The following is a 40,861-nucleotide window of genomic DNA, read 5'->3' on the forward strand; positions in this document are numbered from 1 at the left end:
AACGTTTTAATAGGATATCCTTTTGCCATGTATCTACAAGTAACTTGAGTTCTATAATAAAACAATCTTTCTTCCCTTTCGTCATTACCCGTCACTCCTTTATTTTTTGATTATTCACAATATACAATATAAACATATGTTCTATAAAGAAAAAAGCACTTCATTCCTCCCACCTTTGAAGAAGTGGGCTTCCTGAAGCTCAATTCTGTGATAATTCCTCGCTTTTGGTACATGAATCAAATGTTTGTCTAATTTAAACTCTCATTGTATTTATAGGTAGTTGTTTAAACACGGGATAATCATTTCCTGGTAACTTTAATAGCTGTTGTTTCTCGTGCTGCCAAAAGATCTTCAATTGGTTTGTTTCTTCGATAGTGAATTCTGTTTCGGTCTTCTACCATCTTATTCGCGAGTTGTTCTGTTAAATCATTCAAGTCTTTAATGACAGGTGGCACACCCTCAGCTTGTTTAAAGAGCAGCTTTATGCCACTTAAAAAGCATTCCTGATTTTCAGATGGCATTGATACAATTGGCTTCAGACATTGCTAGAATCCTTTCATTCCTCCACTGTTGAAGATTCGACACCCTTACAGTAGAGGGACTTGGGGTGGCAGGCAAGTCTTTTTTTTGCATTAAAAAAGTGCGAGACTTTGTACAAATACGTTGCACAAGTCTGCACTTTTATTTTGCAATAAACAGGCTTTTTTTAAATCATCTTCAAAATTAACACATAACACAATCTAATTTATTTTTTGTTTATCTCTGCCTCTAATGATAATTTTAGATCGTTGTCCATCAATTTTACTTTGAATTTCCTCTGAACTCAGGAATTCATTGATAATCGGGGGTCCTACCAACAAAAAGCGAAAAACATACGCTAAGCAAATTTCGACATAAAGAAAGCAGATTTTTTATACACTGATTGAAGAGGGAGTTTACCAGCCATATACTCATCCATAAATTCATTTTTAAAGGCGTCAGTATAGGTATAGGTAATAGCTCTTTCGCTAACACGTTGTACATTAGGATTCTTTTGAAGTATTTTTATCTCTTTCGTTGAAAATGTTATCGTACTAATATTGTCAACTTATCCCTGTATCTTGAATTCCAAGTATATAAAAAATACCTGTAGATAAAACACTCTTTTTCAAGTGTCCTAACTACAGGTACCATATTAATTGAGCGCACTCAATTTGACTGTTTGAAGCTAGTTATGTCCCAGCCTCATTCTTTACTTATTTACGATAGTCTAGCAATAATACCTTCCTCATCGTCCAGAACGAGTTCGATGCCTGTTGAAAATGGATCACCATGTAGGACATCTTTAATCCATACACGTAGTGCGCCAATCATTGCTGCTGTATCGAATATCTCGATTTGACCATTAGTTTCAACTTCTGCACCGAAGCCTGTGTCATCATCGTATGTTAGTTCTACAAGTACATCCTCAGGGCGAATGTTTTTATAGTAGGCCTGAGATAAGCAAATTGCATTTATAATATCTTGCTCATTAATTATTTGTGCCATTGTGCTTCCTCTTTACGTTTTTTATCTTTAAACATATTAACGATTTTTACAACTAGCATTATGATAACCATGATGGCTGCAACGTTAATTAATAAGCCTAAAATATTACCAAGCATACCCATACCACTGAAAAGACTTCCGAATAATAAACCAGCTAAGCCACCAAGCATTAAGCCTTTCATAAGGCCGCCTGAGAAGAAGCCGCCTTTCTTAGCTATTGAATCCGTTTTGTTTGTGCTTTTATTTGTTGTTGTATTATTTTGATCTTTAGATTTATCCTGAGATTTTTGGAAATTTGAGCTATTATTATTATTATTATTGTTTGAGAAGCCTTTTTTACCGGACTTATAGGATTTAGCTTCTGCAGTTGGTGTATCTGAGATGAACAATGTTGCACCTACAGATGCCAACATAAGTGTCGCTGCAAAAAGAGCGGCAAGGATTTTTTTCATTACTTGTATTCCTCCAATATAATTTTTAGTTTTGTCTAAACTAGTTCTTAATAGTAATTTTACATGAACTTTCTCGATAAATAAAATAAACGCTTCGATCAATTTAGGGATATCAACAAATTTGAACAAGAAGTGTCAGTGCTCATCACCAAATTTTAGACATGCACTACTTATAATGTATGCTGTATATTGTTGATTGCAGTGGAGGTTGGGCGCTGAGCCCAGTCGGAATGGAAACCAATACAGCGTTATAAGGATAGCATTAAAAATTGTATATAAAAAGAAAGGAGTGAGACGATGATTTCAACATTATTACTATTAATTTCGATTTTTTTACTATTATATATAACGGAAAAAAGACGTTTTCTCAATGCAGTAGTTCTTGGCCTTTTAGGAGTGTATATTTTAAGTACAATAATTAGTCATCCTATACTTCTCCCGAATGAGCAGGGGATTGTGTCGAAGATGGGTATAGTTATTATACTAGGAAGTTTCCCGAGTATGATGTTTATTTTATCGATCGCTACGTTTTTTAATAGTAAAGTTTTACTTGAAAAAGAAGGCCGTAAAGTCCGTAATCTATTGTTAGCTGTTTTTGGCTTGAGCTTTTTTATTATGATGATTTGGTATGTATTTGTAATTTTTATGAATATCGAACATGAAATTTGGCACATTCTTTTCTTCTATGCGTTTTTGGTTTTTGGCTATACAATGTTTTTATATACAAGCATAATGGCCTACGCGACTCTATATCATTTTACGCCGATCCTGTATGAGCCTAACTATATTATTGCGCTAGGATCAGGACTAATTGGAGATAAAGTGCCACCACTTTTAGCTAGCCGTTTAGATGAGGCAGTAAAGCAATTTCAAAAATATGGAGAACGACCTACCATTATCGTCTCAGGTGGGCAGGGGCATGATGAAAAAGTATCAGAAGCATATGCCATGAAAAAATATATAGTTGACGAACATCAAATACCAGCTAAAAAAGTATTAATGGAAGATCAATCTACAAATACTGAACAAAATATGGCATTCTCTAAAAAAATTATGGATAAGCATGCTCAAGGAAAGAAATATCGATCCATATTCGTAACGAATAATTTTCATGTTTTTCGTGCAAGTATTTATGCAAAAAAGGCGAAGCTTGATGCACAAGGTGTTGGTTCGAAGACTGCCTTTTATTATGTACCTAATGCATTTACTCGCGAATTTATCGGATTATTAGAAATGTATAAATGGATGAATGTCACTGTATTTTTGTTTATTACATTGTTCATTGGATTAATCTTGAGAGCATATGTGTAACCAATTTAGAACTGTCTTCCATATAATAGTGGCAAGATAGCGTGCAAGGGGGGAAATGAATGTATGGGCAATTTTTAGCAAAAAAAAATAAAGAGCGAATTGTATCTCTGCAAAAGCTCACGCAAACACAAGATACATGGTTTGCGCAAAACATAAATTTAATAACAGTCGAACAAGTACAATTAGCAACCTTGCACAAAATACTATATCAAGTTGTGCAAGGACTGTTGAAAAAGAATCAACAACGACACTTACAAATTATACATCCAGAACAGACGAAGTCAGTACAGGAGAATGTGCTAACGCTTTTAGCTGAATATGATGATTTACTGCGTGATGCAATTCCACTCCCTATCTATATTTTTATTTGGCAAATTTCTTCACTGGAGAGGTTATCCAATTGCAACGAAGTTGTAGATGATGTACTTGATATATTGGAATGGTATTTTATTCACCAAAATGAACAGGTTGAGGCGTTTGAAGAAGAAGATCTAGATCATGAGGAAATCATTGACTTATACAAAGATGCCATTGAGGAACAGGATGCTGATGCACAATTTCAGCTTGGAGAATATTATAGTGCAGTTGACGGCGAATATTTCCGACCAGAAAAGTCAATAAAGTGGTTTGAGTTAGCAGCGTCACAAGGAAATGCCGATGCACAGTATGCACTTGGTAATTTTTATTTTGAAGGTCTAGGTGTTCAAGAAGACTATAATAGAGCTTTTATATTGTATGAGGCTGCAGCAAATCAAGGGCATCCAGATGCTGCGAATAATTTAGCAGATATGTATTTTAACGGTGAGGGAGTACCAGAAAATTTGGTACTTGCGAAGAAGTGGTTCGACTTCGCTGCACAACAAGGTGTGGCAGAGGCTATGTTTACCCTCGGAATTATTTACGAGCAGGGATTAGGAATCGACAAAAATGAGGAGCAAGCATGTAGCTACTATAGAGGATCTGCTGAAGCAGGCTATGTTGAAGCGCAATACAGGCTTGGAGGAATCTATTTAGAGGGACGGTTAGGGCAAACGAAAGATGTGAACCGTGGATTATATTGGTATGAAAAAGCTGCAGAGCAATATCATGTAGATACCTTTTATGATTTAGGCTTCATTTGGAGCCAGGGGTTAACAGGTATACGCAATATTGAAAAGGGTATTCATTGGTTTAAACAGGCTGCTCTTCAAGGCGATTCGGAAGCTAAATTACAATTAGGGCACATTTACAATAAAGGAGAAGGAATAGCTAGAAATATTAAAGAGGCTATAAAGTGGTATGGACTTGCAGCAGAAGCAGGAAGTGAGGAGGCTGCAATTATACTGCAAGAATTGAAAGGAATGTAAGTATTTTTTATTAAAAAATAATAGGTATTTAGATTTGATTATCGATATTTTGTATACAGGTCTTAGGTTCTTATTCAAGGGTGTTTTGTAGGTGTATATCACTACAAATGACTGATTGTAAAAATATTAAATCAACAAATCGGTAATTATTTCAAACTAAAACAAGGAAAAAATAAGGATAAAAAAATAGAGATGATGTAAATTGGCTACCCAAAAGTATTGTGGTAGCTTTTTTACTGCTTTAGATAATAGGTTAGATAACAGGGACTTTTTATATAATTTAAGGAAAAAAATGTATACCCGAAAATTGACAGCTATTTATAAAATGTATAATGTATATGAGTGATTTTGAAAGAGTAGTTAGAAGCAATAGCTAGTAAAAAGATTGCGATTTTTAGCTGATTGTAGCCCGTAGCAGGAATCAGCGTCATAAGTAATGTGATGGCTTATCACTAAAAGTTGGGGATGAAATCTTCCTAATCTTTTATATTTTTGGTAGACGAAATTAAATTTTTCTCAGCTTTTCAAAAGTACACAGCATGAAAGAGGGTAAATGTGTGATCTTTCAAAAACAGAGAAAGACAACGGCGTTAGATTTAAAGCAATACATTGTAAAAATGGATTTAGCGAATTGCCATTCAATAAAAAAGCAAATTGATTTGCTCAAATTGACAAAGAGGGATTTACAATATTTAAAAGCCTTTCAACCTTTTGTAGAAGGCAGTATTGATAATATTGTTAATCGATTTTATGAAATGATTGGAACTGAACGTAGTTTAGTAGATATTATTAATAAACATAGTTCCGTGGAGAAGCTGAAAATTACATTACGACGTCATATTATTGAAATGTTTAATGGTACGATTGATGATGAATTTTATCAAAGACGAATAAAAATTGCTAAAGTGCATGTCCATATTGGGCTAAAAACACAATGGTATATTTGCGCATTCCAAGATTTAACAGCATCATTTATTGACTTGGTTGAAGAACATGTTAATCATCCAATGGATCAGCTTAATACAATTCGAGCAATCTCAAAAATTTCTAATTTTGAGCAACAATTGGTTTTAGAGGCGTTTGAGCATACAATTGAGCAAATTCATGAAAAAATGGAACGTAGAAAAGAAGCGATAGAGCAAGAAATCGTAGAGTCTTCGGAAGGTCTTGCCACAATATCTCAGGAAACGAACAATTCATTTCATCGCTTAAGTGGACAATCAGAGGAAATTAAGCAACTAGCGAAAAAATCACTTCAAGTGTCGACTATGGCTGAGAGTCAGGCATTAGAAGGTCGTGAACGATTAAAGAGTCAATCGCAAAATATGAATACTATTATTTGCTCGCTTGATGATATAGCAGAAAATATTGCACAGTTGACAGATATGTCAAAGGAAATGGAATCGATTATGAATGTTGTAACAAATATTGCTAATCAAACAAACTTGTTGGCTTTAAATGCGGCAATAGAAGCGGCTCGTGCTGGAGAAGCGGGTAAAGGCTTTAGTGTTGTTGCAGATGAAGTGAGAAAACTATCGAATCAAACAAAGGAATCTGTCACATCGGTAGCAACGTTACTACATAGAACGAATGAGCGGACAGATAAACTTGTTCAGTCGCTTAGTAATATTCAAGAAGAGGTAGCGTCTGGTGAGGGAAATATGGTTCAAACGGAAGGGCAATTTACTAACATATTAGAAGCTATGACCGAGGCGAAAGACCAAAATGGTCGGATGGAAAAAGAAGTACAAGCAATAGTAGACGTACTAAGTGAATTAGGTATTGCCTTTAACGAAGTGAAAAACTCAGCTGGAAAACTAGCTAGCTTTGCACAAAATTTAAATTAATGAAGAGAAAAGCAAAAGGCAAAGAAAATTGTTGTTTCCTATTAAGGCGCTACACACTTTAAGGCACAAATAACACTATATTAATTGTTTATATATAATTTCCGTTATGGAGATAAAAGCCTCTAGCGAATATATGCTATTTGAATATAAAAAAATGGAGCTGTCCAATGTGCTGGATAGCTCCATTTTTGCTAAATTTGTAAAGGGTTTAACGTAATTTTTGATAAAAAAAGTTTATACTAAATAAAGAACTAAAAATAGGGGCGGTTAATATGAAAACAGTTGTTGTATTAGGTGGCGGAATTACGGGATTGTGTACGATGCATTATTTACAACGCCAAGTTCAGGAGAAAAACTTAGATGTAAAACTTGTACTTGTTGAAAAAAATACATACCTTGGTGGCAAGCTTCACTCTGCATATGAACAAGGCTTCATCATGGAAACTGGAGCAGATTCTATTGTAGCGCGTCATAAAGGTGTCATGGAGTTAGTAGAGGAACTAAACTTTGAACAAAATCTTGTGTACAACGAAACAGGTATTTCGTATATTTACACAAATAATGAGCTACATGCTATCCCAGCAGACTCAACGTTCGGTATTCCTATGAGCCTACAATCTCTCGAGGAAAGCACGCTTGTATCTGAGGAAGGTAAAAAAGAAGCGTTAAAGGATTTAACAATGCCGAATGAAAGGTTTACAAAAGAAAGCTCGATTGGGGAATTTTTAACGTATTATTTAGGTGAGGAGCTTGTTCAAAACCAAATAGCGCCGGTACTTGCAGGTGTATATTCTGGAGATTTAAATCAACTTTCAATTGCTTCGACTTTACCGTATTTAATCGATTACAAAAACGATTACGGTAGTATTATTAAAGGTTTTGATGCAAACAGGAAACAATTTGTGAAAGCCTCCAACAAAAAATTTATTTCATTTAAAAATGGTTTATCGTCACTAATTGATCGACTTGAAGAAACATTAACGGATGTAGAAATTATAAAAGGGATTGCCACTACTAGTGTTAAAAAGCAGGAGAATCTATACTCTGTTACGTTAGCAAACGGTAAAATGATTGAAGCAAATCATGTTGTATTGGCACTGCCAAATGAAGCGGTACAAAGCTTATTACAGGATGAATCGTTGAACGGCTATTTTAAACAATTTAATACTGCATCCGCCATTACGATTTATTTAGGATTTGATGTTCCCGATAATAGATTGCCAGCAGATGGAACAGGCTATATTGTGTCACATAATTCGGATGTTATTTGTAATGCAGCAACGTGGACAAGCCGCAAGTGGAAACATACCTCTGCAGAAGGGAAATTACTTGTACGACTTTTTTATAAGAGCATTAACCCTGAGTATGAGAGATTGCGTATGATGACAGATGAAGAGTTAGCAGCAGTTGCTCTTGAGGATGTAAGAAAAAGCTTGGGGATTGAGGAAAAACCAACTGTTGTTGACGTGACAAAATGGATCGACCAGATGCCGAAGTACGACTTGGCACATCGTGAAGCGTTGCAAGGTCTCTTACAAGAGCTCGAGAAAAACTATCCAAATTTATCAATAGCGGGATGCTCATATTTTGGAGTAGGCATAGGTGCATGTATTCAAAACGGTAAAAAAATTGGTGAAGAACTTGTAGAAAAACTATCGTAATTGTTTGATATAAATCAAAATATTATAAATTTCGTAAAAATTATCCTTTGTTCAGTGAAATAGTCTTGACTCAATCGTTCGTAAACGATATGATTCTTTTAATTATTTAAAAAATTCATACTAAATTCTTATCAAGAGAAGCAGAGGGACTGGCCCTATGAAGCTTCAGCAACCAACTTAATGTCAGGTGCTAAATCCAGAAGACCGTGTGTCGAAGATGAGAAGGAAAACAATTACGAAATGACGTAAAAGCCTTCTTTTTTTATGAAAGAAGGCTTTTTTTTATTTTAAAGATTAGGGAAGAGAGGTTAGTTTTATGGAATTGCTTGAAAGGTTAAAAACGCAAGTTCTAACAGCAGATGGTGCAATTGGTACAGTTTTATACGGCTACGGCTTGGAGTACTGTCATGAGGAAATGAATGTACAGAGACCTGAATTAATTGAAAAGATTCATAGAGAATATATTGCAGCTGGTGCTGATATTATTCAGACGAATACTTACGGAGCTAATGCCATAAAATTAGCCCGCTATGGGTTAGAATCTCGTGTACAGCAGTTTAATGAAGCTGCTATAACGATTGCAAAACGAGCAGCGGCAGATGGTGGACAATTTGTTTTAGGTACAATTGGAGGAATCCGTGGTATTCGTAAAAGTGACGCAACGTTAGAAGAAATTTTAGCAACCGTTGATGAGCAGGCAACAGTTTTACTGGCAGGAAATCCAGATGGTCTTTTACTTGAAACTTATTATGACTTTGAAGAGCTAACGGCGACTTTAACAATGCTGCGAGCTAAAACGAAATTACCGATTATCGCTCAAGTTTCTATGCACGAACCCGGAATTTTGCAAAATGGAATGAGCTTAAATAACGCCTTATATAAACTTGAAGCGTTAGGTGCAGATATCGTAGGAGTTAACTGTCGCTTAGGCCCTCACCATACTATACAAGCATTTGAAGGAGTAGAGCTTCCTGAGAAGGCATTTATGTCAGCGTATCCGAACGCCTCTCTTCTTGATTTGGAGGATGGGCGTGTCGTTTATGAGTCGGAGGCAGATTATTTTGGTCGAGCAGCTGTAGCGCTTCGTGATCAGGGGGTACGTTTAATTGGTGGCTGTTGTGGAACGACACCAAAGCATATTGCTGCAGTGAAAAAGTACTTAGAGGAGCTATCCCCGGTCGAGGAAAAGTATGCAAAACCAGAAAAAGTAGAGGTTGTCCGTGAGGCAGAGCCAGCAAATTATGAGCCATTACATGAAAAAGTAAAACGTGAACGCTCGGTTATTGTGGAGTTAGATACGCCAAGACATTTAGAAATTGAAGGCTTTATTGAAGGTGCAAAAAAAATATATGAGGCGGGCGCAGATGTAGTCATGATGGCCGATAACTCTCTTGCTTCTCCAAGGATTAGTAATGTCGCAATGGGTGCCTTACTGAAAGAAACACACGGGGTACGCCCGTTAACCCATATAACATGCCGAGATCGTAATTTAATTGGTCTTCAATCACATTTAATGGGATTAAATGCACTAGGGATTCATGATATTTTAGCAGTTACTGGAGATCCGACAAAGGTAGGCGATTTCCCAGGAGCAACTAGCGTTTATGACGTATCTTCAATGGAGCTGATCCAATTAATAAAACAATTAAATGAAGGTGTATCGTTCTCAGGGAAACCGCTTCGTAAAAAGGCAAATTTCTCTGTAGCGGCTGCATTTAATCCTAATGTACGTGTACTAGATCGCGCTGTCTCTCGATTAGAAAAGAAAATTGAACATGGGGCAGATTATTTTATTTCACAGCCTGTTTATACAAAGGAAAAAATCGTGGGAATTTACGAGGCGACAAAGCATTTAGAAACACCAATTTATATAGGCATTATGCCAGTAACGAGCTATAAAAGTGCGGAGTTCTTACATCATGAAGTGCCAGGCATCAAACTATCTGATGATGCATTAGCACGTATGAGGGCTTGTGGCGATGATAAGGAACGCGCAACACTAGAAGGAATTGCAATTGCTAAAGAATTAGTAGAAGTAGCAGCGGAATATTTCAATGGTATTTACCTCATCACACCATTTTTACGCTATGATATGACGCTAGAATTAATGAAATTTATTGAGCAATTGGATGAACAGAAAAAAGGGGTAAGTATAAATGGCTAAGCACATGATTGAAGAGCAACTAGAGAAACGAATATTAATTCTTGATGGCGCAATGGGAACAATGCTACAAAATGAAAATTTATCAGCAGAGGATTTTGGCGGCGAGGAATATGATGGCTGTAATGAAAATCTCGTGCTAACTAGACCAGATGTGCTTGAAAAAATTCATGGAAAATATTTAGAGGCTGGAGCAGATATTATTTGTACAAATACATTTGGAAGTACTCCACTTGTATTAAATGAATATGATCTTGGTGCGAAAGCGGAAGAGATTAATAAACGCGCTGTAGAAATTGCACGCAAAGTAGTGGATGAGTTTTCAACATCCGACTGGCCACGTTTTGTAGCGGGGGCTATGGGACCAACTACAAAAACCTTATCGGTTACAGGTGGTATTACATTTGATGAGTTAGAGGAAAACTTCTATGTTCAGGCAAAGGCATTAATCGAAGCCGGGGCGGACGTTCTGTTGCTAGAAACTAGTCAGGATATGCTAAATGTTAAGGCAGGAACATTGGGGGTATCTCGTGCCTTTGAAGCAACGGGAAAAGAGCTACCTGTGATGATATCGGGAACAATTGAACCGATGGGAACGACACTGGCTGGTCAAACAATTGATGCTTTTTACATTTCCATCGAGCATATTAAACCATTATCAGTTGGTTTAAACTGTGCGACTGGACCAGAGTTTATGACTGATCATATTCGTTCATTAGCAGAGCTTTCAACAGGCTATATTAGCTGTTACCCGAATGCGGGCTTACCAGATGAGGAAGGCTGCTATCATGAGTCACCTGATTCATTGTCACAAAAGCTAAAAGGCTTTGCAGAAAAGGGCTGGCTAAATATTGTCGGAGGTTGCTGCGGTACAACGCCAGCACATATTGCGGCTATCCGAGAGGTGCTAAAGGACGAAAAGCCTCGCCAATTACCAGATGCAACCCATGGTCATGTAGTATCAGGGATAGAGCCATTGGTGTATGACGACTCTATGCGTCCATTATTTATTGGAGAACGGACAAATGTCATCGGCTCTCGTAAGTTTAAAAATTTAATTATTGATGGGAAGTTTGAGGAAGCGGCAGAAATCGCGCGTGCTCAGGTGAAAAATGGAGCACATGTTATCGATATTTGTTTAGCAAATCCTGACCGCGATGAACTAGCGGATATTCGTGGCTTTATGCAGGAGGTTGTAAAAAAAGTAAAAGTACCTCTTGTGATTGACTCGACAGATGAAAAAGTAATTGAGGAAGCACTTAAGTTTTCTCAAGGGAAAGCTATCATTAATTCTATTAACTTAGAGGATGGTGAGGAGCGTTTTGACGCAGTTTTACCGCTAGTGAAAAAATATGGGGCCTCTTTAGTAGTGGGGACAATTGATGAGCAAGGCATGGCGGTTGATCGACATCGCAAGCTAGAGATTGCTGAACGTTCCTATAAATTGTTAACAGAAAAATGGGGTATTGCTCCTGAAGATATTATTTTTGACCCATTAATGTTCCCAGTAGGTACAGGAGATGAGCAGTATATTGGCTCGGCGCTTGAAACAGTAGAAGGAATTCGCCTTATTAAGGAGAAAATGCCACGTACATTAACGGTGCTTGGTGTAAGTAATATTTCATTCGGATTACCACCAGTAGGTCGTGAAGTATTGAATGCCGTGTATTTATATCACTGTACACAGGCTGGTTTAGATTATGCAATTGTGAATACGGAGAAGCTAGAACGTTATGCATCTATTCCTGAGGCAGAGATTAAGCTAGCAAATGATTTACTCTTTCATACAAATGATGAGACATTAGCCGTCTTCACGGATTTCTATCGCGATAAAAAGAAGGAAAAAACAGAGGAAGATATCCCTAAAACAGTAGAAGGTCGCTTAGCTTACTATATTTTAGAAGGTACAAAGGAAGGGCTTATTGAGGATTTAGAGGCTGCTCGTGAAATTTTCGAAACGCCGCTTGCTATTATTAATGGACCTTTAATGGATGGAATGGCAGAGGTTGGCCGCTTATTTAACGATAATCAGCTCATCGTAGCAGAGGTATTACAATCAGCAGGGGTTATGAAAGCAGCAGTAGCACATTTAGAGCAATTTATGGAGAAAGATGAAGAGAGTGCTGGCAAGGGGAAGATGGTTCTTGCAACTGTAAAAGGCGATGTGCATGATATTGGGAAAAACCTTGTCGATATTATTTTAAGTAATAATGGCTTTAAGGTCATTGATCTGGGTATCAAAGTAACACCTTCCCAATTAATAGAAGCGATTCGCAAGGAGAAGCCAGATTTCATCGGGCTTTCAGGCTTACTTGTAAAATCAGCACAGCAAATGGTTATTACAGCTCAGGATTTTAAAGAAGCGGGAATTGACGTACCTATTTTAGTAGGGGGAGCGGCATTATCCCGTCGCTTTACTGAAACAAAAATTGCTGGCGAATATAATGGACCTGTCATTTATTCAAAGGATGCGATGCAAGGATTAGAGCAGGCAAATCGGCTAATGGGGACAGATACACGTGCAGATTTCTTAGCTGAAATTAAGGAATCTCGTGAAAAACGCTTAGAGGCAGACGAAAAAAGAGCGGCTCGCCCTACAAAAGAAGTAACAGTAAAGCCTGTACGTACAATAAAGGAATCGTCTGTCTTTCTACCAGCAGATGTGCGACGCCATGTAAAGAGAGGATATGCTGTTTCGCATTTATATCCATATGTTAATATGCGGACATTACTAGGACATCACCTAGGCTTAAAAGGTCAAGTGCAGCAATTACTTGATGCTGGCGATGCAAGAGCAACGGAGTTAAAAGAGTTAGTCGACGATTATTTACAAAGGGACCTATTGAAACCATCAGGTATGTATCAGTTTTTCCCTGCACAAGCCGATGGGGATGATGTAGTCGTTTATGATCCAGCAGATAGCAAAACAGAAATTGAACGATTTACCTTCCCACGTCAACAAGTTGAACCGTTTTTATGTCTTGCAGATTTCCTGAAAACAGTTGAAAGCGGTGAAATGGACTATATTGCCTTAATGGTGGTAACAGCTGGCCAAGGGGTTATGACGAAGGCTCGTCAGCTAAAAGAGGAAGGGAAATTCCTTGAAAGTCATGCATTACAATCTACAGCCCTTGAGCTTGCGGAAGGCTTTGCAGAGCGTATGCACCAAGAAATTCGTGATCAATGGGGCTTCCCAGATGCAACAGATTTTACAATGCGTGATCGTTTCGCGGCAAAATATCAAGGACAGCGCTTCTCATTCGGCTATCCAGCATGTCCGAACTTGGAGGATCAAGAGAAATTGTTTGGCTTATTAAAACCAGAGGACATTGGTGTTCACTTAACGGAAGGCTTTATGATGGAGCCGGAAGCTTCTGTTTCAGCAATTGTCTTTGCACATCCAGATGCTCGATATTTTAATGTGTAATGCTAGAAAAAAGTGGTATAACTTTATGTAATGAGGTTAAAGCCTCGGCATAATTGAAGTAGGACGTGAGCATGATGATTCGATTGATGGAAGAGAAAGATTTACCTGGTGTTTTAGATATTTACAATGACATTATTTTAACGAGCAAAGCCGTTTATCGATATGAAACACAATCGTTAGAAGAAAAAAGACAATGGTTCACGGAGCAGCAAACATTCGGAAATCCACTGCTAGTGTTTGATGTAAATGGCACAGTAGCCGGCTTTGCAACATATAGTCAGTTCCGTCCATATCCAGGTTATAAGCACACAATGGAGCACTCTGTATATGTGCATAAGGATCATTACCAAAAGGGGATAGCGTCACAATTAATGCAAGAGCTAATTCGAACTGCCAAAGAGCAAGGTGTGAAAACACTCGTAGCGGGCATTGATGGTGAAAACATCGGAAGCATTAAAATACATGAAAAACTAGGCTTTGAATACGCGGGTACAATAAAGAATGCAGGCTATAAATTTGGACAGTGGCTAGATCTTGTATTTTATCAGCTACAGTTAACCGGACCAAAAGTATAGAAGGGTATGACATGTCATATTCTTTCATATTGAGGGCAAACTCTAGTTTATTTGCATAAAGCTGAATAATAATTGACCCCGACATTCAGCATTTTGAGAGGAGTATCGTATTTTAATAAATAGTTTTATTCTTTTGGATTAGCTTGTCTACTTATGTTAATGATGAGGAGTTGTTGATTTTTCACGGAGAGTGGCGACTCCTGCGGGATTAGCTTGCGCTGAAAGCCCCGCAGGAACGAAGTGACGAGGAGATTGAAGCCAAGCCCGCGGAAAGCGCCAACTCGGAGTGAAAATCAACCTTAGTTTATTGATACAAATTATTTAATGTTTATTCTTTTGACGAAAAGATAAAGGGTATGACAAATGTCATATCCTTTTTATGATGTTTGCTTCTGTTGCATGATTATACTCTTGTTTTATGATGAGGTCATAAGAAAAAATGAAACGAGGGAGTAAAAACAATGGCAACAGATCGAGAAAAAACAAAAAAACTGCGCCAGGACGTAGCGCCATTTGCGAAGTCTGACACAGCTAAAAGTATCTTTCAAATGGTAAATACAATTGTACCTTTAATCGCCCTATGGGTAGCTGGTTATATGTTAGTAGATGTTTCACCATGGTTGACAGCTGGCTTAAGTGTAATTTCTGCTGCATTTGTCGTACGAACTTTTATTATTTTCCATGATTGTACACACGGTTCATTTTTCAAAAGTAAAAAAGCAAACGACTGGGTTGGTTTTGTAACTGGGGTGTTAACATCATTCCCATATGAAAAATGGAAACGTGAGCATACAATTCACCACGCAACTAGCTCGAACTTAGATAAGCGTGGTATCGGTGATATTGATATGATGACAGTGGAAGAATTTTTACAAGCATCTAAAGGGCAACGTGTATGGTATCGTTTTTACCGTAATCCATTCGTAATGTTTGGCTTAGGTCCGCTATTTATGGTGTTAATTTTAAACCGTCGTAATCGAAATGACGCTAAACAGAAAGAACGTTTTAACACTTATCTAACAAATGTAGTCATCACGGGAATCTGTGTTGCCTTAATTTACTTTATGGGGTGGCAAGCATTTTTATTAGTGCATGTAGTAACATTGTTTGTTGCTGCTTCTCTTGGCATTTGGTTATTTTTTATCCAACATACGTATGAAGATTCTTATTTTGAGCATGACTCAGAGTGGGATTATGTAAAGGCCGCTGTTGAAGGTAGCTCGTATTATAAATTACCAAAGCTATTACAATGGGTTACAGGCAATATTGGCTTCCACCATGTACATCATTTAGCACCACGTGTACCGAACTATAATCTTGAAAAGGCGCATAATGACATACCGCCATTACACACTGCAACGACTATTACGTTACGTACAAGCCTAGAATCATTACGCTATAAGTTATACGATGAAGATCAAGGCAAGTTTGTAACCTTTAAAGAAGTTAATGAAATAATCAAACGAAAAGCAAGAAGCAGTATTGCTGCTTAGTAGAATTTTTTCAGCCATCTCTTCGAAGGGATGGCTGTTTTACGTAAATAAAACATATATTGAGGATGAAGCAATTACTGTGCTCATTATCAAAAGTTGTGGATTACATTTTTAATACGTAGCTTGTATATCAGTTGATTGGAGTGGAGGCTTGGCGACTCCTTGGGGATTAGCGGATAGAGGAACGAAGGCTAAAACCATCACGTCCTGTGATAACGCCTTCGTGACCAACCTCGTGTTGGCCCGAGACCCTGGAGCGAGCAACGCGAGTGAAGCGGCTCATCGGACGCCCCCAGGAAAGCGCCTAGCCGGAACGGAAATCCAACATCACGTTATGATAATGAGCCCATTACTACGGGGAATGTTATTATGTGGATAATGCATTAATAACCATGTGCAAGGCATAAAATTAATTTTCTTGTTATAATAAGGGAAAAGTAGGAAAGAGCGTGAGATTATAATGAGGAAATGGCACAGTATTATTCCGAATAGTCCAATGCTCAGTATATATTTATGGATTATTTTCTGTTTCCTACCGTTTTTCTTCATTTTTAGAAAATCATCGTATATAGAAATATCAGTAGGTATTACATTTTTAATGCTATATTTTATTTTCTATCGGTTTTCCATGAATTCGAAAAACGGTCTTGTTTACATGTGGATTAGCTTTGAAATGGTCATTAATATCGTTATGACCATATTATATGGCTATGTGTATTTATCGATTTTCACAGCTTTCTTCATTGGAAATATTCGTAAACCTGTTGGCTTCTATATTATGTATGGACTACATATTGGCTTTACGGTTATCTCTACGGGTGTTGGCTTTTTCGTTGAGCTACACTTGTTTTTATCACAACTACCATTTGTTGTTTTAACGATTCTAGCGATTGTGCTACTTCCACTAACGATTTATGCAAAAAATAAACGCGAAAATTTAGAGGGGCAGCTTGAGACTGCTAATGAACGAATAGCTGAGTTAATTGTTTTTGAGGAACGCCAACGTATTGCACGGGATTTACATGATACTCTCGGCCAAAAGTTATCGATGATAGGCTTAAAAAGCGACTTAGCTTCAAGATTAATTGAACGTGATCCACAACAAGCTCTAACAGAGATTAAGGATATTCGTCAAACGGCAAGTATCGCATTAAAAGAGGTACGTGAATTAGTATCGGATATGCGAACAGCTAGGTTTGAGGACGAGCTTATGCGTATTTCTCAAATATTAAAGGCTGCTGAAATGGAGTTTGTATTTGAAGGTGATAAAGATACTTTACAAGTTCCGCCACTTGTGGAGAATGTATTATCCATGTGCTTAAAAGAGGCAGTTAATAATGTTGTTAAGCATAGTGGTGCTACAAAATGTGAAATTGCTTTCCATCAAAATTTTAAGGAAGTATATTTAGTTGTTCGTGATAATGGGCAAGGAATCACCAAAAAGCAAGCTTGGAAAACGGGTAACGGTTTAAAGGGAATGCGAGAACGGTTAGAGTTTATAAACGGTTCTTTTAAAATCGAGAGTGAAGTAGGCACTACATTAACAGTGTCGATTCCAGTGGCGATTACGCATCAGAAGGTCAAAGGAAATCTGAAGAACATATAGAAAAGAGGATTGCGACATGATACGAATTGTAATTGCTGAAGATCAGGGTATGCTACTAGGCGCACTGCGTTCATTACTTAGTATGGAGGATGATATGGAGGTCGTTGGATTAGCAAAAAATGGTGAAGAAGCATTGGCGCTTGTTGAAGAGCATCAGCCTGATATTTGTATTATGGATATTGAAATGCCTGTGAAAACAGGATTGGATGCTGCCGAGGAACTGCATTGCACAGGTTCTGATTGTAAAGTGATTATATTAACGACATTTGCAAGGCCGGGTTATTTTGAACGTGCAAGAAAATCTAGCGTTCGTGGCTATTTACTAAAGGATAGTCCGATAGAAGAATTGGTCAGTGCCATTCGTACAATTATGGACGGCAAAAGAATATATGCGCCTGAACTCGTTGATTTTGTCTATGAGGATGATAGTGAAAATCCTTTAACTGACCGAGAGAGCCAAGTACTGACACTTGTTGCAGAAGGAAAGACGACAAAAGAAATTGCTGCAGAATTATTTTTATCGGCAGGGACTGTCCGCAACTACATTTCCACTATTTTAGAAAAATTAAATGTTGGGAATCGTATAGAAGCCATTGCACGCTTTAAAGAAAAAGGATGGAATAAATAAATAGCTTAAGAACCTATCATGAATATCCTTATACCTAAGAAAGTGTTTGGAATAAAAATAGACAAAAGGCATTGAATTATTTAAATTCAGTGCCTTTTGTCATTTAAAAAATATATTAGCATATTGTATATTTAGACTACTAATGATAAAATTTAGAAAACAGTAATCATTTTAATGGGAAGGATGGAAATAATTATGAACAAAATTATGAAAGTAACTTCAACAGCATTATTAGCAACAACATTTGTCGTTACTAGCGCATATCCTTCAGCCGTTTTTGCTGCAAGCAACGATATGGTTGATCCAGTAGTTGAGACAGAGACATCTATCCCATTACAAAGTAATATGGATCTAGCTGTTCAGGCGGCATTAGTCGGTCCTGAAATTAAAAAATTAAATGTACTAGGTCATGAATTTAATGTAAAACCAGCTTCTATTTCGAAAAAGAATGATCTAACAGTTGTAAATGGGCAAATATCCCATCACTTAAGCTGGCGTCCGGATGATCAATTGTACTACCGTATTGATATAGAAAATGGAGAAGTAAAGCAAGTAGAGATTAAAATTGACCGTGGAGGTTGGACAAGTTTATCTGCTCCATTTCTTGCTACATTAGCAGAGAAGAATGATATCCCGGTTACGCTTGAAATGATACAAGAACTTGGGCAAAAATTAGGTAGTTTTATTGATGGTAAATGGGAATATGCAGCAGAAGCAATTGTTTCAACTATTGCTTTACATGTTGAATAATATAAAACTTTAATCAGTGGGGGGCTTTTTTCATCCCCACTGATTATTTTTATGACACGCAGAGTTTGAAAATCCACAACTAAAGCCAGAAGCATATTTAATTAAGCTTCTGGCTTCTTTATGTGACCTTATTTTTTGCGTTTTGTTAAACGTCCAAGAACGAATGCACCTGCTGCTACAGCAAGGACTGTGTTCGTTTTTTTCGTAAATACTTGTTTAGTAACAAGATTAAGATTTTGAGGACGCTCCGCTAAACGGCGCATAAAGTAGCCATACCAATCTTCGCCGAATGGTACATATACACAGAAGTTATAGCCTTCTTTTGCAAGCTCTTTTTGCATATCTGTACGGAAGCCGTAAAGCATTTGGAATTCGAATTTATCAAGTGGAATATTATTGTCAGCTACAAAACGTTTTACGTGCGCAATAACATTATGGTCATGTGTTGCGATAGACGTAAACTTACCATGTAGTAAATGATATTCGATTAACTCGATGAAATTTAAATCAATATCTAATTTATCTTGGAAAGCAACCTCTGCAGGCTCTTTATAAGCACCTTTTACGATACGAAGGCGATAGTCGTTGAATTTTTCGATATCGTCCTTAGCACGGTAAAAGTAAGATTGGATAACAGTACCTACATTATTAAATGTTTTGGATAGCTCTTGGACCATATCAAAGGATGTTTGTAAACGACCATAGTCTTCCATGTCAAAGTTAACGAATATATCATATGCTGCTGCTTTTTCTACAATCTCATATAAATTATCGTAGCAAAAATCAACATCAATATCTAAACCTAATTGAGATGGCTTTAACGAAATATGTGCATCAACGCCGTTTTCATGAATAGCCTCAATAACAGCAAGGATTTGCTCTTTAGCTTTTGTTGCTTCTTCTTCAGTTGAAACAAATTCCCCTAAATTATCTACTGTGCAAGAGATTTTATGTGCGTTAAGCTCTTTGATGCTCGCAATCGTTTCTTCAATATTTGTACCAGCTACTACACTTTGTGCTCCTAATTTTAGTCCGTATTTTTTTGCAGCACTATTTAATAGTTGGTTTTCAGATAAATGGATGAAAAAATCGCGTAATAACATGGTCATTCTCCTCACTGCATTTCTTTTTTTTCTATATTATAGCACAATTTAGAAAATAAATATTGTTTTTACTATAACAATTATTTCACTTCAAGTAGTTGCATGCGCTCATTAAAAAGTGCAGGATAGCTTAAAAAACCTATCATAATGCTTGATAATGTCGCTGCTGTTAGCAGGGCGAAAATGATTAATAGTTGGAATTGCACCGCTTGAATAGGATCTGCTCCGCCGATTATTTGGCCACTCATCATACCTGGTAATTGAACAAGACCAATTGTTTTTTGGCTTTCTATTGTAGGAATCATACTGGCCTTTATCGCATTCATTAGCTGTCGATGAATAGCCTGTTTTGGTGTGCCGCCAAGCGATAACATTAACTCAATTTCGTTCTGATGACTTGCAATTTCCGATGTAAAACGGTTTAAAAATAGAACCGATAATACCATTGAATTACCGATCATCATGCCGCTAATTGGAATAATATACTGTGCTGTTGCAGGTACAATATCAAAACCAAGCAATACTCCTTGCGTAACAAATTCTACTACAATAAGAGTTAGCGCTATTTTCCATGTAATACCTTTAATACCTTTCCCTTTTTTACGAGCATTTAGTGTTGCTACTATAACCATTAAAGAAACCATAAGGAAAATATAAATATAGCTTTGAGCATCAAAGACAAATTTTAAAATGTAACCGACAGCAAGTAGTTGAATAATAGAACGAATAGTAGCGATGAGTGTATCTTTTTCAAGTCCTAGCTTTAAAGTTTTTGACAATAGAAGAGGAATTAAAACAAAAATTAACGTTAAGGAAAGAGAAGTATACGTCATACATTCACCCCCTGTACAAATTCAGCGACACGTGGATTTTTAGGTGCGTTAAGTAAGGAGCTTTTTCCTGTTTCAATTAGTTCTCCGTCCATCATGACCCAAGTATAGTGTCCGATTGTCAGCGCTTGCTGTAAATTATGAGTGATCCAAATGATTGTGACGTTAAACTTTTTATTAATTGTAGTAATAAGTGTCTCAATTTCCTTCACGGATTGACGGTCTAGTGCAGATGTGATTTCATCTAGCAATAAAATGGAGGACTGATTAATAAGTGTTCTTGCAATAGAGACTTTTTGTCGTTGTCCACCTGATAATTTATTCGTAGGGCGTTGTAAAAAGCTTTGATCTAGTCCAACGTCTTGTAAATATTGGATAGCTTCTTGCTCTGTAAGCTTTGCTCCTTGTAACGAACGAGGGAGTGCAAGATTGTCAAATACAGTTCCTTCTATCATAGGGGCCGCTTGAAGAGCCATACTCACATACCTTCTTAAAGCGGTTGGCTCGTAAGTAGAAATGTTTTGATTATCAATTAATATTTGACCATCTGTAGGAGATAATAGTCCATTGCACAATTTGAGTAGAGTTGTTTTGCCAGCACCTGAAGGGCCGACTAATGTGGTGATTTTTCCTTTTGGGAATGAACCAGTAAGCGATTTTAATATCATTTTGTCATTCGATGAAAAGGTGACCTGTTTAAAGTGAATGGCAGGCTCATATGAAGTATTCATAAAGTTAAAACTCCTTTATACTAATAGGTAAAATAACTGTAGCATGAAACAAAGGGAAGCTAAAGTCATTTACAGGCAGTGTGTAGTAATTAAGTAAAGGGGGATAGAGAATGGATGTATTATATGTAGATACATTAACATATGCACAAGGTGATATGTATATCGTTGCTTCAGATGAAGGTCTTGTGTATATAGGGACACCGAATGCATCATTTGAAGAGGTAGAAGTGTGGGCAAAAAAGCCATTTAAAGGCTATCGCTTTGAAGAGAATAAAGAAAAGTTACAGCGATATGTTAAGCAATTAAAGGCTTATTTTAATAAAGAGCTTACAGAATTTGATGTGCCAGTACATGTCAAAGGGACACAATTTCAACTAGCAGTATGGAATGCATTGAAGGAGCTACCATATGGTACAACGACAACGTACTCAGACATTGCACACCGAATTGGTAATCCGAAAGCAGTAAGAGCTGTAGGCAGTGCAATCGGTGCCAACCCGATATTAGCAATTATTCCTTGTCATCGTGTAATTGGAAAAGATGGTAAGCTAACAGGCTTTCGTAGTGGACTAGCTATGAAAGAATTTTTACTGGAGCTAGAAAGAGCTTAAAACAAGAATCTGCATAACCTGTTGGGAAACAGCTCGCCAAAGGGATTGCAGATTCTTGTTTTTTGTATTAAAGAAACAGAAGTTTATTGAACACTATATATGTTCCTCGTGGACATTGTTATTTGTTTTACCGAAATGAGTTAAACGTTGGGCAAATGTTTCTCCTCGTACGGCAGAGCCTTTGAAGATATCCTGAAACTCATAAGCCGGAGCACCATGTTCGGTGACATCTAGGCCAGTGACTTCTTCTTCAGCAGAAACACGTAATGGTACAAATGCTTTTATAATAAGTAAACCAGTTGCTACTGAAATGCTAACCCAGGCAATTGTAGCAATAACCCCTACGGCTTGCACTCCTAATAGGCCAAAACCTCCCCCGTAAAATAATCCTTGACCACCAATATCAAACAAACCAACTGCTAGAGTACCCCAAATACCACAGATACCATGGACAGCGATCGCACCAACAGGATCATCGACTTTTAATTTCCATTCAATAAAGCGGACACCCTCGACCAATAATGGAGCAGCAATTAATCCGATACTGATTGAACCGACAATACTAACATTAGCGGCACCAGCGGTAATACTTACAAGCCCTGCTAAAGCACCGTTTAATGTGAGTGAGCCATCGATATGGCCATATCGAAATTTAGTATAAAGGGCAGTAACCACAACTCCTGCAGCAGCAGCGAAAAATGTATTTGCGATTACGCTAGGAACAAGTTTAGGGTCAGCGGCTAATGTTGAAGCGCCATTGAAGCCAAACCAACCAAACCAAAGTAAAAAAACGCCTAAAGCTCCTAATGGAATACTATGTCCTGTAATAACGTTAACACGACCGTTTTCATATTTACCGAGACGAGGACCGACCATTACCGCAGCTACAAATGCCGCAACTGCACCTGTTAAATGAACAACGGTAGATCCAGCAAAATCGATAAAACCAAGATTTGTTAACCAACCTTGGCCACTCCAAACCCAATGACCAACAACAGGATAAACAAATGATGACATAAGAATAATAACTCCGATATAAGCAAAAATATTAGTACGTTCTGCTACTGCTCCTGATAAAATCGTTGCTCCAGTTGCTGCAAACATCGTTTGGAAAATAAAGAAGGAAAGATCATTTACACCATTTAAGGCAAAGCCACTTGAACCGAAGATGCCACCAGCCGTATCACCAAACATAATAGCGTAACCACAAAGAAAATAGACAATACCGCCAAGTGAAATAGTTAGGAAGTTTTTCATAATAATATTGACTGCGTTTTTTGAGCGTGTAAAGCCAGCTTCAACCATCGCAAATCCTGCATGCATAAAGAAGACTAAAATTGTACCGAGCATCATCCAAACTAAATTTATAGATAATGTTATTTCATCCATATATATCGCCCCCTTATTCTACTGCAATTGATCCGACTTCTTTTGTGCGGATACGAATTGCTTGTTCTACTGGATAAATGAATATTTTACCATCACCGACCTTGCCGGTTACTGCCTTACGTAACAAAACATCAACAATAGGATCTACTTTTTCATCATCAACAATCATTTCTAATTTCAACTTCGGTAAAAATTCAATTTCGTAGGTATTTCCGCGAAATAAACCTGTACGCCCTAATTGACGACCGCAGCCAGCAATTTCTGTAATACTGAGCCCTGCGATACCTTCCTGTGCAAGTCCGTCTCTGACAGCGCCGAAAACTTCGGGGCGGATGATTGCTTCTATTTTTTTCATCAATATCAGCTCCTTGAGTAAATTTAATTTACATGTTAAAACGCTATGAAAAACTGCGCAATATTTTTCTGAATGTTCATGTTATGTTTTATCACAGGGTATATTTCGTCTTTCGTAATAGTTTGCTGAAAAGGTTTTTAAAAGGGGAATGAAAGCGGTACTAAAAAATGTGTCTAAAATATGTACGATTCGAAATTTTCTGATTATTCATGTGAGGAAATCTAACATTAAAGTAGGATGATGTAATACGCAAGAATTTGGGTATATAGTGTATACTAGGACTAATTATCAAAGCGGAAGAAGGGGTTTCTTGTGAGATCAAACTATGCAGATGATAGCTTAGCGCTACACACGGACTTGTACCAAATCAATATGGCAGAATCATATTGGGCTGATGGTATACATAATAGAAAAGCAGTTTTCGAACTATATTTTAGAAAATTACCTTTTGGCAATGGTTATGCAATTTTTGCGGGGTTAGAGAGAATTCTTGAATATTTACGTGATTTTCGTTTTACTGATTCGGACATAACGTATTTACGTGAAGAGGTTGGTTATAAAGAGGATTTTATCGAGTATATAAAAAATATTTGCTTTACAGGGGATATGTATTCGATGGTGGAAGGAGAAACTGTTTTCGCTAATGAACCAATTATTCGCATTGAAGCGCCTTTAGTGGAGGCGCAACTAATTGAAACCGCATTACTTAACATTGTGAACTACCAAACTTTGATTGCAACAAAGGCGAGTCGTATTAAACAAATTATAAAAAATGAAGTGGCGATGGAGTTCGGCACACGACGTGCTCAGGAGATGGACGCAGCAATTTGGGGAACGCGTGCGGCGTTTATTGGTGGTTTTGCTTCAACTAGTAATGTTCGAGCAGGTAAACTCTTTAATATACCGGTATCAGGTACACATGCACATGCACTTGTACAGGCCTATAAAAATGATTATGATGCATTTCACTCCTATGCAAAACGTCATCGTGATTGCGTATTCCTTGTAGATACTTACAATACGTTAAAATCGGGTGTGCCAACAGCGATTCAAGTGGCTAAAGAGCTTGGTGACAAAATTAATTTTATTGGAATTCGTTTAGACAGTGGGGATATAGCTTTCTTGTCAAAAGAAGCGCGTCGTATGTTAGATGAGGCAGGCTTCCAGAACGCTAAAATTATCGTATCAAATGACTTAGATGAATACACGATCTTAAACTTAAAAGCTCAAGGTGCAAAAGTTGATGCGTGGGGAATTGGTACAAAGCTCATTACTGCATATGACCAACCAGCTTTAGGGGCTGTTTATAAAATGGTCGCTATTGAAAATAACGATGGGCAATTAGAAGATACGATAAAAATTTCAGCGAATGCTGAAAAGGTAACGACGCCAGGTCTTAAAAATGTATATCGCATTATTGATAGAAAGAATGGTAAGGCCGAGGGAGATTACATTACGATGCAAGATGAAAATCCTCAATCAGAGAAAAAAATTAAAATGTTCCACCCTGTTCATACATTCGTATCAAAATTTGTAACAAACTTTGAAGCTAAGGATTTACATCATCATGTGATTAAAAATGGAGAAATACATTATCAAAATCCTACTTTGGAAGAAATGCGTGATTATGCAGCTAATAATTTAGAATTGTTATGGGATGAATATAAACGTGCCATGAATCCTGAGGAATACCCAGTCGATTTAAGCCAAAAATGCTGGAATAATAAAATGCGTAATATTGAAGAAGTAAGTGAAATGGTCAATCGATTGTAAAGCGTAAGGAGTGAAGGACAAAATGACATTACAGCAAGAAATCATTAAGGAATTACGTGTGTTACCTACTATTAATGAACAGGAAGAGATTCGCAAATCCATTGATTTTTTAAAGGAATATGCGCGTCGCTATAGCTTTGTAAAGGGATTTGTTCTTGGGATATCAGGTGGTCAAGACTCCACGTTAACTGGAAAATTAACGCAGCTTGCAGTTGATGAATTAAATGCCGAGGTGGGAGAAGCGAAGTACTCATTTTGGGCTGTTCGTTTACCATATGGTGTGCAAGTGGATGAAAAGGATTGTCAGGATGCGATTGACTATATAAAACCTACGAAGACTTATGCGGTCAACATTAAAGATGCAGTCGATGCAAGTGTTAGAGCATTAACGAATGCAGGTATTGAACTAAGCGATTTTTCCAAAGGGAACGAAAAGGCACGTGAGCGAATGAAGGTGCAGTATTCTATTGCTGCTATGAATAATGCTGTTGTGCTAGGGACCGATCATGCTGCGGAGGCAATTACAGGTTTTTACACAAAATTTGGGGATGGTGGTGCGGATTTAATGCCAATCTTCCGTCTCAACAAGCGTCAGGGTAAGCAGTTACTAGCTGCGCTTGATTGCCCGGAGCATTTATATTTAAAGGTACCAACTGCGGATTTAGAGGAAGATCGACCTTCATTACCAGATGAAGTAGCTCTTGGTTTAACGTATGACCAAATTGATGATTATTTGGAGGGGAAGGAAATCCCTGAAGATGCTCGTAAAACATTAGAAGGGCACTATTTACGTTCACAGCACAAACGTCATATGCCAATTACAATATTTGATGATTTTTGGAAGTGATATTTATAAGGTTCATCACTTAAAGATAAATGATAATTATTGAAAAATATCCCATTGCATATAAGTTGATTGGAGTGGAGGCTAGGCGACTCCTTGGGGATCAGCAATAGAGGAACGAAGGCTAAAACCATCACGTCCTGTGATAACGCCTTCGTGACCAGCATCGTGCTGGCCCGAGACCCTGGAGCGAGCAGATAGGGGAACGAAGGCTAAAAGCATCACATCCTGTGATAACGCCTTCGTGACCAACATCGTGTTGGCCCAAGCGGCTCATCGTACGCCCCCAGGAAGCTTTGCTCTGTGCGAAAGCGAAGCGTCAGCAACAAAGCGCCCAGCCGGAACGGAAATCAACCCCACGCTATGAGTAATATTTAGGAAAAGAGTTATGAGAAAAAGTGGAAAATATTTTTTCTTATAGCTCTTTTCTATTTTTTTTAAGCAATTTGGTTCTGTATTATTAAGTTCAAGCATATAATGTCGATATATATACCTACAAAGTTGATAAAAAGTAAAGGAGGGTAATTATATATGAGGACTTCTAGAGTAAGTTCGACGACTAGTAGTATATTTCGTAACGAACAACAGTATTTACATGCTGGGGATTTAAGTCATAATTTTGGACAAAATCCGAAACGACAGTTTAAAAATAGTCTGCAAAAGAATAAAGATAAAAAGAATATCGGTAAAACTAGACAAATTCAGCAGCAACGTCCTAATAATATAGCAGCTAGTTATGTGGACAGTGCTTACAATTTACAAATACGCAATGAATTAAATGAAACTGCCGTTAAGTTAAGTCTTGTCAGCAAGCAAAAGAAGCTTCTCAATAGTTACCGTTCTTCTATATAACATCGTAAATCAAACTCTCTACATCATTCTGGATGTAGAGAGTTTTTTTAGACTTTAAATGAGTATGATTTCCGTTTCAAGCTATACCTTTTCCTGTAGACCAAGAAATCATTTGTTGTTTCGCTTCGTTAGCACTACGCTTCGCACAAAAAACATCTTGTTGCTGTGGCTTCGTTAGCACTACGCTTTCGCGAAAAAAACATCTGTTGGCCCGAGACCCTGGAGCGAGCAACGCGAGTGAAGCGGCTCATCGGACGCCCCCAGGAAGCTCTGCTCTGCGCGAAAGCGAAGCGTCAGCGGCAAAGCGCCCAGTCGGAACGGAAATCAACCCCTTGTTGTGCCGAAGAGCTATTAATAGGACCTTAATTAATCCTGAATATAAGTTGTAGAAAATGGAAATAATATATTTTTTATTCAAAATATTTGAAGTCAAGATGTTCAATGAATATTCAAGGTAATTTTTCCAATACTTCACAGCGATTTTTAACTTATTTCACAACTTACCTGTAAAGTATGTAATAGAAACAGAAAAAACGAAATAATGGGGGAAGCAATTGTGAAAAAAATATGGTTACCTGCATTTGCAGCATTACTTTTACTCGCGGCGTGTGGTACAGAAAAAGATCAAGTTAAGAAAGAAGAGTCTAAGCAAGATGTTACAACAAGTGAAGCAGAAGCAAAGGATAAAACTACACAAGTCGCTTCTTTAGTGGATCCGCGTTTACAAGAACCAAAAGAAGGTACAATGTGTGAAATGTGTAATATGAAAGTGTATTTGAAAGACGAAGATATGGGTGAATTCTCTACTCAAGCAATAAAAGAGGATGGGACAATTGCCTTTTATGATGACATAGGTTGTTTAGTAAATGCCGAGGTTGCAAATAATGAAAAGAACGAAAAATTTGTACGTGATCATATCACAAAAGATTGGGTAAAGGTTGAAGATGCAACGATCGTTAAAACCGACCTAAAATCTCCGATGAATTGGGGATATATTTATTTCAAAGATAAAGCTGATGCAGACAAATATATCGCTGACAATCCAACTGCACATGTAGAGGAATTACAAAAAATTAAAGACGATGCATTAGAGCGTCGTAATAAGAAAATGAAAGAAAAAGCTGAAAAAGAAGCCAAAGGTGAATCTGATTCTATGCATATGGAAGAAAAGAAACCTGATGGTCATGGTCATTAATCGAATGGACTAGGGGAAATTCCTCTAGTCTTTTCGTGCTGAACTGGGAGGTAAGGATTGGTGAAAAAAATAGGGTTTGCCTTATTATTTTTTCTATTTATGAGTCAGACAGTGCACGCCGATTTTAATGTACAGGAAGCCATTAATGTAGCAAAGCCTGGGGAGGTCGTTCATATTCCTGCTGGTCGTTACCAAGGTAATTTTATTGTGACAAAACCGATAACACTACAAGGTGAAGAGGGAACGGAACTTATCGGCGAAAGAGGCAACCCTACACTCCGAATTGAAAACACTGCTAATGTCACTGTGGAAAATATAACGTTATCAGGGAAAAATAAAGCGATTGTAGCCAGTACTGTAGATGGACTTGAGTTACGTAAGTTACAAATTAAAGATGTTCATACAGGTGTCCATATACAACTTTCCAAAAATGTACACATACATGATATCAATGTGACTGGTATCGAAGGTCATTATTCCAAAAAAGGTAATGGGGTGGCTATTTATAAGAGTGAGGACATTACCATCGAAGGCAATACTGTTGAGCAAGTGCAGGACGGAATTTATGTAGAAGAGGTAAAGCATATTGTTGTTCAACGTAATAAGGTGACGAGCAGTCGTTACGGTACACACTTTATGTATACGAGTGATGTTGAAGCACTTTTCAATACATATGCTCAGAATGTGACTGGCCTTATGATTATGATGACAACAGATATATTCCTTGAGAATAATATAGTAGCTAATCATTTTGATTTTAATGGCTACGGTATGCTGCTGTATGATGTACAGCAAGCCAAAATTAAACATAACACGATTAAAAATAACCGAACTGGTGTGGCAATGCAGAAAAGTTCAAATATCCGAATTGAAACAAATGATTTTCAGATGAACCAAACAGCCATTGAAGGTACAAAGGTAAGTGACGACACAATGGCTAGTAGTAATAACTTTACAGGTAACATTTTAACTGCGCGCTCCGATAAGCAAGGCTTTCGACTAGTAAATAATTATTATGATGATTACTCAGGGATTGACTTAAAAGACAATGGTATCGGTGATATTCCATATGTGGCTGTGTCGAGCTTTGGTCAATGGATGGTACGCCAGCCTGTTTACCAATATTTCGTGGCATCTCCGAGCGTCATTTTATTGACATCGCTGGATCAGCAAATTAATAAAACTGAAAAGAATATGCTTGTTGATAATACTCCCAAATTGGCGATGAAGCATGTGAACGAGAAGGCCAAGATGAATGTGGTGCAAATGCTAGTAGGTTTATTCTTGACATTAAGTAGTTTATGGCTATGGAAAAGAGGAATAACAGAATGAAAAAATGGATGATGATTGTAATGCTATGTTGCGGTGCTTTGATGGGCTGTAGTGAAAAAACATATGAGCCTCGTGAAATAGTTAGTGAAACCGATGTTTGTAAAATTTGCAATATGAGTATAGTTCACAATGCATATGCTGGTCAGATTGCGTTGAAGAATGGTGATTATGAAATTTTTGATGATATCGGCTGTCTAATGGAATATATAGAAGCGAATGGGGAAGCTGAGATTGGAGCAGCCTTTATTAAAGATGCAGCAAAAAATGAATGGATTGACGTTTTTAACGCTGTGTATGTATACAACAAGGATTATTGGACTCAGATGAATTATGGGGTAGTTGCGCTTGATTCGAAGGAAGCGGCACAGGAGTGGATGACTAAAGAGGGAGAAGGTCAGCTGCTAGCCTATAAGGATTTACATGACTTTAAATGGGGGATCCATAAGTGATGTATAGTATGTTTATTAAACTAGAATTAAAGCAAATGCTTAGAAGTCGTTGGATGCAACTTGTAGGCATACTTTTCACATTCGTTTTTACAGCTATCATTGTTATACAGCAAATGGCATTACCAGATGTAGAGGGTTTTACAAGACAGACAGCCTCGTTTTTAAATGTATTGTTGTTTTTATTGCCTCTGTTTATTTTAACGATCGGTAGTATGAGTATCGCAGGTGATGTGGAATCAGGCTGGTTTTCATTATTAAAGACATATCCGATGACGCGTACGCAGTATATTGCAGGAAAGTATATTGCCTCTGTGCTTGCCTTTTTATTAGTCGTTGTCGTGGCATTTGGCGTAATTTTAGCACTTGGTGGATTTCTTGGCGGAGTGCGTTTGCCAGTTATTTTCATTATTCTAACTTTGCTATGTATCTTCATTTTTGTGTCATTGGCTATTGCCGTAGGAGCTTTTGCAAAAACAAGATTATTTGCACTGTCGTTATCACTTGTCTTTTGGTCCATTTTTTTATTGCTAATTTCTTACGCTTTAATGGCTATTGGAACGATCGTGGCGGGGCATATTCTTCAAAAACTGACGATTATAGCGATACATATTAATCCTGTGGAGTGGCTGCGCTTTGGTTACTTTATTTTTACAGATCAGGCTAGTGTGCTCGGACCTGCATTTTATAAAGTAACGCAGTTTTATTCGTCACCACTAGGTTACGCAGTCTACGTAGCTGTGACATTGCTTTGGATAGTATGTCCGCTAGCTTACACTAGCTTGCTTTTAAAGAAAGGGGAAAGAAGATGATGCTTTTAGAAACAAAGAAGTTATCGAATATCTATGATAATAATAGAGGTCTTCATGAAGCCTCCTTTTCTTTACAGGCGGGGCGTATTCTAGCGCTTGTAGGAGGAAATGGTGCTGGAAAGAGTACTTTAATTCGCCTGCTAACTGGGCAAGAAAAGCAAAAATCTGGAGAAATAATATGGCATAAACCACAAGCTATTCGATATATGCCTGATGATGTGGACTTTCCGTCTATGTTAACAGCGGCAGAAATTTTGCAGCTACTTGCCTCTTTAAAGAAAATTAGCAAAAAGGAACAGGAAGATGTACTGAGACGCGTAGCTTTATGGGATGTTCGAAAACAAAAAGTGAAGCATTTCTCAAAGGGGATGCGTCAACGGCTTAATCTCGCTCAAAGTTTGCTTGGTGAGGGTTCTTTGCTTATTTTAGATGAGCCTACGAATGGTCTTGATCCTTTTTGGATTGCGGAGCTGAAAAAAATGATGCTAGAGGAAAAAGCAAGGGGCTGTACTGTAATTTTTTCTACGCATTTGCTTGCTTTTGCGGAGGAAGTAGCGGACGATGTGTTAGTTTTACATGAAGGAAATATCCTTTTTTCTGGTGAATTAGAGGAAATACTTTTACAAGAAAATTCATCTTCGTTAGAGAATTTATGGTTAAAAAAATTAAATCTGTAACATTTTGATAGGTAATGACGTTATACTAAAAGATAGGTTTGTTTGAATTGTATTCAGACAAGCCTTCTTTTTCATGCTGAAGTATTATTATTTTTTTCGCTAAGTGCTCGAGCTATAGGGATGAGGCAATAGATGAATGTTTCATACTAATTGTGTTACTAAACATATTTCGTTATTCTTAAAGAAGTTGTCATGCAATTCAAATAATTGCTGGAATTGAAATAGGAGGTTTTTTGATTTATGAATTCACAAATACAAGGTGTATTAGAAAATATAGAAAAAGTAATGATAGGCAAAAGAGAGGTTGCAGAGCTCAGCATAGTAGCTTTGCTGGCAAGGGGGCATGTCTTGCTTGAGGACGTACCAGGTGTCGGTAAAACGATGATGGTGCGAGCGCTGGCAAAATCCTTTGATGCACAGTTTAAAAGGATTCAATTTACACCTGATTTATTACCGTCTGATGTTGTAGGAGTATCTATTTATAATCCAAAAACGTTGGAATTTGAGTTTCGACCTGGTCCGATTATGGGGGATGTCATTTTAGCTGATGAAATTAACCGTACGTCTCCAAAAACACAATCTGCTTTACTTGAGGGGATGGAGGAAGCATCTGTCACGATTGATGGTAAAACCTTAACAATCAATCAACCATTTTTCGTTATGGCCACTCAAAATCCAATTGAGCATGAAGGAACATATCCGTTACCAGAAGCACAGCTGGATCGTTTCTTACTGAAAATAAAAATGGGCTATCCTTCAAGAGGTCAAGAAGTAGAAATACTTCGTCGTGCTGAACATGGTAAACCAATTGAAAAAATTGAAGCGGTGCTAACAGCTGCGCAATTAAATGAATTGCAGGAGCTTGTACAGGGTGTGTATGTTGAAGATTCGGTCAAAAACTATATGGTCGAACTAGCGACTCAAACAAGGGAAAATAGCTATATATATTTAGGCGTAAGTCCTCGCGCAACGATTGCTTTAATGAAAGCTTCACAAGCTTATGCATTTATAAAAGGGCGTAGCTATGTTACACCTGATGATGTTCAATATTTAGTACCATTTGTTTTTAGCCATCGTCTAGTATTAAAACCAGATGCCCGTTACGATAACGTTACGGCAGAGGAAATTATTGAGCGAATTATTGCGAAAACACCTGTGCCGACAAAGAGGTTTGCTGAGCAATGAAGAAATGGCGAGCTTTAATAGAAAAAAGTAAACATTTCTTATTAGTATCTTTGTTAATGATCATAACGTTTTGTTATGCCATGTTCCAAGGTGGGTTTGTCAGCTGGTTTGTGTTTTTTACAGTTAGTCCGTTTTTGTTATACGCATTTATTTTCTTACTGGTGAAAGAAGATATTTTACTAGTGGAACGCAAAATTGAGCCATCCCATGTAGAGAGTGGACAATCTGCTAAGGTTACCATTACGGTGGAACGAAAAACACGCTTTCCGTTTGCTTATATGATGATGGAGGAACTTGTGAACAGTGAAGCCCTTGTTCAATCGAGGGTGCAAGGAACGAATAGCATTAAGTTCGTTGGCTTCGGGAAAAAATTTAGCTGGGATTACGTGTTGGAAAATATGTCCCGTGGCGAGCATCGTTACTTAGGTGTTAATATTGTTTTCTGTGATTTTTTTGGCTGGGCAAAAAAGAAAGTTGCGGCAGAAAAGGAACAAGTCATTTTAGTTTACCCGAGAGTACGTGAGATGAAGTATGCCGCGCTTCAAACAAAATTTGATGTTGGTACAATGATGTCACCTTATTCAATTGTTAAGGATACATCCATGGCTGTTGGCTTACGTGAGTATGTTCCAGGTGACCGTTTTTCGTGGATTCACTGGAAATCATTTGCGAAAACACAAACATTGCAATCTAAGGAATTTGAAGATCGTCAATCGCAGGAGTTAATGTTGGTACTTCATGCTGGAAAATCTCCGTTATTTGAAGAAAAAATTGAGCTTGTAGCTTCGATGCTACAAACAATTGTCGGAGAACGTGGAGATATTTCATTTGTTTCAGCTGGTTCGAAAACGAAGGTCTTTCCGATTATCCAAGGTAATAAGCAGCTAGATCAAGTAATGCATCATTTAGCTGCTATAAAACCTGCTGAAACGGTCAAATTTCAATTACGAGAGCAGCAAGTGTTTAAGCATGTTGCAACATTACTATATGTTACGAGTGAAGTATCAGATGAATTACTTTATTCTCTAGCCAATATGGTGAAAAGCTGTATTTGTTTTGTAGTAGCAGAGCAGCCACCTATGCAATCAGAGTTGGCGAAGCGTTATAGGCAAATTAAAGTTGTACATGTAAATCCAACAGATTATTACCATCTGTTCACGGAGGTGATGAAGCCGTGAAAAAATCACTAGGAAATTTTATAGAATTAGCAATAGCATACGTAATAATTTTTCTGATTTTACGTGAATGGCTTATTCCTGTAATGCAGCTGACAAATACAGGCTTGGTTCATTTGTTTTTAGTGTTTATCGGTCTAGCATTGATACTCAGCTTATTTCAAATACATCCATTATTATCGGGATTAGTGAAATTTAGTTATATTACTTGGTTTATAGTGTTTGTTTATAGTGAAAGTCCCTTTTTTTCAGGACAGACAATACCATTTCTAATGCATGAATGGAAATGGAATATGACGACCATTCTTTCGGGCGATTTTGGACAAGTATCGGATACATTTAGAACGGTGCTATTCCTTGCGCTTATTTGGATGTTAATATACCTAATTCATCACTGGATAACTGTGCGGAAAAATATATTCTATTTCTTCGCGTTAACGGTATTCTTTATTGCCACACTAGATACGTTTAGTGACTATGATGGAAAGGTAGCAATTGTTAAAGTACTTGTACTTGGATTAATAATGACAGGCTTGCTTTTTGTTAAAAGCTTATGGCTTCAAACAGATGCACCGAGCAATGTAATAGGAAAGTGGAAACTGGTTATTCCGATGATCGTTTCGGTAATGCTTGTTAGTTCAGTGGCATTCTTTTTACCTAAGACAGGACCGACCTGGGCTGATCCAGTGCCTTTTATTAAAGGGGTTGCAGGGCAAGGGGGCTATGGAACAGGTGCAAAAACAGTTGGTTACAGCGAGGATGATAGCCGATTAGGAGGACCGTTTCAAGGTGATAATACACTAATTTTTACTGCAACTTCTCGTGATCGCCATTATTGGCGTATAGATACAAAGGATACTTATACTTCGAAGGGCTGGATTCTTTCGGAGGGGAACTTTGGTAAAAATGTTTACCAAACTAATAGCCCTATCCAAACTTCGTTACAAGTTGGATCTCGAGAAAAAGAACGTCAAATTCAAATAGACATTGCTACTCCAATGCCATTTTTATTGCAAACGTATGGCATGATATCTGTTTCTGCCCAAGATTCACCGCTGTTTATTCAGGATGAACACACTGAAAAAATAGCAATAGAACAACAGAATGGTGAATCGAAATTGTTATCTAACTATACGATTTCTTATAGTGAGCCAGAATATAGCATGAAGCAGCTTCAAATGTCTAAAGCATCCACAGTAGAAACATTAGATCCTTCCTTTAACCGTTTTTTACAATTGCCAAATACACTTCCGCCACGTGTCGTGAATTTAGCGAAAGAAATCACACACGATAAGGCTTCAGTATATGATCAAATAAAAGCAGTTGAAAGTTATTTTTCATCTCATGGCTTTAGATACGATAAAAAAGAAGTAGCAATTCCGGCTGAGGGTCAAGATTATGTTGATCAGTTTTTATTTGATACTAAAATTGGCTACTGTGATAATTTCTCAACATCAATGGTTGTCCTCCTACGTTCGGCGGGGATACCCGCACGTTGGGTGAAAGGCTTTGCACCAGGCAAGCCAGGTCGAATAACAGATGGTTTACAGGAGTATCAAATTACAAATGATAATGCACACTCATGGGTCGAAGCATATGTACCTGGAACAGGCTGGATGGAGTTTGAACCGACAATTGGATTTTCTAGAAATATCAATATCAATTATGATATTGAGCAAGACACTCCTCAGCAGGAGCAAGTACTGCAACCAGAAAAAAAACAAGAGCAACCAAAGAAGGAAGAGCAAGAGCCGAAGAAAGAAAAAGCTAGCTCAACGTCGTTTAGTTTTGATTCTGTTTGGACATGGATGAAAAAGCTTACTTATGTATGGATTGCTCTAGGCATTTTGATGATCATCGGTGGCATTGCTTTGTTTATGCAACGTAAAACGTGGATACCTAAAATGCAAGTACGAGCATTTCGTAATAAAGAAGCGGACTGGACAAATTTTGATGCTTCATATCATGTTTTAACGAAGCAATTATCTCGTATTGGATTACGCCGAAAAGATGGCGAAACATTACGTGCATTTGCTACAAGAGTAGATGAGTCGCTAGAGACGGAAGAGATGCAAAAACTGACTGCTGTATATGAACAACATATTTATGGCAAAGATAAACAAGAGGTTGATTTTGTGAAACTGAAAGAAAGTTGGGAAAATTTAATCAATCGCACTATCAGTTGATTTTGATGGGTACAAAGAGTAAAATGAAAAAAATTATATATGATGAGGATTGCTTTCATATAAGTTCGATAATAAGGTTCGGATGTTTCTACGAAATCACCGTAAATGATTTCTCTATGAAGGTGAATGTTTTGGTTAGGTGAGAAGGTTAGTAAATCACTTTTCTTTGCTACGCATTCGCCTTTATAAATTAGAGCTTATGAACGCGTAGGAAGTTTTTACTTTCATACGCGTTTTTCTTTGAACATATGAAAAGTCCTTTAAAAATAGTAGAAGAGGTGGAAATATTGTCAGCAAACCCTTTATTAGAGCAAGAAAAAATCGTCGTTCTTGATTTCGGTAGCCAATTTAACCAATTGATTACGCGTCGTATCCGTGAGTTTGGTGTTTTCAGTGAGTTACATCCTCATACGATTACAGCAGAAGAAATTAAAGGTATGAACGCAACAGGTATTATTTTTTCAGGTGGTCCAAACTCAGTTTATGATGAAAATGCCTTCCATGTAGACCCAGCTATTTTCGAATTAGGCTTACCAATCCTAGGTATTTGCTATGGTATGCAATTAATGGCACATACGCAAGGTGGTAAAGTTGAAGGTGCTGAAACACGTGAATATGGTAAAGCGGAAATTAAAGTAACAGCTTCAAACAAGTTATTCGGTAACTTACCAACTGAACAAATCGTTTGGATGAGCCACGGTGACCATGTAACTGAAGTTCCTGCTGGTTTTGAAGTAATCGCAACAAGTGCTGCTTGCCCGATCTCTGCAATGGCAAATGTTGAACGTAAACTATATGCAGTACAATTCCACCCGGAAGTACGTCACTCTGTATACGGTAACGACTTATTACGTCAGTTCGTCTTCGACATTTGTGGAGCAAAAGGCGATTGGTCAATGGCTAACTTCATTGAACTTGAAATCGCAAAAATCCGCGAAATAGTAGGCGACAAAAAAGTATTATGTGCACTTTCTGGCGGTGTAGACTCATCAGTTGTTGCTGTTCTAATTCATAAAGCAATTGGCGACCAACTAACTTGTATGTTCGTTGACCACAACTTAAACCGTAAAGGTGAAGTTGAGCAAGTTATGAAAACATTCACAGAAGACTTCGACATGAATCTTATTAAAATTGATGCACGTCAACGTTTCATGGATAAACTTGCAGGCGTTTCTGACCCAGAACAAAAACGTAAAATTATCGGTAACGAATTTATTTACGTATTCGATGAAGAAGCAGCTAAACTTGAAGGAATGGACTTCCTAGCACAAGGTACGCTTTACACAGATATCATTGAATCTGGAACATCAACTGCACAAACTATTAAATCTCACCATAATGTTGGTGGTCTTCCAGAAGACATGCAATTCAAATTAATTGAGCCACTTAACACATTATTTAAAGACGAAGTGCGCGCACTAGGATTAGAGCTTGGCCTTGACGAAAAAATCGTTTGGCGTCAACCATTCCCAGGTCCAGGTCTAGGTATCCGTGTACTTGGTGAAGTAACAGAAGAAAAACTAGAAATCGTACGTGAATCTGATTTCATCTTACGTGAAGAAATCGCAAAAGCTGGTCTTGATCGCGACATCTGGCAATACTTCACGGTATTACCTGACATCCGTTCAGTTGGCGTAATGGGCGATGCGCGTACGTATGACTACGCAATCGGTATCCGTGCGGTAACATCTATCGACGGTATGACTTCTGACTGGGCACGCATTCCTTGGGATGTATTAGAGAAAATCTCTGTTCGCCTAGTAAACGAAGTAAAACACGTTAACCGCGTGCTGTACGATATTACATCTAAGCCACCTGCAACTATCGAGTGGGAATAATCCCCTTATTTGATTTCGAATAAAAAGCTAGTCTGATTTTTTCAGACTAGCTTTTAATTTCTTTTTTTAGCATTAAAAATAAGAAAAGCACACCAATTTCTACGATTAACGAGACAAAAATAACATTTAAATGGAAGAAAATTATACTTATCAAAATAGCTATACAAATAAATATTGAACTATATCGATAATTTTTTGATTGATAAAAGAATGAATACGGTAATAAATGTGCACCGTAAATAATTGCGTATACAGGTAAGACCCACATAGGTGCTTTAAGTAATAGAAGAATACAAATAATTAAATATAAAATTTGATTGTTTGTTGCAATCAATAGTCCATTAATCAATGGATTTTCTTTATAAAATAAATCAACATTTAATATTTTGGCACAAAGAATTGAAACAGGAAACAGCAATGCACCACAAGATAAAATACCAATATTTTTTATCATTAAATCTAAAGGCAGCAACGCGATTATTGTGATAACTCCCCAAATAAATATTGAGGCCATTATAAAAGGCAGCCCCTTCTTTTGTTTCTGTGCAATATCGTTTAATAGTACTTGTAAGCTAGTATTGAGGTTCATTTCAGTCTCCTTAATTTTCAAGCGATCTATTCAAACTATCCGCTATTTTTTTATTTTCATATTTTGAGAAAAAATAAAATCCGATGATATGACCAATCAACGTTATCACTAAAATTAGCAATAAATAAGGTTTGATAATTGCAAATGCTTTCAGTGAAAAAAGATATACACTTCCTAAGCAACAGAAGAAATTCAAAAAAGTACTAATAGTAATTTTAGATGTTACTTTTAATGTTGAGTAATTCCACAAATATGGATAAGCTATACCAAAAACAATCCCCATCAGAACACTAATACCAATTAAATTCCAAATGTAAAGAAAGTTGACTGTTTCTTCGTGAAGATTAAAAATAGTAATTAAGAAAACAATCCAAATCAACCCCAAAAATGAAACGTATAAAAAGCTATTTTTTAAGTCTTTTATCATATCAATTTCTCCTTAATAGATTTTGCATAATGTCTACTGACAATATACTTATTTTGTTGTTTTGTAATAACTTCCAATCTAGCGTGACTTCCCGAAGCAAATGAGCGTATTTGCTTCAAATTCAAAATCATTGAATTATTGATTCTAACCAATCCGAAAGACTCCAAGTAAGATAATTCTTTTAAAATCTTATTCAACAATAGCTCTGTACCATCTATTAAAAAGACTTTGCTAAAATGACCAGATGCTTCAATTACTTCGATGTCATTGAGTTCAATCATAACCTGCCGATTTGTTTTGAAATCTGTTGCGCTTAATGTTATAGATTGAAAAAAATGCTGCTCAATTGTAGAAAGCAATTCTTTATTCGATGGATTACTGATAATCTCAATTTCAGAAGATGATTGATTGTTTTTCCAAATGTAGTTGAATTTCATGTGGATCTCCTTTCTGTTTTAATCGTAGCAACACTTCTCAGAACTTACGATGATTTTTCGTTTTGTTGCAAAAAAAATAGGCTTTGTTACAGATTTTCCAAACAGGAAAGCCCAATCCTTCAGGTGTGGGATGAGTGTGAGGTCGGATATGGAGTGCCGAAAGGTTTGTGGTGCTTCAAGTATCCGAAAATTCCACTCTTTTTTGTATATGAGTGTATGTTTTTATGGAATTAGGGATTGGGAAAGTAGAGGATATTAAGCTGCAATATATTACAGACCTTGAAATTCTTTCTTTAAGGATAATACTTTCGAAGCGTTAGGTATAGTAAACTAATGAATATAAATAGGACTCTATGTAGTTGTTTAGTTTAGGGGGGACAGAAATGGAAAAAAATATAGCGATGATTCACACACTTGCTATTGGTATGCCGAAAGAGTTGCATTATAGTAATGGGCGCTCAATGATTACAGGGATTGAAAAACGAAAAGTACAAGAAGTATATTTGTCCGTTCGTGGATTTGAGGGGGACGATGTAGCAGATAAAAAACATCATGGCGGTCCTGACCGTGCCGTTTGTTTATATCCTGCGGAGCATTACATACAATGGGAACAGGAACTTGGTAAACCGTTGCCGACAGCAGCATTCGGTGAAAACTTAACAGTAACGAATATGTTGGAAGCGGAAATTTGCATTGGTGATATTTATAAAATAGGTGATGCTGTCATCCAAGTTACCCAAGGACGTGTACCTTGTAGTACGATTGATAAATATACTGAGGCGAACATATTACTCAAACGTTTAATTGAAACAGGTTATACAGGCTTCCTTGCTCGTGTACTGGAAGAAGGGACAATCTGTGCAGATTCAAAAATTGAATTAGTGGAAAAGCACCCTGAACGAATTTCAATTTTACATTGCAATGAAGTGTATTTTAAAAACAAAGATGCACTTGCGATGAAACGTATACAAGCAGTTGATGCATTAGCGGAAGATTGGGAACAAAAATTAGCAAAAAGAATTCAGCTTTTGCAAAGTAAAGTGATGAATTAAATATATGTAGATCAAGGGAGCTTTCTTGTAATTGATGTAATCAATTATGCCTCGGCATAATTGCGTGCGGAATCAGCTTTGTGTTTAGGCCTGCATATGTTTTTTGTGCGAAAGCGCAGTGTTAACGTAGCGACAGCAACAGATGTTTTTTGTGCGAAAGCGCAGTGTTAACGTAGCGACAGCAACAGATGTTTTTTGTGCGAAAGCGCAGTGTTAACGTAGCGACAGCAACAGATGT

At 37.3% G+C, this 40,861-nt stretch carries 36 protein-coding genes and 2 riboswitches; of the genes, 25 read left to right on the forward strand and 11 right to left on the reverse strand.

Translation table 11 applies throughout. From position 1 onward, the window contains the following. Positions 1–299 precede the first annotated feature (299 nt). From ACIQ7T_RS25115 to ACIQ7T_RS25125, 3 genes are all read right to left on the reverse strand, one after another. On the reverse strand, positions 300–521 hold the full coding sequence (locus ACIQ7T_RS25115) for a hypothetical protein (RefSeq protein WP_370082989.1): 222 nt from the start codon (positions 519–521) through the stop codon (positions 300–302). A gap of 718 nt (positions 522–1,239) precedes the next feature. Further along, on the reverse strand, positions 1,240–1,527 hold the full coding sequence (locus tag ACIQ7T_RS25120) for a DUF2653 family protein (RefSeq protein ID WP_370082988.1): 288 nt from the start codon (positions 1,525–1,527) through the stop codon (positions 1,240–1,242). After that, complete coding sequence (locus ACIQ7T_RS25125) at positions 1,515–1,979, reverse strand: hypothetical protein (RefSeq protein ID WP_402874558.1); 465 nt, start codon at positions 1,977–1,979, stop codon at positions 1,515–1,517. The genes ACIQ7T_RS25120 and ACIQ7T_RS25125 overlap by 13 nt, the downstream gene beginning before the upstream one ends. A 297-nt stretch (positions 1,980–2,276) precedes the next feature. Here ACIQ7T_RS25125 and ACIQ7T_RS25130 point away from each other — a divergent pair, with 297 nt between their 5' ends. The 11 genes from ACIQ7T_RS25130 to ACIQ7T_RS25180 all read left to right on the forward strand — a co-directional run bounded on the left by ACIQ7T_RS25130 (position 2,277) and on the right by ACIQ7T_RS25180 (position 18,784). Continuing rightward, positions 2,277–3,290, forward strand: a complete 1,014-nt coding sequence (locus tag ACIQ7T_RS25130; protein WP_402874561.1) for a YdcF family protein — start codon at positions 2,277–2,279, stop codon at positions 3,288–3,290. A 59-nt stretch (positions 3,291–3,349) separates the two neighbouring features. Continuing rightward, positions 3,350–4,636, forward strand: a complete 1,287-nt coding sequence (locus ACIQ7T_RS25135) for an SEL1-like repeat protein (protein ID WP_402874564.1) — start codon at positions 3,350–3,352, stop codon at positions 4,634–4,636. A 557-nt stretch (positions 4,637–5,193) separates the two neighbouring features. Beyond that, positions 5,194–6,483, forward strand: coding sequence for a protoglobin domain-containing protein (locus tag ACIQ7T_RS25140; protein WP_402874567.1), 1,290 nt, complete (start codon positions 5,194–5,196; stop codon positions 6,481–6,483). Between the two features lie 272 nt (positions 6,484–6,755). Further along, positions 6,756–8,144: a protoporphyrinogen oxidase gene (locus tag ACIQ7T_RS25145; RefSeq protein WP_370082978.1), complete on the forward strand. Its 1,389-nt coding sequence runs from the start codon at positions 6,756–6,758 to the stop codon at positions 8,142–8,144. Positions 8,145–8,269: 125 nt separating this feature from the next. Further along, a riboswitch (SAM riboswitch) is annotated at positions 8,270–8,368 on the forward strand. Positions 8,369–8,460: 92 nt separating this feature from the next. Beyond that, complete coding sequence (locus ACIQ7T_RS25150; RefSeq protein ID WP_370082976.1) at positions 8,461–10,308, forward strand: bifunctional homocysteine S-methyltransferase/methylenetetrahydrofolate reductase; 1,848 nt, start codon at positions 8,461–8,463, stop codon at positions 10,306–10,308. Beyond that, positions 10,301–13,732 carry a methionine synthase gene (gene metH, locus ACIQ7T_RS25155; RefSeq protein ID WP_370082974.1) on the forward strand — a complete coding sequence of 1,144 codons (3,432 nt, stop codon included), beginning with the start codon at positions 10,301–10,303 and terminating at the stop codon, positions 13,730–13,732. The genes ACIQ7T_RS25150 and metH overlap by 8 nt, the downstream gene beginning before the upstream one ends. A gap of 74 nt (positions 13,733–13,806) precedes the next feature. After that, positions 13,807–14,307 (forward strand): GNAT family N-acetyltransferase, encoded by a 501-nt coding sequence (locus tag ACIQ7T_RS25160; RefSeq protein WP_370082997.1) that lies wholly within the window; start codon positions 13,807–13,809, stop codon positions 14,305–14,307. A 461-nt stretch (positions 14,308–14,768) separates the two neighbouring features. Continuing rightward, positions 14,769–15,800, forward strand: coding sequence for a Delta(5) desaturase DesA (desA, locus tag ACIQ7T_RS25165; RefSeq protein ID WP_370082972.1), 1,032 nt, complete (start codon positions 14,769–14,771; stop codon positions 15,798–15,800). A 460-nt stretch (positions 15,801–16,260) separates the two neighbouring features. Beyond that, a complete protein-coding gene (locus ACIQ7T_RS25170) occupies positions 16,261–17,406 on the forward strand; it encodes a sensor histidine kinase (protein WP_427448457.1) in 1,146 nt (381 codons plus the stop codon). Positions 17,407–17,422: 16 nt separating this feature from the next. Beyond that, complete coding sequence (locus tag ACIQ7T_RS25175) at positions 17,423–18,034, forward strand: response regulator (RefSeq protein WP_370082970.1); 612 nt, start codon at positions 17,423–17,425, stop codon at positions 18,032–18,034. Positions 18,035–18,229: 195 nt separating this feature from the next. Then, positions 18,230–18,784, forward strand: a complete 555-nt coding sequence (locus ACIQ7T_RS25180) for a methyltransferase (RefSeq protein ID WP_370082968.1) — start codon at positions 18,230–18,232, stop codon at positions 18,782–18,784. Between the two features lie 128 nt (positions 18,785–18,912). On the opposite strand, the gene ACIQ7T_RS25185 is transcribed toward ACIQ7T_RS25180, so the two are convergent. The 3 genes from ACIQ7T_RS25185 to ACIQ7T_RS25195 form a co-directional block, all read right to left on the reverse strand. Next, positions 18,913–19,887 (reverse strand): proline dehydrogenase family protein, encoded by a 975-nt coding sequence (locus tag ACIQ7T_RS25185; RefSeq protein ID WP_370082966.1) that lies wholly within the window; start codon positions 19,885–19,887, stop codon positions 18,913–18,915. Between the two features lie 80 nt (positions 19,888–19,967). After that, positions 19,968–20,720, reverse strand: coding sequence for an ABC transporter permease (locus tag ACIQ7T_RS25190; protein WP_370082964.1), 753 nt, complete (start codon positions 20,718–20,720; stop codon positions 19,968–19,970). Continuing rightward, a complete protein-coding gene (locus ACIQ7T_RS25195; RefSeq protein ID WP_370082963.1) occupies positions 20,717–21,448 on the reverse strand; it encodes an ABC transporter ATP-binding protein in 732 nt (243 codons plus the stop codon). The genes ACIQ7T_RS25190 and ACIQ7T_RS25195 overlap by 4 nt, the downstream gene beginning before the upstream one ends. Positions 21,449–21,558: 110 nt before the next feature. Between ACIQ7T_RS25195 and ACIQ7T_RS25200 the strand changes: the two genes are divergently transcribed. Then, positions 21,559–22,059 (forward strand): methylated-DNA--[protein]-cysteine S-methyltransferase, encoded by a 501-nt coding sequence (locus ACIQ7T_RS25200; protein ID WP_370082961.1) that lies wholly within the window; start codon positions 21,559–21,561, stop codon positions 22,057–22,059. 93 nt (positions 22,060–22,152) lie between these two features. On the opposite strand, the gene ACIQ7T_RS25205 is transcribed toward ACIQ7T_RS25200, so the two are convergent. Beyond that, positions 22,153–23,448 carry an ammonium transporter gene (locus tag ACIQ7T_RS25205; protein ID WP_370082960.1) on the reverse strand — a complete coding sequence of 432 codons (1,296 nt, stop codon included), beginning with the start codon at positions 23,446–23,448 and terminating at the stop codon, positions 22,153–22,155. Between the two features lie 13 nt (positions 23,449–23,461). Then, positions 23,462–23,803 carry a P-II family nitrogen regulator gene (locus ACIQ7T_RS25210; RefSeq protein WP_370082959.1) on the reverse strand — a complete coding sequence of 114 codons (342 nt, stop codon included), beginning with the start codon at positions 23,801–23,803 and terminating at the stop codon, positions 23,462–23,464. 312 nt (positions 23,804–24,115) lie between these two features. Here ACIQ7T_RS25210 and ACIQ7T_RS25215 point away from each other — a divergent pair, with 312 nt between their 5' ends. The 12 genes from ACIQ7T_RS25215 to guaA all read left to right on the forward strand — a co-directional run bounded on the left by ACIQ7T_RS25215 (position 24,116) and on the right by guaA (position 38,118). Next, the gene (locus tag ACIQ7T_RS25215; protein WP_402874576.1) at positions 24,116–25,576 is read left to right on the forward strand and encodes a nicotinate phosphoribosyltransferase; all 1,461 of its coding nucleotides are present in this window, start codon (positions 24,116–24,118) and stop codon (positions 25,574–25,576) included. A gap of 22 nt (positions 25,577–25,598) precedes the next feature. Beyond that, complete coding sequence (gene nadE, locus ACIQ7T_RS25220; RefSeq protein ID WP_370082957.1) at positions 25,599–26,423, forward strand: ammonia-dependent NAD(+) synthetase; 825 nt, start codon at positions 25,599–25,601, stop codon at positions 26,421–26,423. Between the two features lie 528 nt (positions 26,424–26,951). After that, positions 26,952–27,272: an NAD synthetase gene (locus ACIQ7T_RS25225; RefSeq protein WP_370082956.1), complete on the forward strand. Its 321-nt coding sequence runs from the start codon at positions 26,952–26,954 to the stop codon at positions 27,270–27,272. A 556-nt stretch (positions 27,273–27,828) separates the two neighbouring features. After that, on the forward strand, positions 27,829–28,467 hold the full coding sequence (locus ACIQ7T_RS25230; protein WP_370082954.1) for a nitrous oxide reductase accessory protein NosL: 639 nt from the start codon (positions 27,829–27,831) through the stop codon (positions 28,465–28,467). A 60-nt stretch (positions 28,468–28,527) separates the two neighbouring features. Further along, the gene (locus tag ACIQ7T_RS25235) at positions 28,528–29,799 is read left to right on the forward strand and encodes a right-handed parallel beta-helix repeat-containing protein (protein ID WP_370082952.1); all 1,272 of its coding nucleotides are present in this window, start codon (positions 28,528–28,530) and stop codon (positions 29,797–29,799) included. Further along, positions 29,796–30,248: a nitrous oxide reductase accessory protein NosL gene (locus ACIQ7T_RS25240; protein ID WP_402874581.1), complete on the forward strand. Its 453-nt coding sequence runs from the start codon at positions 29,796–29,798 to the stop codon at positions 30,246–30,248. The genes ACIQ7T_RS25235 and ACIQ7T_RS25240 overlap by 4 nt, the downstream gene beginning before the upstream one ends. After that, positions 30,248–31,057, forward strand: a complete 810-nt coding sequence (locus ACIQ7T_RS25245) for an ABC transporter permease (protein ID WP_370082993.1) — start codon at positions 30,248–30,250, stop codon at positions 31,055–31,057. The genes ACIQ7T_RS25240 and ACIQ7T_RS25245 overlap by 1 nt, the downstream gene beginning before the upstream one ends. Then, positions 31,054–31,734: an ABC transporter ATP-binding protein gene (locus tag ACIQ7T_RS25250; protein ID WP_370082948.1), complete on the forward strand. Its 681-nt coding sequence runs from the start codon at positions 31,054–31,056 to the stop codon at positions 31,732–31,734. Before ACIQ7T_RS25245 ends, ACIQ7T_RS25250 begins: the two co-directional genes overlap by 4 nt. A gap of 240 nt (positions 31,735–31,974) precedes the next feature. Continuing rightward, positions 31,975–32,919, forward strand: a complete 945-nt coding sequence (locus ACIQ7T_RS25255; protein WP_370082946.1) for an AAA family ATPase — start codon at positions 31,975–31,977, stop codon at positions 32,917–32,919. Further along, positions 32,916–34,097, forward strand: a complete 1,182-nt coding sequence (locus ACIQ7T_RS25260; protein ID WP_402874586.1) for a DUF58 domain-containing protein — start codon at positions 32,916–32,918, stop codon at positions 34,095–34,097. The genes ACIQ7T_RS25255 and ACIQ7T_RS25260 overlap by 4 nt, the downstream gene beginning before the upstream one ends. Beyond that, positions 34,094–36,280 carry a transglutaminase TgpA family protein gene (locus ACIQ7T_RS25265; protein WP_402874588.1) on the forward strand — a complete coding sequence of 729 codons (2,187 nt, stop codon included), beginning with the start codon at positions 34,094–34,096 and terminating at the stop codon, positions 36,278–36,280. Before ACIQ7T_RS25260 ends, ACIQ7T_RS25265 begins: the two co-directional genes overlap by 4 nt. A gap of 35 nt (positions 36,281–36,315) precedes the next feature. Further along, positions 36,316–36,417, forward strand: a riboswitch (purine riboswitch). Positions 36,418–36,528: 111 nt separating this feature from the next. Next, positions 36,529–38,118, forward strand: a complete 1,590-nt coding sequence (guaA, locus tag ACIQ7T_RS25270; protein WP_402874591.1) for a glutamine-hydrolyzing GMP synthase — start codon at positions 36,529–36,531, stop codon at positions 38,116–38,118. Positions 38,119–38,164: 46 nt separating this feature from the next. Here the strand turns inward: guaA and ACIQ7T_RS25275 are convergent, their stop codons facing one another. From ACIQ7T_RS25275 to ACIQ7T_RS25285, 3 genes are read right to left on the reverse strand one after another with little or no spacing between them, the layout of a single operon-like run. Beyond that, complete coding sequence (locus tag ACIQ7T_RS25275) at positions 38,165–38,707, reverse strand: DUF7010 family protein (protein ID WP_402874594.1); 543 nt, start codon at positions 38,705–38,707, stop codon at positions 38,165–38,167. A 10-nt stretch (positions 38,708–38,717) separates the two neighbouring features. Next, the gene (locus ACIQ7T_RS25280) at positions 38,718–39,134 is read right to left on the reverse strand and encodes a hypothetical protein (protein WP_402874597.1); all 417 of its coding nucleotides are present in this window, start codon (positions 39,132–39,134) and stop codon (positions 38,718–38,720) included. Further along, a complete protein-coding gene (locus ACIQ7T_RS25285; protein WP_370082934.1) occupies positions 39,131–39,571 on the reverse strand; it encodes a LytTR family DNA-binding domain-containing protein in 441 nt (146 codons plus the stop codon). Before ACIQ7T_RS25285 ends, ACIQ7T_RS25280 begins: the two co-directional genes overlap by 4 nt. 383 nt (positions 39,572–39,954) lie before the next feature. Between ACIQ7T_RS25285 and ACIQ7T_RS25290 the strand changes: the two genes are divergently transcribed. Further along, positions 39,955–40,623: an MOSC domain-containing protein gene (locus ACIQ7T_RS25290; RefSeq protein WP_402874600.1), complete on the forward strand. Its 669-nt coding sequence runs from the start codon at positions 39,955–39,957 to the stop codon at positions 40,621–40,623. The last annotated feature ends 238 nt before the right edge of the window (positions 40,624–40,861 follow it).

The organism is Lysinibacillus sp. NPDC096212 (assembly GCF_044763105.1).
GTDB lineage: Bacteria > Bacillota > Bacilli > Bacillales_A > Planococcaceae > Lysinibacillus.

Coding starts and splice junctions, on each gene's coding strand:
- ACIQ7T_RS25115 (WP_370082989.1), bottom strand. CDS start 521: ATGCCATCTGAAAATCAGGAATGCTTTTTAAGTGGCATAAAGCTGCTC.
- ACIQ7T_RS25120 (WP_370082988.1), bottom strand. CDS start 1,527: ATGGCACAAATAATTAATGAGCAAGATATTATAAATGCAATTTGCTTA.
- ACIQ7T_RS25125 (WP_402874558.1), bottom strand. CDS start 1,979: ATGAAAAAAATCCTTGCCGCTCTTTTTGCAGCGACACTTATGTTGGCA.
- ACIQ7T_RS25130 (WP_402874561.1), top strand. CDS start 2,277: ATGATTTCAACATTATTACTATTAATTTCGATTTTTTTACTATTATAT.
- ACIQ7T_RS25135 (WP_402874564.1), top strand. CDS start 3,350: ATGTATGGGCAATTTTTAGCAAAAAAAAATAAAGAGCGAATTGTATCT.
- ACIQ7T_RS25145 (WP_370082978.1), top strand. CDS start 6,756: ATGAAAACAGTTGTTGTATTAGGTGGCGGAATTACGGGATTGTGTACG.
- ACIQ7T_RS25150 (WP_370082976.1), top strand. CDS start 8,461: ATGGAATTGCTTGAAAGGTTAAAAACGCAAGTTCTAACAGCAGATGGT.
- metH (WP_370082974.1), top strand. CDS start 10,301: ATGGCTAAGCACATGATTGAAGAGCAACTAGAGAAACGAATATTAATT.
- ACIQ7T_RS25160 (WP_370082997.1), top strand. CDS start 13,807: ATGATTCGATTGATGGAAGAGAAAGATTTACCTGGTGTTTTAGATATT.
- desA (WP_370082972.1), top strand. CDS start 14,769: ATGGCAACAGATCGAGAAAAAACAAAAAAACTGCGCCAGGACGTAGCG.
- ACIQ7T_RS25170 (WP_427448457.1), top strand. CDS start 16,261: ATGAGGAAATGGCACAGTATTATTCCGAATAGTCCAATGCTCAGTATA.
- ACIQ7T_RS25175 (WP_370082970.1), top strand. CDS start 17,423: ATGATACGAATTGTAATTGCTGAAGATCAGGGTATGCTACTAGGCGCA.
- ACIQ7T_RS25180 (WP_370082968.1), top strand. CDS start 18,230: ATGAACAAAATTATGAAAGTAACTTCAACAGCATTATTAGCAACAACA.
- ACIQ7T_RS25185 (WP_370082966.1), bottom strand. CDS start 19,887: ATGTTATTACGCGATTTTTTCATCCATTTATCTGAAAACCAACTATTA.
- ACIQ7T_RS25190 (WP_370082964.1), bottom strand. CDS start 20,720: ATGACGTATACTTCTCTTTCCTTAACGTTAATTTTTGTTTTAATTCCT.
- ACIQ7T_RS25195 (WP_370082963.1), bottom strand. CDS start 21,448: ATGAATACTTCATATGAGCCTGCCATTCACTTTAAACAGGTCACCTTT.
- ACIQ7T_RS25200 (WP_370082961.1), top strand. CDS start 21,559: ATGGATGTATTATATGTAGATACATTAACATATGCACAAGGTGATATG.
- ACIQ7T_RS25205 (WP_370082960.1), bottom strand. CDS start 23,448: ATGGATGAAATAACATTATCTATAAATTTAGTTTGGATGATGCTCGGT.
- ACIQ7T_RS25210 (WP_370082959.1), bottom strand. CDS start 23,803: ATGAAAAAAATAGAAGCAATCATCCGCCCCGAAGTTTTCGGCGCTGTC.
- nadE (WP_370082957.1), top strand. CDS start 25,599: ATGACATTACAGCAAGAAATCATTAAGGAATTACGTGTGTTACCTACT.
- ACIQ7T_RS25225 (WP_370082956.1), top strand. CDS start 26,952: ATGAGGACTTCTAGAGTAAGTTCGACGACTAGTAGTATATTTCGTAAC.
- ACIQ7T_RS25240 (WP_402874581.1), top strand. CDS start 29,796: ATGAAAAAATGGATGATGATTGTAATGCTATGTTGCGGTGCTTTGATG.
- ACIQ7T_RS25245 (WP_370082993.1), top strand. CDS start 30,248: ATGTATAGTATGTTTATTAAACTAGAATTAAAGCAAATGCTTAGAAGT.
- ACIQ7T_RS25250 (WP_370082948.1), top strand. CDS start 31,054: ATGATGCTTTTAGAAACAAAGAAGTTATCGAATATCTATGATAATAAT.
- ACIQ7T_RS25255 (WP_370082946.1), top strand. CDS start 31,975: ATGAATTCACAAATACAAGGTGTATTAGAAAATATAGAAAAAGTAATG.
- ACIQ7T_RS25260 (WP_402874586.1), top strand. CDS start 32,916: ATGAAGAAATGGCGAGCTTTAATAGAAAAAAGTAAACATTTCTTATTA.
- guaA (WP_402874591.1), top strand. CDS start 36,529: ATGAAAAGTCCTTTAAAAATAGTAGAAGAGGTGGAAATATTGTCAGCA.
- ACIQ7T_RS25275 (WP_402874594.1), bottom strand. CDS start 38,707: ATGAACCTCAATACTAGCTTACAAGTACTATTAAACGATATTGCACAG.
- ACIQ7T_RS25280 (WP_402874597.1), bottom strand. CDS start 39,134: ATGATAAAAGACTTAAAAAATAGCTTTTTATACGTTTCATTTTTGGGG.
- ACIQ7T_RS25285 (WP_370082934.1), bottom strand. CDS start 39,571: ATGAAATTCAACTACATTTGGAAAAACAATCAATCATCTTCTGAAATT.
- ACIQ7T_RS25290 (WP_402874600.1), top strand. CDS start 39,955: ATGGAAAAAAATATAGCGATGATTCACACACTTGCTATTGGTATGCCG.